The organism is Alistipes intestinihominis, assembly GCF_040095975.1.
In the GTDB taxonomy this organism is placed as follows: domain Bacteria; phylum Bacteroidota; class Bacteroidia; order Bacteroidales; family Rikenellaceae; genus Alistipes; species Alistipes senegalensis.
Genome location: NZ_JBBMFL010000013.1, coordinates 1 through 57671, shown reverse-complemented (window position 1 = coordinate 57671; position 57671 = coordinate 1). Strand labels below are relative to the sequence as shown.

Here is a 57671-nt window from a genome sequence, read left to right as displayed (position 1 = left end):
ATAAGCCCCGTAGCGGTGGTACATCCGGTTGTCGTAGTAAAGATCGCCTTCGAGGATATGCTTCCCGAAATATTTGCCCGCGGCGGCCCCGATGCGGTTGAACATCCGCGTCGAGGGGTTCTTCACGCCGAAATCGTTCCGGATCTTGGCATACTGCCCCTCGTGGTTGACGTAGCCTATGACATAACCCGTCGAAGGATTCTGCGACGAGGCGTAGAAATCCAGCACCGAATTGAGCGGATACCCCGCTCCGGCCTTCACGTAAAAGGGCAGCGGGCGGTTGAACTCCCAGTAGGTCACCGTCGCCGGGCGTATCGGGCGCGTCGAGAGCGTCGTGCGCAGCGACAGCGGCGTGATGGTATAGTCGATTTCGGGACGCAGGCGCGTCGTGTCGGTCATATCGGGCCGGACGGCCAGCTTCGAAGCGCTCTCCACCTTCGGGACATACGCCTTGGTCACCTCGACCTGTTTCTCGACCTGCGCCGCAGCCAGCTGCGGCAGAACCGCCGCGAACACCGCGGCTATTAAGACTCTCTTCATCGTCAATTCAATTTTGCGATTCGTGCCTTCGCCTCCTCCACAATGCCGTCGTCGGCGGGCGAATAACCGTCGGCGACACTCTGCCACGTCGCCCGGGCCTGGAACGTGTCCCCCTTGCGGACGTAAACGTCGCCCAGCAGGATGAAAGCCCGCGCCAGCCAGTAAGCCTGCGGCTCCCGATCCGAGAAGGCGAACACGGCGGCTTCGGTCTTGTCCATGTCGCCGCTTTCGAACGTCGATTCGATCACGTAATAGGCGGCTTCGGAGCCCTCCTTCGTGCGCACCTCCTTCGCAAGCTCCTTGTAGAGCTTCACCGCCTCGGCGCTCCGGCCCTCGGCCCGCAGCTGCCCGGCCCAGGCATATTTCGCTTCGCGCAGCGCCACGGCCCCCGCGTCGTCGTGCCCGCAGACATCGGCGGCCATTTCGGCGATCTTCGCCCCGTCGCCCCCGGCCACGGTGGCGCGCACATAACCCGTCATGGCGTCCTCGCGGCCCGTCTTGGTCGGCGCCACGTCGTAAAGCCTCCGGTAGGCCGATGCGGCCTCGTCCCAGCGCTTGTCCTCGAACGTCATCCCGGAGAGTTTCTCCAGCACGGCCACGGTATACTGGTTCGTACCCTGCCCGGCCAGCCGGGTCAGCGTCCCGATAGCGTTCTCGCGGTCGCCCGCAAGCAAATAGCAATCGCTCAGGTAGTAGAGCGCATCGGTCAGGTAATAGCCCTTGGGATAGCTCGCCACATAGCTGCGCAGCGACTTGGCGGCGGCATCCCGCTGCCCGCCGAGGTAGAGCTTCTGCGCCGCGGCGAACGACAGCGAGTCGCGCGACAGGGCTGTCAGGTCGCTCTCCACACCCGCCTTGGCGGCATAGTCGAAATAGGCGTCCACATCACCCTCCGAAACATAAATCTCGCGGATCGACTGCATCGCGCCCTTGGCCTCGGCCGACTGGGGCGACGCCCCGACCACGCGGTCATAATAGGCCAGCGACTTCTGCTTGTCGCCGAGATTCAGGTAAGCCAGTCCCAGATCGGAATAGGCCTGCGTACAGCGCGGCGACGCGGGATAAGCCGCAACGAACGTCTCGAGCTGCGCGGCGCCCTCGGCATATTTCTCCTGCGCGATGTAGCTGCGCCCCAGCTCATAGGAGGCTTCGTCGGCATAGTCCCCGCCCGCAGCGGCGATCTGCCGCAGGGCCTGCTGCTTTTGGTCCGTATGGCCCAGAATGCCGAGCGTGATGGCCCGTTTGTACTGAGCATATCGCTTTTCGGGCGTTCCCAGCGCGATGGCCTTGTCATACTCCCCCACGGCCGCTTCGAACCGCCGGTCGGAATAGGCCGCGTCGCCCAATCGGTTCAGCGCGTCGGCGCGGTAGCTGTCGCGCGGCGACCATGCGGCGAGGAACTTGCCGAAAGCCTCCTGCGCCTGCTGGAGATCGTTGCGGTCGAAAGCGCAGTAACCTAAGTTGTACCACGCCAGGGCATATTCGCGCTCGGTGCGGGGCGCCCGTTTCAGGTAGGCGTTGTATTTGGCGGCGGCAACGGCGTAATCGCCCTGCGCAAAGGCGATCTCGCCCTGCCAGAAAGAGGTCAGAGCCGAGTATTTCGGACTGACGTTCACCGCCGCGGACTCCGCGAGGTAGCTTTGCGCTGCTTTCAGATCGCCGGAGGAATAAGCCTCCAGCCCGCGGAAATAGGCTATTTTCTGCAACGCCGCGCGGATGTCGGCATCGCCCGAAGGCATCGCCTTGATGGCGCGGTAGGCGGCGTCGTAGTCGCGGGAGTTGTAGTAGGCGGCGATCAGCAGCGTCCGGGCCTCCTCCGCACGCGGCGACGAGGGATAGCGTTCGACATAGCGCGTCAGCACGTTGATCGCCCCGTTGAAGGCTCCGCCGCCCAGCTCGTATTGCAGTTTGGCATAGTTGAACAGCGCGTCTTCGGCGATCGCGGCATCCAGCGACTCGTCCGAAGCCATCGCAAAAGCCTGCATCGCCGACTCCTTGTCTCCGGCGCGCAGGTAGCAGTCGGCCAGGTGGTAGGAGGCGTTCTGCGTCAGGGCGTCCTCGGCGCCGCACGCCTTGCGCAGCCACTCCGCAGCCTCGGGATAGCGGGCCGTGCGGTAGAGCGAGAAGCCTTCGAGATAGGCGGCGTCGCGGTCCATCTCGCCGCCGGCGCTCCGGAAAGCCGCGAGGTGCTCCAGCGTCTTGTTGAAATCCTCCAGCCGGAACCACGATTCGGCCATCACGCGCTCCAGTTCGGCGCGGCGTTCGGGAACCGCCCGGCGGGCCAGCGCCTCGCCGTTCTCGACCACGTAGCGGTAGTTGCCCTCGCGGAACTCGATCTGCAACAGGTAGTAGGGCACCACGTCGCCGTAGGCGTCGCTGCGCGCGAGCGTCTCGAAGCCCTGCTTCGCCCGGCCGTAGCGTCCCTCGGCATAGTCGATATAGGCTTTGTAATAACGGGCGTGATCGACATACTCGCTGCGGCTGCCGATGCGGTCGAAATAGCCGTATGCCTTCGCGTAATTGCCGTCGCCGAACTCGACGTATCCCATGCGGATGTCGTACTGCTCGCGGCGCGGCGCGCTCAGGGCCCTGTAATCGGTCTTTTCGAAGGCTTCGCGGGCCTTCTTCATGTTCCCGGCCGAACAGTAGAACGACCCGAGGGCGAAACGCACGTCGTTGGCGTAGACCGACCCGGGATAACGCTCGTCGAATTCACGCAGGGCCCCTTCGGCATCGGCGCTGCCCAGCTCCACGGCGCAGGCGGCCAAATAGAACTCGACCTCCTGGGCCAGCAGGCGGTCCGAAGGGGTCAGGGCGGCCTTCGCACGCAGGAACTCATGCCGCGCGTCGCTCCAGCGGCCGTAGTCGAACAGGTCGCGGGCGCGCTCCATGAGCGTCCCTATTTCGGGCCCGGCGGCCTGCGCACCGAAGGTGCACGCCGCCGAGGCAAGGATCAGCAACAATATCCGGAATTTTCGCATACGCATATTTTCACTAAATACGGGCAAATATACGAATTTTTACCCATCCGCACACTACCTGAGGAACGGAATTTGCCCTCGGATGATCGTTGAACGAAAAAACCGAAAACCATGATTGAGAAAGTAACTTTACAGATGTCCGAAAACGGAAAATTCCGGGCCGCAGACGGCGCCGGATGCGACACGATGAACCCCAAGGCCCTGCTGCTCTACGCCGCCGCGCAATGCGCCGCACAGACGGCGCTGATGATCATGCGGAAAGAGCGCATCGCGCCCAAGCGGTTCGAAATCGGCTTCTCGGGAGAACTGTCCACCCAGGAACTCCGATCGGAAAGCGTATTCACCTCGTTCCATGTCGTTTACAACGTCGAGTGCGGTTCCGAGGACGACCAGGCGAAAGTCAGCCGCGCCATCGTCCTCACGCACGAAAAACACTGCGGTCTGGTGCGGATGCTGCGGATGATCGCTCCCGTTTCGCACGAGGTCGCGGTAGTGAGTACCGAACCTGCGAAAGCGTGAAACACCCGGCGGTAATAAAAAACGGCGGAGAATATTCTCCGCCGTTTTTTACTGCGCCGTGATGCGCTGGTAGTCGGAAACCGCCACGGCATAGTTGTAGTGCGCTCGGATGGCGTTGGAATAGAGCTGAATCCAGCTCAGCTGGGCTTGCAGGACATCGAGGATCGTCGCAAGCCCCTCGCCGTAGGAATAGGTGCTGATCGAGAGGTTTTCGGCCGCGATGCGAAGGCTCTCCTCCGTGGCATCGACCTGCGCCCGGCTCTGCACCAGCGCCGTCCAGCCGTTCATCTCCTCGCGCACGATGTCGTCGTGGCGCAGCGCGGCGGTCCACTCCTGCTGCCGCTGCACGGCGCGCGCGATTCCCACGGCCCGGCGGCGTTCGCCCCAATGGAAGATCGGCACCGAGAGCTTCACGAAAACCGATCCGTCCACCGTCGTGGCCCCGGTCCGGTTGGGCGAGAAAGGCTGCCACGATCCCCCTACCCCGACGCTCAGCTGCGGATTGAAGGGCGCCCGGGCCGAACGGACGCCCCAATCGGCCTGCTCCGCACGCAGCCGTGCGGCGGCATAGTCGGGACGGCGCGCCAGGGCCTCGGCGGACACAACCCGCCCGGGCATCGGAAGCGAATCGCGGATGCTCTGCGCCAGCCGCACGTCGAGCGCGGCGTCGGTTCCGCGCAGGATGTTGAAGTTGTGCAGGGCCACTTCGTAACTCTGTTCGGCGCTCACGAGCGAATATTCGGCCTCGCTCAGCCGGGCGTCGATCATCAGCACGTCGCCCTTGGCGATATACCCCTCGGCGAAACGGCGGTCCACGGCCTCTTTGAGCGAACGGATGATCGAAACATACTGGCGCATGGACGCGGCATAGAGCTCCACGGCCGAAAGGTTCCAGTAGGCATAGTCGGCGGCATAGCGCACGTCGAGGCGCGAGAACTCCTCGTCGCACAGGGCGATGTCGTAGCCCAGTTCGGCCTGCCGGGCCGAAGCCCGCACCGCACCGCCTCCGTAAACGGTCTGAACCACCTGCGGCAAAACGCCGAAGGTCCACGGCTCGACGCCTTCGTAACGGTGGAAGGTCTTGGTGAAACTCCCGTCCATCGCCAGCCGCGGAAGGTAGCCCGTGCGGGCCTGCCCCAGCGTTTCGGCCGCAGCGTCGCTCTGCGAGGCGGCGATCTTCAGCTGCCAGCTGTAATCGGCGACCGCCGCCCGGTAGCCGTCGAGCGAGGTTTGTCCGAACGCCGGCAGGGAGAGGCACAAAAGGAGTATCGAAACTGCGTTTTTCATGGTTTGCGAATGTTATAGAACAGGGCGTAGACCACCGGGAGCACGCAGACCGTCAGCAGCGTAGCCACGAGCAGTCCGCCCATGATCGTGGCGGCCATAGCCCCGAACATCGAGTCGAACAACAGCGGCAGCATGCCCAGAATGGTCGTTCCCGAAGCCATCGCCACGGGGACGATGCGGCTGCGCGTGGCCGATGTCAGCGCCTCGTAGGGGTCCTTGCCGGCGGCCCGGAGCACGCCGATCTGCTCGACGAGCACCACGGCGTTCTTGATGTTCATGCCGACCAGTCCCAACAACCCCAGCAGCGAGAAAAAGTTGAACACCTTGCCCGTGACGGCCAGTCCGAGCACCACGCCGATGAAGATGAGCGGTATCATCAGCAGGATGACGACCGGTTCGCGGTAGTTGCGGAACAGCAGCAGCAGGACGATCAGGATCAGCACCAGCGTCAGCGGCATGTATTCGGCCAGCGCCTCGTTGGACTCCTGCTGACTCTCCTGCTCGCCGAAAACCTTCATCGAATAGCCCTCGGGAAGCACCACGGCGCGGTCGATCGAGTCGCGCAGCGCGGCGAACAGCTGCATAGTGTTGACCCCGCGGGCAGGATCGCACTGCGCCTTCATCACCCGCTGGCGGTTGAAGCGCTTGATGACGCCCGGCCGGAAGTCGAAGCGGAAGCCGTCGGTGGCCTGCTCGATCGAAAACACCTTGCCCGAAGGGCTGAAGATCGGCAGGGCCTGCAAGTTGGTGAGGTTGTAGGAGCCGATGTTCTCGTCTTTCAGCAGGATCGGCATGAACTGGTCGCCCTCGCGGTATTCGCCCAGCGCGTACCCCTGCGTGGCGATGGTGATGCCCCGGGCCATCTGGCTGCGGGTGATGCCGATACGCTGGCCCTTCATCTGCGAGTAGACCGGCTGCCACATCGGCACGCGGTTGCCCCAGCCGTTGCGGATGTTCACCGCCCCCGGCGTGCGCCACATCACCTCCTCGGCGGCGGCCGTCAGGCGGCGCAGCGTGTCGGCGTTCTCGCCGATGAAGCCGAATTCGATGGCCGCGTCGGGCACGGGCGAGAGCTTGAAAAGCGACGAGCGCAGCCATACGTCGGGGAGATTCGCGGTGACCCAGGCGTTGAACCGCGCCTCGACGGATTCGGTCTGCCGCTTGTCGTGCAGTTCGACGAGGACGTTGCCGAAATTGGGACGCATCGAAACGCTGCTGCTGGCCAGATAGTAGCGCGGCGGCGTGGAGCCGAGCGTCATCGAAACGGTCTTCACCTCGGGCTGTTCGCGGAGCCACTCCTCCATCGTGAGCAGGTTGCGCTCCGTATCGCGGATGTCGTACCCCTCGGGCAGCAGCACGTCGGCGCGGAAATAGGGTTTGTCGAGCGACGGGAAGAAGTTCTGAGGCATCAGCCCCATGACGACCAGCGAAAGGGCGAACAGTCCGACAACGACGGCCACGACCGCCCATCGCCGGCGCAGCAGGACGGCCAGAAAGCGGTCGAAAGCGCGGTAGAATTTCGTGTCGTAGGGATCGCGGCCGAGGGGTTTCACCCGCAGCATGAAATTCCCGAACAACGGCGTCTGCGTCAGGGCCAGCACCCAGCTCAGCAGCAGCGAGAGGGCCAGCACGACGAACAGCGGCTTCACGATCTCGGCCACCGACGAAGGGGCCAGATACAACGGCAAGAACGAGAATATGGCGATCAGCGTGGCGCCCAGCAGGCTCCACCGCGGGGCGTTGGCTCCATCGACGACGGCCTTGCTTCGCCCCGCACCCCGCAGCATGGCCTGCTGCGCATTGTCGGTGACGACGATGGCGTTATCGACGAGCATGCCCATAGCGATGATGAATCCCGCCAGCGAAGTGCGGTTCAGCCCCTCGCCCAGAAACTGCATCAGCAGCAGCGTGCCGCCGATCGAGAACAACAGCGAACTGCCGATCAGCACCCCTGCGCGGAAACCCATGACGAGCATGATGATCAGGATGACGATCGCCACCGACTCGGCCAGATTGAGGATGAACGTGGAGTTGGCCTCGCGGGCGATGCGGTTTTCGGGATAGAGCACCGTCAGTTCCATGCCCACGGGCATCTGGCGCGTGAGCGAGGCCAGCACGCCGTCGATCTTCGCTCCGGCCTTCACCACATCGACGCCCGCTTCGGTCGAGATGCCGATGCCCACGGCCCGGCGGCCATCGACGCGCATCATCGTCTGCGACGGCTCGGCGTAACCCCGCTCGACGCGGGCGATGTCGCCCAAGCGGTACTGCTTGCCCGAGGTGGCGAACAGCAGCTGGTCCGCCAGGTCGTCGAGCGTCTTGTAGGTCCCGTCTTCGAGAATCTGTATGCGGAGCTTCCCAGCCTGCTTCTCCCCGCTATCGACGATGGAGTTCTGCTGGCCGATGGTCGAGACGATGGTTTCGGGGCGGATGGAGAAGTTGGCCAGCGCCGCGAGGCTGACGTAGACGTTGACCACGGGCGTCTGTTCGCCGTAGAGGGTCACCTTCTGCACGCCGTCGATCGTCACGAGGGCCGTTTTCAGCCGCTGGGCCCAGTCGCGCAGCTCCGACCACGAGAATCCTCCATCGACGGAGAGTCCGTAATAGATGCCGTAAACATCGCCGAAATCGTCGGCGACGGTGATCTGCGACGCCCCGGCGGGCAGTTTCGGCTGGACGTTGAGCACCTTGCGGCGCAGTTCGTCCCACAGCTGGGGAATCTCGCGGGCAGGCGTGGCGGGGTCCAGTTCGACCTGGATCTTCGAAACGCCGTAATAGGATTCGGAAGTGATCTTGTGCACGAGGCGCATCGACTGCACCTCGCGTTCGATGGGCTCGGTAATGAGCTCCTCGACCTCCGGAGGCGTGGCTCCCGGATAGGAGCAGACGAGCGACGCCGATTTGATGACGAAGACCGAATCCTCTTTCTTGCCCAGCGTCGAGAAGCCCAGCGCCCCGCCGACCAGCAGGACGAAGAGGAAAAACCAAATCACTTTGGCGTTTCGCAGGGAATATTCGGGCAGGTTCATCGCAGCGTCATCTTAAAATCCGGACCCGCTCCCCTTCGCGCAGCTGGTAGACGCCGGCCGTGACGACCCTGTCGCCCGGCGCGACGCCGCTGTCGATGACCACGCGGTCGCGGCCGAACAACTCCCCGGGCTTCACCTCGCGGCGCGTGACGCGGTCGTCGGCGCCCACGATCCAGACATAGGTGCCGCCCTCGGCCGGAGCGTAGACGGCCGACACGGGCAGCGACACGGCGTCGGGAACCGGATCGGCGCTCTGCATGGTGATCGTGCACGACATACCGGGCGAAATGCGGTAACGCGCCGGATCGGGATTTTCGAGAGTCAGCGACACGGGGAATCCCGAAGCGTCGGACGAGGTTTCGACATACTCCTTCAGGCGGGCCGGAATCGCCGCGCCCCGATAATTGTCGAACTCGACGGTGAAACGCGTCGAACTGTCCCGCAGCAGCGACAGCCCGGTTTCGGGAAGGGTGAACTGGACAGTGGTGGTGACGGGGTTGACCAGCCGAAGGATCGACTGTCCGGCCTGCACCCGTTCGAAATTATCGACGTATTTGCGCTCGACGACCCCGGCGAACGGAGCCCTCAGGCGCGTGTCTTTCAGCAGATCGAGGGTGTTTTCATAGGTGGAGCGCGCCTGCGCATAGCGCGTCGAGGCGGCCTCGGCCTCCTGCCGCGACACGGCCTCGTGCTCCACGAGACGCTGCATGCGCTGCTGCTGCGAGCGGGCCTCCTCGAAGGCCGAGCGCGTCGCCGCCACCTGCAACTCGATGTCCCGGGGGTCCAGTTCGGCGAGCAGCGCCCCTTTCTTCACGCTCTGGCCCTGCGCAACGGGAACGTCGAGGACCTGCCCCGCCACCTTGAAAGCAAGGTTCACGGCATCGTCGGGAGTGGCCATACCGGCAAAATCCTTGTCGATGATGCCTGCGCCCGCGGCCGTCGTGACCTTCACGGGACGCACCGTCTCGGGAGCCGGGGTTTTGCGGCCGCACGCCCCGGCAAGCAGGGTTATCAGCAAAATAGGGATTGTTCGCATACGAAAAAAGTTGATACTCTTCTTTTTCTACGCTCGGCATAGTCCGAAACCGAGTTTCGGCTCTCCCTCGCTAAACGAAAAAGTTGACACGGTTTTCTCCGTGTCAACTTTTATACCACATCCCGCCGAACGCCCCTACGGACGAATATCGCGACAGTTCTTTTTAGCCGTGATGGTTCCGTCGTCCAGCACCACCAGTCCGTTGTCGGCCCGAAGCATGGTTTTCATCGTCGAGGCGTCGATGTTGTAGCAGCGCACCTCCCCCGAACCGAAATCGTGCCACGTGACCCCGTACAGCGGATCGGGCGTCAGGCAGACCACATGGGCGCCCTCCTCCCGGGCGTGTTCCACCAGCCGGGCCATACGCCGGGCGCAGGGACGCGGCAGGCGGTCGAACTCCGTGACGCAGAGCATGTAAACCCGTCCGGGCATGGTCAACACCTCCTCCGTGGCGTCGCCCTCGGCGTCGCGCAGGGCGAATTCGCTCACCAGCGGCCGCACCGACGGCAGCTCGCTCACGGTGCGGGTGTCCACCCATTCCCACTTCTCGGCGTCCTGCCACTCGGTGTCGTCCAATGAAAACTCCCGCTCGCGGCCTGTCTTCCGGTTGCGGTAGACCAGCACGGTTTCCGACTCGCCGGACTCGACGGCAGGCTCCTGCATCGCCTCGTGGATGTTGACCCCGACCTTATAAGGCAGGAAGTCGATCAGCGGCAGGTGGATATAGCAGTAGTAGCCCAGATACATCGAGAGGAAGAAGAACGTGCAGGTGAGCACGATCTCCAGGGGTTTGAACGCGAAGATCTTGTCGGGACGGTAGCGCCACCACACCACGAAGGACATCGGCAGCAGGGCGACATTCTTGGCGAAGGTTTCCCAAGGGGTGAGTTTCAGCGCCTCGCCGAAGCATCCGCAATCCTCGACGGGGATCAGCGTGGCGCTGAGCAGCGTCAGCAGTGTGAAAAAGATCATCGAAACCAACGCGAAGATCGAAATCAGACGGATGCGGACCTTGAGCAGCAGCATGCACCCCATCATCAACTCGGCGCCGCACAGCCAGATCGAGAAGGTCATCGACGCAGGTTGCAGGTACTCCATGCCGTAGATCGAGAGGTATTCGTTGACCTTCAACGCCGTGCCCCACGGATCGATCACCTTCGAGAAGCCCGAAAGGATGAACGTGCAGGCGAGGATCAGCCGGCAGACGTTCGCCAGAATCTTGAAAGCCCGGGTCCTCCTCATCGTGCATCGAGTATCGGGGCCAGCACGGCCCGTATCTTATCGAAAATCCGCCCGGGGCTCTCCATCGCCCCGTTCGCATCGCAGCAATCGACCACGCGCAGCGAATCGTCCTTCGCGGCGGCGGCCAGATAGACTTCGCGGACACGCCGCTGCAAGTCGAGGGCCCCCTCGTGGATGTCCTGCCCGCCTTGCAGATAGGTGCGGTCGTCGCCCTCGCGCGCCTCCGAGAGCTTGCGCTCGGTGAAGGCGAAGGGCACGTCGAGGAAGAGCGACATATCGGGGCGCGGCAAGCCGTTGTAACCGAATTCGAGGTCGAGAATCCATTGCGCGAGTCGGTCGCGCGGCTCCCCGGCGGGAAGTTTCGCACACTGGAAGCCTACGTTCGAGTAGACATAGCGGTCGAGGATCACGGCTTTGCCCGCGGCGATCCACGCCCGGATCTGCGAAGCCGCCGCGGCGCGGTCGCCCGCGAAGAGCAGGGCCACGAGATAGGGATCGACCTCGTTCACGCCGCCGAACTCCCCCCGGAGAAAACGGGCGATCAACTCGCCGTAGACCGGAGCGTCGAAGCGCGGAAAATGCACATACTCGCTCTCCACGCCCCGTTCCGAGAGGAGTTGTCGCAACATGCGGACCTGGGTCGATTTGCCCGCCCCGTCCAAGCCTTCGAGTACGATGAACATAGGTAGTAGTCTTGTTTATAATTAAAAATTAAGAATGAAAAATTAAAAATTCCATTTTCCCGTCCGACATCCTACGACACGGATTTTCGATATGAATCCCAATTTTCAATTCTCAATTTTTCATTTTCAATTGCCAATATTCAGTTGCGCAGCATCCGCACGGCCCGTTCGACCCCGGCGGCCAGCGCATCGGCCTCCGCAAGCGTATTGTACAGCGCGAACGAGGCCCGGCACATGCCCGTCGTGGCGTAGTGGTCCATCACGGGTTCGGCGCAGTGCTGGCCCGTGCGGACCGCAATGCCCAGTTTGTCGAGGATCATCCCCATATCGTAGGGATGCACCCCCTCGACGTTGAACGACACGATGGCGCACTTACCGGGCGCCGTGCCGTAGATCCGCAGTCCGTCGATGGCCGACAGCCGCTCCGTGGCGCGGCGCAGCAGCGACTCTTCGTGCGCCTCGATCTCCGCCGGATCGAACCGCTGCACGAACTTCACCGCCTCGCCCAATCCGATGGCGCCCACGAAATTGGCCGTTCCGGCCTCGAATTTCAGCGGCACGGGGGCATAGGTGGTCTCCTCGAAAGTCACCGTATCGACCATGTCGCCGCCCCCGAGGAACGGCGGCATCCGCTCCAACAGCTCCCGCTTGCCGTACAGCACGCCGATGCCCGTCGGACCGTAGAGCTTGTGGCCCGAAAAGGCGTAGAAATCGCAGTCCATCTCCCGGACGTTCACCCCGCCGTGGACCACGCCCTGACAGCCGTCCACGACGACGACGGCCCCGACGGCATGCGCCGCTTCGATAACGGGCCGCAGGTCGGGCCGCGTGCCGAGCGTGTTCGACGCCTGCGTCACGGCCACCACACGGGTCCGTTCGTCCACGAGTTCCGGCAGCAGCTCCGTGCGCAGCGCTCCCGCATCGTCGAACGGCAGCACGCGGATCTCGGCCCCCTTGCGCCGGGCCAGCAGCTGCCACGGCACGATGTTCGAGTGGTGTTCCATCTCGCTGACGAGGATGTTGTCCCCGGCCCCGACGAAGGCGTCGCCCCAGGCATAGGCCACCGTGTTGAGCGACGCCGTGGCGCCCGCCGTGAAGACGATCTCCTCCTTCTCGGCCGCCCCGACGAACGCGGCGATCCGCTCCCGGGCCGCCTCGTACAACTCCGTGGCCTGCTCCGAGAGATAATGCACCCCGCGATGGATGTTCGAGTTCAGGCCCCGGTAGAGGTCGTCGATCGTATCTATCACCTGACGAGGCTTTTGCGCCGTGGCTCCGCTGTCGAGGTAAACCAGCGGCCGGCCGTAGACCTCGCGGTGCAGGATCGGGAACTCCTCCCGTATTTTTTCGATGTCGAGCATATTCACAGTTTTTCCATTTTCGCCGAAGCCAGCTCCATGACGGCCCCGCACAGCGGCTCGATGCCGCAGCGAGTCACGACGTCGCCGACGAATCCCTCGATCTGCAATCGCCGGGCCTGCGCCTCGCTCAACCCCCGCTGGCGCATGTACAGAACCGCATCGGCATCCATCTGCCCCACCGTCGCGCCGTGCGAACACTTCACGTCGTCGGCATAGATCTCCAGCTGCGGCTGGGTGGTGATGCGCGCCGTCTCGCTGAGCAGGATGTTGCGGCTCTGCTGGCGGGCGTCGGTGCGCTGGGCGCCGGGAGCGACGTAGACCAGTCCGCAGAACTCCCCGACGGCCTGTCCTCCGGCAACGCCCTTGACATAGGAGTCGCTGCGGCAGTCGGCGGCATTGTGCGCCGTGCGGAGTTTCACGACGCAATGTTCGCTGTCGGCAGCGAGGAACACCCCTCCCAACTCGTTTTCGGCATCCGCACCGTCGAGGTCGATGCGGTACGAGGCGTTGGCGCTCGACAGCTGCACCGTCGTCAGGCGGCAGCGGCTGCGGGCGGCCTGCTTCACCGCGACCTCGGCGAAAGCCTCCGCGACGAACAGTTCGGTCAGCACTAACTGCGCCCCTTCGGCCAGCTCCAGCGTCAGCGACGAGAGGTCGGGGGCGGTGTGCAGCACGACCAGATGCGCCGAAGCCCCCGCAGACACCTCGACGTGCAGGCTTCGGGGATCGACCGCCGCGAACGGTTCGCCCGCGGCCCCGTCGATCCGGAGCACCCCGCTGTCCGCCGGACGGAACCCGCGGATTATGTCGAGAATCGTCTCCATCACTTGTCGTATTCGTTGATGAGCCAGTCGTAACCCTCCTTTTCGAGCTTGAGCGCCAGCGACTTGTCCCCGGAGTAGATGATGCGCCCCTTGTAGAGCACGTGCACCACGTCGGGGACGATATAATCCAGCAGACGCTGGTAGTGGGTGATGACCACCGTGGCGTTATCCGCCCGGTGGAGCTTGGTGACGCCCGTGGCGACGATCCGCAGGGCGTCGATGTCGAGCCCCGAATCGGTCTCGTCGAGGATCGCCAACTTCGGGTCGAGCATCGCCATCTGGAAAATCTCGTTCTTCTTCTTCTCGCCGCCCGAGAAACCCTCGTTCACGGCCCGCGAGGTGAGTTTCGACGAAAGCTCCACCACGGCGCTCTTCTCGCGCATCAGGTGCAGGAACTCGGCGGCCGTCAGCGGCTCTTCGCCGCGGAACTTACGCTGTTCGTTGACGGCCAGCTTCATGAAATTGGCCATCGTGACGCCCGGAATCTCCACCGGATACTGGAACCCCAGGAACAGCCCCAGTCGCGCGCGGTCCTCGATGGACATCGACAGCAGATCGCGGCCCAGAAACTCGGCCGAACCCTCCGTAACGGTGAATTTCTCGTTGCCCGCGAGCACCGACGCCAGCGTCGATTTGCCCGAGCCGTTGGGCCCCATGATGGCGTGCACCTCGCCGGCCTTCACCTCCAGGTCGATGCCCCGGAGAATCTCCTTGCCATCGACCGAGGCGTGCAGATTTTTTACCTTTAACATATCCTTTTTGCCAGTTTTTTACATTTCCCAATCTCCCGGGGCGTCAGCTCCCCGTGTTTGCGGCATCCGCCCCGGCCCAAAGTCCCGGCGATCCGGAAACCGCTCCATTTCAATATCTCGCGCAATGCGCGGAACACGCCGGTCGTCTGGCGGAACCACACGCTGAACGGATAGACCGTATTGCACGTGGCGACCAGCACGGCCCGCTTGCCCTTGTGCAGCGGAATCGGCATGCCGTTCTCCCGCTCGCCCATCATCGCATAGACCATCCGGTCGAACAGCACCTTCAACGTCCCGCTCATGTTGCCCCAATAGCAGGGCGACCCGACGATCAGGGCGTCGGCCCCGCGAACCGTCTCCGCCGCGCGGTGGGCGTCGTCCTCCGGCAGCACGCAGCGCCCCAGCGAACGGCATTTCATACACCCGGTGCAGGGCCGGACCTGCATGTCGCGGACTAACAGCATCTCGACTTCGCACCCTTCGGGCAGAGCGCCGGCCACATGGCCGAGCATCTGCGAAACCAGCCCGTCGCGGCGGGGACTTCCGTTTATGACGACGACTTTCATCCTTCAGTCTATCCCACCGATCCCTCCAGCTGCAAGGCCAGCAGTTTCTGCGCCTCGACGGCGAATTCCATCGGCAGTTTCGACAACACCTCGCGGGCATAGCCGTTGACGATCAGCCCCACGGCGTCCTCCGTCGAAAGCCCGCGCTGGTTGCAGTAGAAGAGCTGGTCGTCGGAAATCTTCGAGGTCGTGGCCTCGTGCTCCACGACGCCCGTGCGGTTGCGCACGTCGATCACGGGGAAAGTGTGCGCCCCGCACTTGTCGCCGATCAGCAGCGAATCGCACTGCGAGTAGTTGCGGGCGTTCTCGGCCCCCTTCGCCACGCGGACCATGCCGCGGTAGGAGTTCTCGCTCCGGCCCGCGGAGATGCCCTTCGAGACGATGCGGCTGCGGGTGTTGCGGCCGATATGGATCATCTTCGTGCCCGTGTCGGCCTGCTGGAAATTGTTGGTCATGGCCACCGAGTAGAACTCCCCGACGGAGTTGTCGCCCGCGAGGATGCAACTCGGGTATTTCCACGTGATCGCCGAACCCGTCTCGACCTGCGTCCACGACAGCCGGGCGTTCTCGCGGCAGATGCCGCGCTTGGTCACGAAATTATAGACGCCGCCGCGACCCTGCCGGTCGCCGGGATACCAGTTCTGAACGGTGGAGTATTTCACCTCGGCGTCCCGCTCGACGACGATCTCCACCACCGCGGCATGCAGCTGGTTCTCGTCGCGCTGGGGTGCGGTGCACCCTTCGAGGTAGCTCACGTAGGCCCCCTCGTCGGCCACGATCAGCGTGCGTTCGAACTGCCCCGTGCCGGCGGCGTTGATGCGGAAATAGGTCGAAAGCTCCATCGGGCAACGCACCCCCTTGGGGATGTAGCAGAACGAACCGTCGGAAAAGACCGCGGCGTTCAGCGCGGCGTAGAAGTTGTCGGTATAGGGCACGACGCTCCCGAGGTATTTTTTCACCAGCTCGGGGAAGTCGCGCAGCGCCTCGGAGATCGAACAGAAGATGATCCCCTTTTCGGCCAGCGTCTCCTTGAAGGTGGTCTTCACCGACACGGAGTCCATCACGGCATCGACCGCGACGCCCGCCAAGGCCATCTGCTCTTCGAGCGGAATGCCCAGTTTGTCGAACGTGCGTTTCAGCTCGGGATCGACTTCGTCCATCGAGCCGAGCTGTTTCTTGGGCTTGGGAGCCGCATAGTAGATGATCTCCTGAAAGTCGATCGGCGGGATCGTCAGGTGGGCCCACGTCGGAGCCTCCAGCGTCAGCCAATGGCGGTAGGCCGCCACACGGCGTTCGGTCATCCACTCCGGCTCGCCCTTTTTGGCGGAGATCAGCCGCACGACCTCCTCCGAAAGCCCTTTGCCGATGGTCTCGGTCTCGATGTCCGAAGTGAAGCCGTACTTGTATTCCTGCTCTCCGATATTTTCCAGTATGTCTTTCTCTTTTTCTGCCATCACAAGCGAAATATCCTGCGAAGATACAAATAAGCGGGCGCAATTTCAAATTTATTTGAACATTGCCGAGCGGGAGCATCTTCGGCGAAGCCAAAGATACGAAAATCCGTTTACATTTTTACCATCTCCCCAGCAAATCCGGTTCCGAAGCGGTCAAACGGCAAAAAAGGGCGCTCAATTTCTGAGCGCCCTCCCGTATGCAAAGCCTGAGGCTTATTTGGTGTATTCGATAACGACTTTACCAATCTCGACATTACTTACTGACGATGTCCAATCAAGTACGTAGTCGATACGGAAATCATCCGCCGAAACGTCAGCAAAATCAAATGTGATAGTTGCAGTCTTAACTCCGAGAGGCTCCGTAGCAGCAAGCACCGTACCCCCGTTATAAGTACATTTCAAATAGTCGGGTTCGCGGGTCGAATTGGGCATGATCGTGATTTTACGGATTTTTCCCAAATCAGAAGCCGAAACATGCGTTTCCGTTTTACCTTTATTGAAATACCACACGACATTTTTGGCCGCATCGGTACTGTAATAAATATTACCCGTGAAAGTGATCGTGCTGGCACCCGTATCGTCGGTAGCCGTCCACGTACTGTCGTTGGCACCCCAACTGGTCGGCAACCCCGTGATGTTGGACGACAAAACGCCCGCCTTAGCCGAAAGTGTCATCGTGTAATCGGTCTGCGTACCGTTAGCGACGGTCAGTTTGGCCGTACCGGGATCGGAAGCCTGCGCCGAAGCGTCGGCGGGGGTGGCGACCACCGAAATCGTGTATTCACCCACGGCAAGCGCGGCAACCTCAGCGGCGGCAATCGTGTGAGAGGTCGTGTTCACGGTCTCGGAAGTTCCGTTGTTGAAAGTAACGGCATACGATGCAGCTCCCTCGACGGCATCCCACGATGCCACAACCTCCTTCTGTTCGCCTACGGTGACTTTCGCAGGATCGAGTTTCACGACGGGAGTCGCCAGCTTGGTGTCGTTGACCGTCAGCACGGCGCTGCCGGCGGGCGACGGCTTGTAGAGGAAGTCGGAGGCGGCCGCAGCGGTCACCGAAATCGTATAGGTTCCCGGTTTGAGTTCGGCGACGGTCTCGGCCGGAACGGTCATTTCGGTCGCGGAAACGGTCTCCGAGAGGCGGACGACCTCTTCGGTCTCGCCGACGAGCTTCGTCAGAGCGAGGCGGTAGGTATAGGTCGCGGCATTGGGAACGGCAGCCCACGAGAAGGTCACGGGAGTGTTGTCGCCCTTGGTCACCTCGGCGGGTGAGGCCGTAACCGCGGGAGCGGCGAGCGGCGTGGCGTTCTGCCCCGGAGCCTCGGTGCCCTCGTACCAGCCGATACTGTAAATGTGGTTGATGGTAGCGTCGGTCCAGATCGAAACCACCGCCGAAGCCGGGATGCCCGGGCAGGGAATGTAGACCTTGCCGCGGTTGGCCGCTGTCGGAGCCTCGAAAGGCCCGAAAGCCTTGCCCAGCGCATCGACATAAGCGTAGAAGTTCCGGCCGGTCCCGTTGGCATAGCAGTCGATGGCGATCACGCCCTCGCCCACCACCGAGAACTGCACGGCACGCTGCGTGGGGGCTTCGCCCTCCTTGACGGTCGATTTACCGCGCAGGTCGAGGTAGTTGCAGCCGTAGTCGGCATCGGCCTGAATCTGAACGTTTTTGCCCGAGGCGGCCAGGATCGTGAGGCCGTCGATGGTCTGGTTCGAATCCCAGTTGGCGATCGGCCATTTCGACGCATCGGTGAAATCCCAGAAATTGGACTGTCCCAGCGTCGTGACGACCAGATTGCCCGACTCGACACCGTCGATGTAAACCGAAATCGAATATTCGGTACGCTCTTTCAGCCCCTCGAAGGTGTAGGTGTGCGCAGCGATCTGCTCCTGGGTCAGCGTGATGTTGCGTTCATCGTCGCCGCCTTTCAGCACGAGGCCCGTGACCTGTCGGTCGGCGCCCCACGAAAGGGTAATCGTCGAAGCGCTCTTGTCGATCACATCGACGTCGATCTTGTCCGATGCGACGAACGTGACGATTCCGCGCACGGCATCGTCGCGCAGCAGCTCGACGGTGTAGGCCGTACCGGTCGTGAGTCCGGTGAGCTCGCATTCGCCGGCGGCGATCTGCTCGGCCGACAACGAGACAGTGCCCACGCCCGGCGTCACGTTCAGAGCGGTGACGTTCGATCCGGCGACCCAGCGCAGGAGAGCGGTAGTGGCCGTAATATCGTCGTCGGAGACCTTGCCGTCGTTCAGGAAAAGATTCTCGACGCCCGTGGCGAAGGTGCACACCGCGGGCTTCGAATCGGCGACGCCCGCGCGCTGCGAAACGGCGACCAGTTCGGCTTTCCAGGCGCGGTTGCCGGGAAGCTCCTTGAAGGTGTAATCCATCGTCGTGGCCGTCACACCGTCGCCGCCGAGCGGGGCGATCAGGTCCACCTGATCGTAAACGCCGCCGTCGCCGTCGGTGTAGGAGAGCGTCAGCGTGTAGTCGGAGACTCCGGTCATGACCGTCCACGAAAAGGCGACGTTCACGTTGTTGGTCAGCGTATAGGTGAAATTCAGCGGGGAGAATTCGCGGTCGTAGGCGATATCCTCGATGATCCCGTCGGGGTCCGAACAGCCGTGAAGCGACGCCGCGCCGGCGAAAAGCATCACGAACAGCAGGATTTTATTGATAGTCGTTTTCATACGTTGCTTGTTTTTCCTTTTTTCAGATCGCTATCGCACCGGATAACCGTAGTCGTTGGCCAGCAGGCTGTTGGTGGTGATCGACTGCTTGAAGATCGGCCAGAACATGTGCACGTCGGGATCGTACTGGTAGATCATGTCGATACGCCCCGTGGAGGTCGTGCCGCTCTTGATATACTCCTCTTCGAGCGTACCGTCGGTCTTCTTCGACGTGTAGAGCGTCCAGCCCTCGCCGTCGGGTTCGCCCGCCTCGCCGAAGTCGAGGCCGTGGAGCTGGATCGTCTCGCCGTCGGCGTCGTATTTGTAGTAGACCTTCGTGCCGACAAGGCTGAAATCGTAGGTCTTGTCCGTCAGCTCCGACGTGTAGGTCGTGTGGTCGAGCATGGCCTTCATCTTGCCCTTCACGTCGTCGAGCGACTTTTTCAGCAGTCCCCAGCGGATCAGGTCCTGCTTGCGGATCTGCTCGCAGCTGAATTCGAGCATGCGCTCCCTGTATATGGCCTTGAACATGGCGTCCTTCGACCCGATGGCGTCGAGATAGGCATCGACCGTGTTGTTCGACTTGAAGGCGCGGAAGCGGACCTTGCGCAGCTGCTCTTTGGCATAGGGCAGGTCGTTGAGCTCGTTGGCGGCCTCGGCGGCCATCAGCAGCACGTCGGCATAACGCATCAGAATCGGCTTGATGCCGCAGTCGTTGCCCGAAATCACGTCGTTCATCCACTCGTAGCGGTACTTGCCGCAATACCATTTCTGCACGTTCTCCAACTCCTGCTTGCCGCCGTTCCAGCGATAGGGAATGCAGGTGACATCGCGGCGGCGGTCGGCCTTGTCATACTCGTAGAAGAGCGTGGGAACCGGCCCGATGGTGCCGCCGGCGCCGGCCTTGCCGCAGTACTTGTCGGCCGTGGCGTGCCGGATGGCGTAGTTGTTCATCCACTGGCCGCGGTTGTCGGCGAAGGGAATCACGAAGAGGGTTTCGCCCCCGGCCGATACCTGGCGCTTCATCATGTCGCGCCAGATCTCCTCGAACGAACCTTCCAGCTTCACGCAGACGTTCTCCTTGGCGATCACCGCCTTGCAGGCATCGAGAGCCTTGGTGTAGAGGATGTTGTCGCCCCACTCCTGCCCTGCTTCGACCAGCTTGCTGCGACGGTTCGAGCCGATGTCGCCCGTCCCGATCCGCCCCTCGTCGGGACGCTGCGCATAACCGGCGGCCGAGAGGCACACACGGGCCAGCAGACCGTAGGCGAAGGCTTTGTTGACGCGGGTCACGGTGCCCGTGCGGACACCCTCGCCGGGCCAGTCAACATAATCGACGGCCTCTTCGAGATCGGCGATGATCTGCTTGTAGATTTCGTCGCGGTCGCTCCGGGGCTTGTTCACGTCGCCCGTCTCGCCGATAGGCTGGAAGCGCATGGGAACGTCGCCCCAAGCCTTGATCAGGTCGAAATAGAAGAATGCGCGCAGCACGAGCGACTCGCCCAGCAGGTAGCGCATCCCGGCGTCGGTCTCGACGCTGCCGTATTTGCGGAGCCCCGCAATGGCGAGATTGGCATTCTCGATGGCCGTGTACATCAGCGCGAACTGGCCGCTGCTCTCGTTGAGCTGGCTGCCCGCGTCGTCGTAGGTGGGGTTATAGGTGTAGATCAGCGTCTTGGTGTCGGTGGGTTTGTCGGGCGACGCCGAAACGTACCACTCCGAATCCGTATTGGCGCCGTAGTAGACCAGCCAGCGGTTGCGGTAGGACTTGTCCACACCGAACTGGCGGTAGATGTTCATGACGGCCGCCTCGGCATAGGTCTCGTTCGAGAACATGGTCTCCGAATCGGACGACGACGAGGAACGGGTCTCCAGCAGCTCTTCGCCGCACGAAACGGCCATGAGGCCGGCGCAGGCAAGGATATAGATTGACTTTTTCATCGTTGAGTTGTTTTCTGTCGGTTAGAGGTTAGAAGCTGATGTTCGCACCGAACACCCACGAACGGCTCTTCGGATAGGCCGAGTAATCGACGTTGGGGGTCATGGGCGTCGCGCGGCGCGTATCGACCTCGGGGTCGAAACCGCTGTAAGGCGTCCAGCAGAAGAGGTTGGTGCCGGTGGCGTAGAAACGCACCTTGCTGAGGCGAACCTTGCGCGTCCAGCTCGAAGGCAGCGTATAGCCGATCGTCAGCGACGAGAGGCGCAGGAACGAAGCGTCCTCCAACAGCCAGCTGTGCACGACCGTCTGGGGCATGTAGGGCGACCACATGGTCGTCGTGCGGTTGGCGGCGGCCAGCGCCTCGGGATCGGTGATCACGTCGCCCGTCGTCCAGTCGATATTGGTCCAGCGCTTGCCGAGAGCCATCACATCCGAAAGGTTGCGGATCACGCCCTTGCCGGTGTATTTCTGCGAGGAGGTGAACTCCACGTTGTTGGCGTTGAAGACCTTGTTGCCGTAAGAATAGGTGAAGTTGGCGGCGATGTCGAACCCGTAGGCATAGCCCGAGAGCGAGAAACCGCCCGTAAATTTGGGCTGCACGTTGCCGATCCTGCCCTGAATCGGATTGCCGTCGGCGTCGCAGAGCAGCTTGAGCGATCCCGGACGCATGTCGCCGACCACGCCGGCGCAGTTCGAGCCGTCGAGCGTCTTCCATTTGCCCGTCTCGGCGTAGTAGTCCAGATCGAAATCCCCGACCTCGTAGCGTCCCAGCGTCGTGTAGCCGTGGACATCGCCGATGGCGCCGCCCAGCACGGCGTAGTAGTCCGTGACGTTGTTGTTCCAGCCCGACGACTGCGAATAGGTGTCCAGTCCGGCCAGATCCATGATGCGGCTGCGGTTGAAGGCGATGTTGGCATTAAAATTCAGCCCGTATTTGGCCTTCTCGAGGAGCACGGCCGAAACCGAAACCTCCAGACCGCGGTTGCGGATCGTACCGGCATTGCGGTACTGGAAGCTGTAACCCGAACCGGAGACGGGATAGCGCATGAGAATATCCTCGGTAGTGTTCTGGTAGACCTCGACCGATCCCGAGAGGCGGTTGCGCCAGAAGCCGAAATCGAGGCCCAGGTTATGCGAATAGGTGGTCTCCCACGTCAGGTTGGCATTGGCCATGAAACTCTCGCTGGCGCCGTTGCCGTTGGGCGTCCAATAGGTCGGATCGCCGTAGATGAAGCTGCTGCCCGTGCCGACCTCGTAGAGCTGCGTCAGGCCGCCCATGCCGGTCGGGATGTTGTTGTTGCCCGCAGTACCGAAGCTGTAACGCAGCTTGAGGTTGTCGAGCCACCGGAGGTCTTTCAGCCCCCACTCGTCCGAAAGGCGCCACGAAGCGGCCACCGAGGGGAAGTAGCCCCATTTCTGACCCTTGGAGAACTTCGACGAACCGTCGCCGCGCATCGTGGCCGAAAGCATGTACTTGCCCTTGAAATCGTAGTTGATGCGTCCGAAATAGGAGAGCAGGATGTCGTCGGCCGCATAGTTCATGTTCGAAGAGCTGGCGTTGGAGCCCGCACCCATGAAGGCCCACGCCTGCTCGGCGGTGTAGAAGTCGGGCAGACCATCGACCCACGTGTTGAACGTCCGCTGCTCGGTGATGATGTACTCCTGGCCCAGCAGCACGTTGAGATGGTGGTTGTCGTTCGAGATCAGCTTCCGGAAGTCGTAGCTCAGCGTATTGGTGTTGCGCACGCGGCGGCGCGTCACGTCGTTGTAGTTCGTGGACGGGGTTCCCGGAACGGTCGAACCCGAACCGCCGACCTTCGAATAGTAGGTGGTGACGCCGTAGAAGGAGTTGGTCTCCTGACGGTACTCCTCCATGCCGGCCTCGACTTTCAGGCTGAGGTCATCGACGATCTCCCACGTGAAACCGCCGTTGGCGGTCCAGTTGGTGCGCTCGCGCTTGCGGTCCGAGTCCGAAACGGCGACCGTCGGCATCACGGCGTCCGAGGAGTTCTCCTCCAAATCGTCGCCGCCCTCGATCTGGGCTTTCAGCGGAATGGGCGTGTAGAGCATGGCGTTTTTCAGACGGCCCGTGCTCTGGGTGCCCGAGTCGTTGAGCGAGTTGGCGCCCGCACCGCGCACCTTCATACGCGAATAGCGGATGTTGAAATCGAGCGTGACGCGCTTGTTGGGCTTGAACTGCGTCTTCAGGCCGAGATTGTCGCGGCTGTAATTCGAACCGACCATGATCGCCTTGTCATAGAGACGCGCATAGGTGGCGTTCCACTTGAACTTGTCGCCGCCGCCCGAAACCGTGAGGTTGTGGTTGAACTGCTCGCCCGTGCGGCCGAAGAGCTGGTCCATCCAGTCGTTGCCCTTCACGTTGTCGTAGAGGTCGATATCGGAAAACGCCCCGAAATAGGGCTCGTAGTTGTCCGCCACCTTGTTCTGGATGGCGGCCAGTTCGTACTGCCATTTGGCGAACTCCGAGGGATTGAGCGCCTGCACCTGGTTCTTGCGGGCGATGTCCTTGAAACCCTAGTATACATTATAATTGACGTTGACCTTGCCTTTCTCGCCGCTCTTGGTGGTGATGAGCACGACGCCGTTGGCACCGCGCGAACCGTAGATGGCCGTCGAGAAAGCGTCTTTCAGAATGTCGATCGACTGGATCTCCGACGAGGAAATGTCGCTGATGCTCTCCACCGGGAAGCCATCGACGATGTAGAGCGGCGCTCCGTCGGATGAGAACGTGCCCGCACCGCGGACGCGGATGCGGATCTCAGCGTCGGGGTCGCCCTCCGTGGCGGTGATCTGCACGCCGGCCATGCGTCCCGTCATCGCCTCGGCCACCGAGGCCACGGGCATCTGCTGGAGCGTCTCGGCGTTGACCGAGGCGACCGATCCGACCACGTCGCGGCGCTTCACGGTGGCATAGCCCACGACCACCACGTCGTCCAAGGCCGTCGATTCGTCTTCGAGCGTCACGTCGATCTGCGTCTTGCTGCCGATGGCGATGCGCTGCGTCTTCATGCCGATATAGGAGATCACCAGCGTCTTCTTCGAGGCGTCGGGCACATTGAGCGACCACTGGCCATCGACACCCGAGCTCGCTCCCAGAGTCGAACCCTCGACGATCACCGAAGCTCCGACAACCGGTTTGCCCGCCGAATCCTTGACGGTTCCTCCGATTTTCTGGGCCACGGCCGCGGAAGCCAGACCCACTCCCAGCAGGAACGTCAGGGCGAACTTTAGAGTAAAGCTTTTCATATAAAAGGTTTTGGTTAATAATTAGGTTTCGTCTTCCGTAAAAAGGGACATTTCCCTATACAAAAGTAAATTGCCCCGAAGGATTCGATTGGTAATTTTTATCACTTCTCATGGATAATTTGTCAACCCCTGCCGAACGGCCCTCCGAAGTCGCGGGAAAGGGAAAACGGGGCAAAAAATCCTCCTTGTCGGGAGGATTTTTTCCGGAAGAAATTTTCAGAACGGCCCTCAGCCGGGCGCAGAACCGGATCGGAAACGCATCAACGAACGGCCGCCCCTAAAACCCGGCTCTTAGCCGGGCGCAGAACCGGACCGGAAACGCATCAACGAACGGCCGCCCCTGAATCCCGGCTCTTAGCCGGGAGGGAGTATTCCAGAGATGCCCAGATGAAGGGCCCCACACCCTTGCAGTCGTTGTCGATCACCGGTTCGGAGATGTAATATTCGAACGTCCCGCTGCGCATCCCTTTGCCGCCCAGCCCGGCCACCGAGCAGCAGTCGGTCAGCGAGATAGTACCGTCGGGATTCTCCTTCACGAAACGGTCCACGAATTTTTCATACAGCCGTCGCGCCTCGGCGCCCATCTCCGCAGGCAGGTAACCCAGCCGCACGCCTTTGAGCATGGCATAGACGAACATCGCCGAGGCGGTCGATTCGAGGTAGTTGCCTTCGCGGCCCGGCTGGTCGAGCACCTGATACCACATCCCGGTCGCGGGATCGGCATACTCGGGCAGCACCTCGTAGATATAGTTCAGTATGTCGATCATCGGGAGCGTCGTGTCGTTCACCCCGAGGTATTGCAGCGTCTCGACGATGGCCATGACGTACCACCCCATCGCCCGGCCCCAGGCGTGCGCGGACTGGCCCGTGGTCTTGTCGCACCAGAACATCTCGCGCGACACGTCGCAGGCGTGGCGGTAGAGCTTCGTCGCCGGATCAAAGGTATGCGCGGCCGCCGCAACGAACTGGTTCACGATGTCATCGACGGCCTTTTCGTATTCGACTCCGGAGAGGTTCCTCGCGGCATATTCGGCATAAAACGGCTCGGCCATGTAAAGCCCGTCGAGCCACATCTGATGCGGATAGACCTCCTTGTGCCAGAATCCGCCGTCGTCGTTGCGGGGCTGCTCCCGCAGCTGCGCGAAGAGCGTGTCGAGCGCTGTTTTATAGCGCACGTCGCCCGTGCGGTCGTACAGCGCGAACAGCGCACGCCCCGGACAGACGTGGTCGAGATTGTATTTCGACTTCTTGTAGGTCAGCACGCTCCCGTCGGGCTGCACGATGGAGTCGTAATAGCGCAGCGCATAGTCGAAGAAATCGGGACGGTCGTACGCCTCGCCTGCGTCCATCATGGCCAGCAGTTCGAGTCCCGTGGTGTAGTTCCACTTGATTTTGCCGGCGGGGATACCGTCGAGCGTCATGGGCGAGGGGTTGCGGGCGATCTCGCTCTCGACCATGCGGACGGCGAGCGGCGTGGCGGAATCGTAGAGGTGTCCGCGCGAGGCGCAGGCGGCGGCCAGCACGCACAGGGCAGGTATCAGCAATCGTTTCATGCGGTTTTGGTCTCTTGGTTTTCTTTCAGGTTATGGGTTTTGAGGTATTCGGCGGGCGACATGTGGTACTGCTCGCGGAAACAGCGGCTGAAATAGCCCGGATCGGAGAAACCCACCTTGTAGGCCACCTCCGACACGGAGAACTGCCCCGTGCGCAGCAAAAGTTTCGACTTGGTGATGCGGTACTCCTTGATGAGCTCGACGGGCGATTTTCCGGTGAGGCTCTTGAGCTTGTTGTACATCGTCGTGCGGCCCAGCCCGAGGTGCGAGGCCAGCTGGTCGATCGTGAGCTCCGAATTCTCGACGTTCTCGCCCAGCCATGCCATCACGTTCTTCATAAACTCCTCGTCGCGGTCCGTGACGACGACATCTTCGACGACCAGCTCCGCGATCTTGTTGCGCGCCGACTGCGACGAGAACTTCTCGAAGAGCTTGCGCCGCTGGGTCAGCAGATTGTCGATGCGGGCCAGCAGCAGTTCGATGCTGAACGGCTTGGTGATGTAGCCGTCGGCGCCGAACTCCATGGCCTTCACCCGGTCGTCGGGCGAATGGCGGGCCGTGAGCATCACGATCGGGATGTGGCTCATCGTGAAGTCGTGGCGCACCTTGTCGATCAGTTCGATGCCGTCCATGCGGGGCATCATCAGGTCGGTGACGACGATGTCGGGCATCTCGCTGCGGATCTTTTCGAGCGCCTCGACCCCGTCGTCGGCCTCGACGACATGGTAGGTGTCGATCAGACTGTTGTACATGAAGATGCGCAGTTCGCGGTTGTCCTCCACGAGCAGAATCTTCTGGGCATCCTTCGGCGGCTGCACGTCGTTGCGGCGCTGGCTGTCGGCGGGCGTGAAGTCGCTGATCATATAGTCGTTGCGGCGGTCGCCCGTCCCGGCTCCCGAGAAGTCGATCTGCTCCATGCCGAAATGGGCGTTGCCGAGGCAGAGCTTCACGGTGAAGGCGGAGCCCTCGCCCGGACGGCTCTCGACCGAGATTTCACCGTGGTGCAGGGCCACGATGTCGCGGCACAGCGAGAGCCCGATGCCCGACCCCTTCATGTTGCTGTCCACGGCGCGCGAAGCCTGCGCGAAGCGTTCGAAGATCATCCCCTGCTTGTCTTTCGGGATACCGATGCCCGTGTCGCGGACCGTGAGCAGCACACACTCCTCCTCTTCGCGCAGCGAAAGTATCGCTTCGATCCGTCCGCCGTTGGGCGTGAATTTCAGAGCGTTGGACAACAGATTATAGACCACGCTCTCCATGCGTTCGATATCGACCCACACCAGCACGGAACGGCGCGAAACGGTGAACAGCAGTTCGATCCGGCGCTCGGCGGCCAGTTCGCGGAAATCGTCGATGGCATCCTCGACCAGCGGCACGAGGTCTACGCGCGAGATTTTCAGCTCCATCTTGTCCTTGACGATCTTGCGGAAATCGAGCAGCTGGTTGATGAGCGTCAGCATGCGCTTGGCGTTGCGGTGGGCCAGCGTGAGGCTGCTCTCGCCGCGGGGCGAAAGCTCATCGTGTTTCCGTGCATCCTCGATGCCGCCCAGAATGAGCGTCAGCGGCGTGCGCAGTTCATGGGAGATGTTGGTGAAGAAGCGCAGCTTCAGGTCGGTCATGTTCTGCTCGACGCTCGCCTCGCGGCGGATGCGGATGACCGAACCGGCGATGCGGAATGCCACGGCGACGACGGCCAGCGCCAGCAGCACGTAGAGCGTCTTGGCCCACCAGGTGAGCCAAGGGGGGGGGAGCACCTCGACCCCAATCGTGATCCCCTCGCCGGCCGCATCGGCATTGCCGACGAAAGCCTTGACGTGGAGCGTGTAACGGCCGATCGGGACGTTGGAATAGGTCGCCCGGTTTGTGTTTCCCGAGATATTCCAGTCCTGGTCGTAGCCCTCCAGCTTGTACATATAGCCCACGATGTGCTGAATGGCGAAATTCAGCGAGGCGAACTCCATGCGGAAATTCGAGAAATTGTAGGGCAGAACGATGCGGTCGGCCTCGGTCACCGACTCCGCAAGCGGCGAGCGGCGTCCCGCGGCGACGGGTTTGTTGCGCACGTCGAGCCCCGTGAAACGCAGCTCGTAGTCGATTTTCGCGGCGCGAACCTCGTCGGGATCGAAGCGGTAGAGGTGGCGGCCGCTGCCGAAGAGCACGTCGCCCTGCGGTGCGGTGAGCGCCGTGGCCTCGCTGAAAACCGCGTTGCGCATGTTGTCGTAGAGGTAGTAGTTCGAGAAAATTCCGCGCCGCGGATCGAAGCGCGACACGGCGTTGTGGGTCGAGACCCACAGGTCGCCCTGCCGGTCCTCGGTCAGGGCCATGCAGATGTTGCCGGCCAAGCCGGCCGTCTTGTCGTAACAGCGGAAGCGGGGCATCCCCTCACCGTCATAGCCCGAAATCAGGTTCAGCCCGCCGCCGAAGGTCGCCAGCCAGATGCGCCCCTCCGAATCGCGGAGCATCTGGATGATGTCGTTGTTGCCCAGCGACTCCGCATCGCCCGGAATCTTCTGCACCAGCCGGAAGCGTATCAGCTTGGCGCTGGCTCCCGGATCGAAGACCAGCAGTCCATCGACCGTGGCGGCGAACATCCGGTCGGGACGGTCGTAAAGCAGCCACCGCACGCGCCCCGCCTCGTCCAGCGGATAGTGCGTCATCAGGTTGCCGGCGTGGACGAAGCAATGCCCGGCAGGGTCTTCCAGCAGGTTGATGCCTCCGCCGTAGGTCGCCACCCAGATACGGCCCGCGCCGTCCTCCTCGACACAATAGACCTGATCGTCGCTGAGCGACCAAGCATCCGCCTCGGAATGGGTGAAATGCGTGACTTTATAGCCGCCGCCCTCGGGCGTCATGCGGTAGAGGCCCTCGCCCTTGGTACCGACCCAGATGTTGCCCGAGGAGTCCTCCTTCAGGGCGTAAATCATGCCCGTGCCCCGGCGGCCCTGCGCGGGAAGCGTGTAGACGGGTTTGTTCGCGGCGTCGAAGGCGATCAGCTCGCCGTCGCGCGTGCCGACCCACATCCGGTCCCGGCTGTCGGTCATCAGGGCGCGTATCTCGCCCGAAAGCGGATTCGGGGATTTCGAGTCGAGGGTGAAGACCTCGGCGGGCTGGCGCAGGATCACCGCTTTGCGCAAGCCGCGCTCGTGGTAGGTCGAGAGCCACAGCACGTCGTCGCGCACGTCGAAACGCACGACAGCGTTGGTCATCTGGCAGTTGGGGAGTTTGGGATCGTTGTAGAAAGGTTCTACCTCGTCGCGGTCGCGGTCGTAGTAGCCGAAGCCCCAGTTGTTCATCTTGATCCACAGCAGGCCGCCGCCCTCGGCGATCTTGGTCAGGGTGTCGATGTTGTAGGAGACGGTGTAGGGCTGCTGTTCGAAATGCTTGTAATCGTCCGTCGCGGGGTTGTAGCGCGTAATGCCCGTCTCGGCCGAAGTCACCCACACGATGCCGTGGGAGTCGGCCGCCAGATCGCGGATACGGCGCGGACGCGCCCCTTTGGGATTCAGCCGCGCCAGCCGGTCGCCCGACACGCGGTAGAGTTCCCCCGAACGGCTGCCGGCATAGACCGTCCTGCGCACCGAGTCGGCGACGATGGCCGTGAGCGGAGCGCCGCCGCCCGGCAGACGCGTAACGTCGCCGTTCTTGCGTCCGGCACGGACCACCTCGTCCGCCGTGGCGCAGTAGACATAGTCGGCATCGGCCGTAAACGAGAAAGCCGGGGAGGCCGTTTCGCAGAGCGGGCGGGCGGTCTGTTCCCCGGCGGCGACCCGGTTCAGGCGTCCGTCAGCCGTGGCGATCCAAGCGTCGCCTCCATTGTCGACATACATCGCCGTGACATCCCCGCCCAGTACCGGGGCGTCGAAAAAGGCGTCGATGCGCACGGGCGACGCGTCGTCGGCATCGCCGAAACGCGCCACGCCCAGTCCGGCAATGGCCACCCATGTGCCGCCGCGACCGTCGTGCAGGCAGTGTGTCATGCGGTAGTGCTGCGAATCGACGCCCTCGACGAGCGATACCACGTCCTCGAACTGCTCGGTATAGCGGTTGAGCCGGTAGACATGGAAATTATAGGTCGTGAACCAGAGGTGTCCGTTCGAATCCTCGCTCACGGAGATGAAGCGGTGGTGCGACAGGGGCGAGAAATCGCCCGGCGTGGTGCTGAAATTCTTGAAGGTGTATCCGTCGAAACGGCTGACGCCGTACCATGTGCAGACCCACACGAATCCGCGCGAATCGGTATAGATGTCGGCGATACGGTCGTGCGTCATTCCGTCCAGCGTGGAGTAGGTCTGGAAAAGGCACTGCGGAGGCGTCGCCCGGGCGATCGGAACGGTGGCGAGCAGCAAAAGGGTCAGCAACAGTCGTTTCATAGTAAATTAAACAAATCCGGTCTTCCCAATATAGCAAAAAGGACGGACATTTCCAAAATCGAATTGCGCGCAGTGCGGCAAAACGGTCCGACACATAAAAGTGTCGTTACGACACCAATATACGAAAAATCGGATTCCAAGCTATTTTTCAAAGGCCGCAAGCACCTGCCGGGCCTCTTTTTCCGTGAGCTGCCGCGACCATTTCACGCGGCTGCGGGGAGCGGCGCCGGGACCTTCGGAGGCATATTCGGCATAAAAGACCGTTTTTCGCGCATGCGGTTTCGACCAGTCGTGCCACCCTTCGGGCAGGATATGCGCACCCATTTCGCAGCCGATGAAGACCGTCTGCGCATGATCGCGCCACGGACGCCCCAGCCAGCAGCGCGTGACGCCCCCGGCGGCGGTCAGGCGGCACCCCTCGAAGATCAGCCCGCAAGCCTGTCCCCGGCAGGTCGAGGCCGCCGTGATGTAGGAATCGGCCTTCGAACGGATCTCGCAGCGGCGGAACAACGCCGCAGCCGAGCCAAAAATGAAATCGGTCGTCCCCTCGACGTAGCAGTCGTCGAAACGGATGCGGGCATTCTCCGCGACGCTCTCCCCGTCGCGGTTGCCGACGCCGTAGAGGTAGAGTGTGTCCTGATTGCCCAGGAAACGGCAGCCGATGAAGTGCAGACCGGTGCCGAGGCACTGCACGGCGACCGCCTGCCCCACTCTTCCAGCGGCGTTTTCGAACGCAATGTTCCGCACCGTCCAGCCGTCGCCGCCGAAATAGACGGTCGAGGAGCCCGAAGTGCCCAGCGGCCGCCCGGTGGGTCCGGTCTTCGCGGCGTAATCGTCCCATGTGAGTTTCACCTCGCCTCGGCCCTCCAGCACGACATTGCGCTTGGTGGCGGGGACGACGATCTTCTCGCGGTAAGTGCCTTCGCAGACCAGAATGCGGGTCGTGTCGCGGCAGAAGTCGGGAACGGCGGCCACGGCCTCCGCCAGCGAGAGAAAATCCCCCGAGCCGTCCTGCGCCACCACGAAATCGGAGGGTTTCAGCCGGCGGCCCAGTTCAGGAATCAGCTCCGGAAGCTGTGCGGCGATCATCCGCGCCACGGCGCGGGCGCCGCGGACGTTGAAATGGGTGTCGTCCTGCCGCCCGTCGGGCCAGCGGGGATTGGTTCCCGGCGCGACCCACATATAGCAGGCTTTCGACGCTTCGTCCCCGAGCTGCGACACCCATTCGCGGGTCAGCCGCTCGGCGTCGATCAGAACTGCATCGGCTTCGGCGGCCACACGCCGCACGACGGCGGCATAGGGCGCATGGGTGTCGTCCGGCACACCGTCGGTGAAGCGGCGGCGCACGACGGGCGTCAGCAGAACCGGCACGGCTCCCCTCGCGCGCGTCTCGTCCGCATAGCGGCGCAGGTTCGCGGCATACTGTTCCGGAGAGGCGTAGCGGGCCGAATCGACCTGTTTCTGGTCGTTGTGCCCGAACTGGATGAAAACGTAGTCGCCCGGCCGCAATTCGTCGCAAACGCGCTGCCACCGTCCCTCGTCGCGGAACGACTTGGTGGAACGACCGTTGACCGCATGGTTGCGGATCGTGACCGAGCCGTCGAACAAGGGCTGGAACAACTGTCCCCACCCCCGCTCGGGATTCTGTTTCGAGAGCTCCTTCGTGGCGCAGGTCGAATCACCGATCAGGTGGACGCGCAGGTTCCCTCCGCAGGCGGCAAACGCAAGCAACAGACAGATCGTCAGCAGAAAAGCACGTTTCATCTCAGGTTGCGATTCAGGCGGTTTCTATTCCAAGGCAGTATAGCTGCCGCCGACGGTCTGCGCGGCGGAAATCTCCCGGACGAGGAAATGGAAATAGACCTCGATATTGGGATAGATGCCCTGCGGGTCGAGCGTCGTGGCGTCGGCGTCGGAGGCGTCGTTCGGGTCGAGCCCCAGCAGCGTTTCGTAATAGTCGGGGATGCCGTCGCCGTCGCTGTCGGTCGCAGCGCGCCGCTTCTCCTCGTCGGTGGCCGTGAGTTCGGGCCAACCGCCGACCGCCGACTGCGAGTCGATAATGCCGCCCGTCGAACCGTTGCCGCCGTCGGGGAAGGTGGCCGTGCCGCTGCGGGCATCGGTCTCGGCGCGCTTGTCCACGGCATCGCGGCTGAGCGAAGCTCCGGCATATTTCAGCACGACATCGAAAGCATCGGCGGCGCTGTGGGTCGTGGTGTGGCAGACCTGCGTATCGTCGAACCTGACCGGAAGCAGATTCGCCTGCCGCATGGTCGAAGCATTGCCCACGCCGCTTCCGTCATGCAGATAGATCCCGTCCCAATTGTCGGCATTGATGGCCGAAGCATACGCCCCCGCGTGATAGTTGCCCAGAACGTAGAGCCGGGGATAATCGTACTGCGTATCCGTGGTGGCATAAAGCGAGTTGGCATCGAGGAAATAGTTGCGCTGCTTCGAAGCCGGGCCGGGCTTGTAGTAGTTGTTCACGATATTGAACCAACCGCCCTCGCCGCCGTAGGTCGAATTATCGTTCCAGTTGTAAATCACGTTGTTGCGGTAATCCACATTCCCGCGGTGAGTCGAAAGATAGCTGTCGTAAATCTCGGGATGGTCGATGCGGGCGTTGCGGCTCTTGTTGTGAGCCAGCAGGTTATGGTGGAACGAGGCATTCTTGCCGCCCCAGATGCCGCCATAGCCGTGGCTGCCCTTGGGATGCCCCGAATTGTTGAGACTCTCGGAAAGCAGGCACCACTGCATCGTGAAATTACGGTTGGCGTAAAACGACGCGCATTCGTCCATCGACCACGACATCGAACAATGGTCGAGGATGATATTCTCGTGGTAACGCCCCCAGATACAGTCCTCCTGCGGTTTGGCGGCATCCTTGGTCGTATCGCCCAGACGGAAACGGACATAGCGGATAATCACGTTGTCGGCATCGACGCGCACGGTGTAGTCGCGCAGGCAGACGCCGTCGCCCGGGGCGGTCTGGCCGGCGATGGTCAGATCTCCGTTTTGAATGCGCAGATCACTCAGCAATTCGATCGTTCCCGCCACGTCGAAGACGACGATGCGTTTGCCCGAAGCCTCGACGGCCTCGCGCAGCGACCCGGCGCCAGAATCATTGAGATTGGTGACGTGCCAGACCTTACCGCCGCGGCCGCCCGTCGTGTACATGCCGCCGCCCTCAGCACCCGGGAAGGCGCGCAGCACCCCGTCGTTCTCGTTGGCCAGGGGAAGCCCCAGCTCCGTATCCGGATCGACGGGCGAACCGCCGTCCGAGAAGACGACCTCGTCGCAGAAGGCAGAATCCTGCCATTCGGCCGAACCGAGCGGCGCCACGGCGCGCACCCGGAAACGGTAGGTCACCCCCTGCTCCAGCTCGAAGCGCTGGGAGGTGAGGCTCGTCGTGGCCGATTTGACAGGCGCGGCGGCATCGCCGGCATAGAGTTCGAAAGCGAAGCGCACGGCTTCGACCTGTGCGGAGATCGACCAGCGCACGGTGGCCGTCCGGCCGGAGACCGAATACGTAACGTCGGGAACGGGCAGGGTTTTCCGTTCGGGGTCCGCCTCGGCGGAATCGCCGCCGCATCCGGCAGCAAACGCCAGAAAAGCGGGCAGCATATATAAAAACAGATTGCGTATCATGGGATCAGCTATTTGATAACGACATAACGGGCCGCGCTTCCGGAAAGGTCCGCATTTTCCCCGGTGATCTGTGCCGAGGCGACGGCGATGCCGCGGTTGCGGCTGCCCGTCACGACCAGGGCACGCTCCATACCCTCGGAGGTCACGAAACCTTCGGCACGGAGGTTCTTGACGTTGTTGAGCATCAGCGCAGGCCCCCGCTCGGGGATGATCTGCACGTTGCGCAGCACAACGTCCGAAGATTCGTTGATCCGGGCCCCGGTCTCGGCATAAATAAAGGTATTCTCGACGGTCACGTGCTCGACGTTCATCTCCGGCAGACCGTTGAAATACATCGCGCGGCGGGCTCCGCGGCACCGGACATCGCGGATACGGATGTTGCGGAACGCAGGCGTGGTCTCGTCAACAGCCTTGGGCGCAAGGTCGGTGGGCTCGGCTTCCGGCCCCTCCGCAAGCGCCTCGGAGGCCGATTTGCCGCCGTAGAAAAGGTCGAACAGCAGCGGTTCCTGCAAGATGTCGTTCATGGAAATATCCTCGATCCAGATGCGCTCCACCACCCCGCCGCGGCCGCGCGTGGACTTGAAGCGCAGCCCCACGTCGGTACCCGAAAAGACGCAGTTCGAAACCCGGACGTTGCGCACGCCGCCCGACATCTCGCTGCCGACGACGAAGCCACCGTGGCCGTGGAAGACGATGCAGTTATCGACGAGGATGTTCTCACACGGAATGCCCCGGTCGCGGCCCGCCTTGTCCTTGCCGCTCTTGATGCAGATGCCGTCGTCGCCCACGTCGAAGCGCGAACCAGTCAGCACGACGTTGCGGCACGACTCGATGTCGATGCCGTCGCTGTTCTGCGCGTAGTCGGGACAGCGGACCGTAATATCGTTGACGATCAGATTGGTGCACATCGCCGGATGGATGTTCCAGCAGGGGGAGTTCTGGAAGGTGACGCCCTCCAGCAGGACGTTTTCGCAGTTGTGGATGGCGACCAGGACCGGACGCAGGAAATCGCGCATGCGTTCGAAATCGGCGCGCGTCGCGGCCCACGTCGAGACGTTCTGATCAGCGCCCGAGGTGGCCCCGAAACGGTAACTTTCCGAGGGATACCACGTCTTTCCGTCGTCGGAGAGCACGCCGCCGCTCTGCACCAGCTCCTTCCACTGACGGGGATTGAGCTTGTCCCTCTTCACGGCACGCCACGCATCGCCGTTCCCGTCGATCACGCCGCAGCCCGTGACGGCCACGTTCCGGACGCCGCGGGCCGACAGCGGCGACTGGCAGCGCAGGGTGTTGAGCCCCTCGAAGGTGGTCTCGACCAGCGGATAGAGCGACTTGTCGTCGCTGAAAACGATCACGGCATTCTGCCCGACATGGAGTTCGATATTGTCTTTCAACACGATGGGCCCCGTGAGCCAGACGCCCTCGGGGACATCCACACGACCGCCTCCGAGGGCCGCAAGGGCGTCGATGGCATCGGCGAAGGCCGCCGTATTGAGCGCATGGCCGTCGCCCACGCCGCCGAAGTCGGCGATGCAGACCGTACGGTCGGGAATCGCAGGCCGCGGAACATGCGGCATTTCGAACGGCCGGTCGCCGAAGGAGGAATCCGGCTGCGGGGTGCGGGCCCGGCAATCCGCGGCCGTAACCAGGATCGCCGCCGCACAGATCGTCACAAATTTCAGGTTCATAAAAAAGGCAGTTTTATCGTATACTTAAAATTTCCGGAATTTCAGGTATACAAAAGTAAACTGCCTCAGTCTATCGGACCGGGATTTTTTGACGCAAACGATGTACTTTTCTTCAAAACTACCGAATCCGCGAAACCACGGCCGCCGTGCAGGCCGCACGGACCGACTCCGCAAGCTCCTCGGCGCACTCCGCGTCGCTGCGGCCTTCGAGCCATTCGCTCTTGCGCCAGCGCGTGTCGAACACGTAGTCGATGTGTCCGCGGGCGTCGGGCACGAGCTGGAAAAGATAGCTGGTCTTGTCGTCGATCTGCGAAACCGCCTGCTCCTGCGGCACGGCGACAGCCAGCCCGACGCGCTCTTTCTCCCATTTCAGGGTGTCGTTCTCGGGGTAATCCTGCCCGAAAGCGACGATGATGCCGTCCTGCCTGCAAACCCGGTTTTCGGCCATCTTCATCACGCCCGTCGTGAAAACGAGCCCCTCGGAATCGCCCTCGATGCGGTTCTCGACCTGCACGTCGCTGTGTCCGGCGTAGAGGATGTAGCGCGAAGTCATGTCGATCTCGCGGCCTCCGTATCTCCACCCTTCGACCCGCATCTCGACGATCGTGCGGACGGGGCCTTTGGCCAGTATGCGGGCCTCGCGGCGGCTGAAATCGGCGATGTGGACCATCTTCTTCTTCCCGGCGTCCCAGCCTTTGAGCGTCCCCACGCCCACCGAGCCGAAGACCCGCAGGTTGTCGTGCCCGTAACCGGCGGCCAGCTGCTCGTCCGAAGGATACCACATCGTCTCGGCCAGCTCCAGCCGGGGCCGTTTCTTGCCGTAGGTGTCGATGGTCTGCTTGTTGTCGAAGTAGATGCGGTAGGCGGCGTACTCCGATTCGAAAGCCGGACCGTGGTGGTGGAGCTTGTGATACATATCGTTCTGCGTCGAGGAGAGCGTATCCGCCGCCCGCAGGCTCTTATCCGGATTTTTCAACCACATCTGGGCATGCACGCGGCTTTTGAACACCCGCTTGTCGGGCGCCGAGGAATAAACGACCCGGAAATCCCGCGCTCCGGAGATGTCGGCGACGAAGACCAGCTCGCCCAGCCGTTCGTCCAGCTGGGAGGGGATTTGCCGCGAGCCTTCGGACGACACGACGGCGCTTCGGGCCCACCCGGGCACATCCCGGATCACAACCGGACATTCGGGCCGCGAACCCGCGACCGTCACGCGGTAACTGCATTTCAAAGTTCTGGCACTCAGGGTGCAGAGGGCGCCGAGAGCCAGTAAAAGGGCGAAAATCCGTTTCATGCCATTTCTGTTTTTCAATGATTCGTTCGGGTCCGGCACAGCGGCACACCATTTATAATATATGCGGCGACAGGGATTCGAAACGCACCCGAAGATTTATGCAAATATATAAATTTTGGCCGCAATTCTTTGTATTTCCCCAAAAAGATTCTATATTTGCACACCCTTTCGGAGTTAACGGCCGCGAGGCGTGACCGGAGAGGTGGGTGAGTGGCTGAAACCACCGGTTTGCTAAACCGACGTACGGGGTAACCCGTACCACGAGTTCGAATCTCGTCCTCTCCGCCAAGGAATCCTGCAAATAGATGTTTGCGGGATTTTCATTTTCAGACCGTCTTCATGGGCAACCGACTGTCGAATATCCTGCGTCTTTCCGCAACGGCGCTCCTGCTGGTGGCAGGAGTTTACGGTTATATCTGCTACGAGAAAACCCGGATCGTCTGGTGGCTGCCCGTCGCCGCAGCCGTCGGCGGAGCCGTGGTCACGATGCCGCTCCTCTCCCGGCTGTGGAGCCGGCTGACGGGCCTCGACGACCCGGGGATGAACCGGCTGTGCCACCTGCTCGGAATCGGAGCCGTCCTCTATTTCCTCTTCATGGGCGGCAACTGCCTGCTGGCGGACCCGGCGTCGGAATACGGCGAACAGATCACCGTCACGGAGAAAATCCGCAAAGTGCGTCATCAGCGCCACCGGATCGGCCACCGTTCGGTGCCGGGCCGGACTTACGAGGTCTTCTACCTGCGGATCGAGTTCGCCGACGGCATGCGCCGGAAGATACAGGTGCCGTCCTCGGTCTACAACTCCTGCCGGGAGAATCACTCCAAAACTGTCACCATGCGGCGCGGATTCTTCGGATTCCCCGTAATCGGGCGTTTCAGTCCCCCGGACAAACCGCAGAATTAACCTCCCTGCCGGCATTCACTCCATTTCGGTCAGGTGTTTCCAGTAACGGCGCGGCATCATGCGGCGCTGCAAGCGTTCGTTCGTCCGCTGGGGAATGGCCAGCGCCCGGAAATAACTCTTCCACAAGAGCTGGAACCGCCGCTCGTCCTCGGCAAGCCACTCGTCGGCGAGTTTGTCGGCGATCATCCCCCGGTCGTCCTCCAGCGTGACGCGGCGCGCCGAGGCGCCGTCGTAATAGTATCCGTAATCGCGTTTGCGGTCGTAGATAAGCCACCGTTGGTCGGCGAAGCGGTCGGTGAAATAGTCGAGGGCGAGCGGCAGGGCATCGTGCTCAGGGGTGACGGCGGCGAAATAGGTGCCGTCGGCGGCCTTTTGCAACCGCACGAACTGCTTCATGCGTTCGCGTTCGTGGGAAACCCGAAGCGCCAGCCGGTGCAGGGCCTTCATGTCGGGATCGGCCTGGTCGGCGACGACTCCCCCGCCCTCGTCGAAAACACGCCGCAGGCAGCGCAGCATCAGCAGGTCGCCCCCGGTCTGCTCCCCGTGCCAGGCATAGACGAACATCGAACGGGCGCGGGCGATGAGCCGCCGTTCGAGCCCCCGCCACACGCGGGAAGCGTGGGCTTCGTCGGTCACGACATCGTGGACGCGCTCCGTGAAGAGCGGCTCGGGCTCCCCGGGGCCGATCAGCGCCTCGGGAAACACGTGCAGCGAATAGGCGTCGAACACGGCCGACAGCAGCCCGTCGAAAGTTTTATCGTAACGAAATACCAGCATGGGCGTCAAAACAGGGTCAATTGGCCCTCATTTTTATCGGATTTACGCCGCTGCGGGGCGGTGAGCAGGCGGCGCACCTGCTCCGGGCGGAGTTCGTTGACACCCTGCCCCGAGGTGAGTTCGCGGCAGAGGATGAAATACTGCGCCTTCTTCATCACCACGCCGATCTGTCGCAGCGACTGCTGCGTCAGCGTCCGGTAGCGGCGCGAAGTGACGATCAGCCGTGCCGACTTGACCCCGATGCCCGGCACGCGCAACAACATCTCGTAGTCGGCGCGGTTGACATCAACCGGGAAAAATTCGGGATGCCGCAGGGCCCAGGCCAGCTTGGGGTCGATCTCCAGATCGAGGCGCGGAGTGCGCTCGTCGGCGATCTCGTCGGCCCGGAATCCGTAGAAGCGCATCAGCCAGTCGGCCTGATAGAGCCGGTTTTCGCGCACGAGGGGCGCCTTGTCCAGCGCGGGCAGCCGTTTGTCGTAGGGATTCACCGGGATGAAGCCCGAATAGTAGACGCGCTTCATCGTAGGCCGGGCGTAGAGCGACGACGACAGCAGCAGAATGTCGCGGTCGCTTTCGTCGGTGGCCCCGACGATCATCTGCGTGCTCTGCCCCGCGGGCGCGAAGCGCGGCGCATGGCGGAAGCGGGTGCGCTCCTCGGCGCTCTGCAACACCCCCTGCTGGATGTAGCTCATCGGGCGGTAGATGCTCTCGTAGCTCTTGTCGGGAGCCAGCAGCCGCAGGTTGCGTTCGGTGGGGATCTCGATATTGACGCTCATGCGGTCGGCATAGCGCCCGGCCTCGGCGACGAGTTCGGGACTGGCCCCGGGAATGCTTTTCAGGTGGATATAGCCGTTGAAACGATGCACCGTGCGCAGGTCGCGGGCCACGCGGACCATGCGCTCCATCGTGTAGTCGGGATTGCGGACGACGCCCGACGAGAGGAACAGCCCCTCGATGTAGTTGCGGCGGAAAAACTCGATCGTCAGCTCGGTCAGCTCGCCGGGAGTGAAGGCGGCGCGCGGAATGTCGTTGCTGCGGCGGTTGATGCAGTAGGCGCAGTCGTAGATGCAGACGTTGGTGAGCATGATCTTCAACAGCGAGACGCAACGTCCGTCGGCCGTGAAGGAGTGGCAGATGCCCCACCCCGCCGTACTGCCCACATCGCCCGGACGGCTGCGGCGCGTGACGCCGCTCGACGCGCACGAAACGTCGTATTTGGCCGATTCGGCCAGCACCTTGAGTTTTTCCAGCACGGTCGCTTTCATGGCGGCAAGATATCGCTTTTTTTCGAAAAACACCGAAGCCCCGGTCCGCAATTTTCCGCCGTCGATCCGATGTCGCTGTGTGCGTGGCGAATAAAAAAACGAGGCGGTATGCACCGTCTCGTTCGTATGGGTCGAGGGGAAAATTCCCCGAAGATCGTTCTCTGTCGGACTCGTTTAGAATCTCCGTCCGCGGCTGCCGCCGCCGTAACCGCCGCCACGGCTGCCGCCGAAACCGCCCGAAGGCCGCTCCTCGCGGGGACGGGCCTCGTTCACGGTGATCGTCTGCCCCTCGAAGCTGGCGCCGTTGAGCTGTTCCATCGCTTTCCGAGCCTGGTCGTCGTCGGGCATTTCGACAAAGCCGAAACCGCGCGAACGCCCCGTTTCCCGGTCAGTGATGACGTTGGCCGAAGCGACTTCGCCAAACTGTGCGAATAAATTCCCTAAGCCTTCACTGCTCGTGCCCCAGCTCAGATGCGAAACATAAATGTTCATTCTGCTAAAAATTAAAATAAAAGTTAAAAAAGTGCCTATTTGTCGATTATGGCTATTCGTACTGCGTTCATGCCGCGTGTGCCGCGCTCAAGTTCGAAGGCCACCCGGTCGCCCTCGGCAATCCCCGCCGGAGCGTTGGTGACGTGGAAAAAGTATTTTTCGCCGTCCGAGGCGTCCTTGATGAAACCGTACCCCTTCGAAGAGGTGAAATACTCCACCCGTCCGCTCAGGGGCTCTTCGGCCCCGGTCTCCGTCCGCCGGGGCACCGAAACCTCGATTTCGGAGAGGTCGATCTCCGCCCTCGGCCCCACGTCCTGCGGCGAGGCATGAAGCACGCCGTTTTCATCGACGTAAGCCAGCATATCCTCGAAACTGCGGCTGCCGGCGCTCATGCGCTCCTCCTTTTTCTTCTGCTTGTCCTGACGCTTTGTCTGTTTAAGTTTTTCTCGTTCTCGCTTTCCCGATGTAATTCGTTTGGCCATTCAATCTGTTTGTTTATTTGCGGATTCGGAAAACAACCGCGACTCGCCGCAAACGCGCCGCCAACAACAAAAGAGCAGGAAATGAGGTCGATTTTGAGAATTGAGGAAACTGCGATACGCGCAGTTGTCAGACACTTACCAAAGAAGATTCAAAACGAAACTCGATTGTTTTCGGTACAAACATACACATTTTATTCCACAAATCCTATTTTTTACGTTTTTTCTCGCATATCCGGAATTGCGGAAGCCGCGATTTCAAGTTTATTTCAGATTTCAGCCCCAATTTTGCAGCGGAAACCCGGGCGCGTGCACATTTTTTGTATTTTTGTCCGGCGTGTCCCCGAAAAGAGAACGAACAGAAAATCCGATGATGAAAAAATTACCGATCCTGCTCCTCCTGCTCGCCGCCTGCTGGTCGCCGGCCGCAGCCCGGGAGCCGCAATCCCGAACCGTCCAGCCGCAGACCGAAATCATTACGGCCGACTCGACCTACGAACTGATCGAGCAGCTGCGCAACATGCCCAACATCGAGGTGGGCAAGGGCATCACCTTCCGACCCAAAAACAAATGGTTCGAACTGACGATGCGTTTCCGGATGCAGAACCTGCTGTCGCTGTCGTTCGACGACGATTTCACCCTCACCAAGACCGACGCCCGCGTGAAACGGCTCCGCCTGCGGTTCGACGGCTACATCTATTCGCCCAAGCTGGTCTACTCGGTCCAGCTGGGATTCACCGGCTACGACACCGAGGTGCTGCCCAACGGAAACATGAACATCGTGCGCGACGCCATCGTCTACTACGTCCCGAGCGCCAAATGGAACATCGGGTTCGGACAGACCAAGATCAAAGCCAACCGCGCGCGGATCAACTCGTCGAGCGCCCTGCAATTCGTCGATCGCAGCATCGTCAACAGCGAATTCAACCTCGACCGCGACTTCGGGTTCTTCGGCGAGTACAACCTCGACCGCAAGAGCGGCTTCGACCTCTCGGCCAAAGGCTCCGTGACGCTCGGCGAAGGCCGCAACTGGGGCAGCTCGTCGAACGGAGGGATGGCCTACACGGGGCGTCTGGAACTCTACCCGCTGGGGCGCTTCTCGGCCAAGGGCGACCTGCTGGAAGGCGATTTCGACTTCGAGGAACGCCCCCGCATCCTGATCGCCGGGGCCTACTCCTACAACCACAAGGCTTCGCGCCTGAAAGGCCAGCGGGGCGGAATCATGCCCGACGACGCCACACGCGACATAGGCTCCTACTTCGCCGACTTCATCCTCAAATACCGCGGATTCGCGTTCTACACCGATTATATGGGGCGCACCTGCGACGAACCGCTGTTCGACAGCGACCGGAATGCCTTCGTGTACAGCGGGCAGGGCCTCAACATCCAGGCCAGCTACCTGTTCCGGAACAAATGGGAAGTGGCCCTGCGCAACTCGACGCTCTTCCCCGAGGAGAAGGTGCAGCCGCTGGCCGGATACCGGAACTGGAACCAGACCACGCTGGGCGTCACGCGCTACATCATCGGCCACAGTCTGAAAGTGCAGGCCGACATGTCGTACAACACCCGCAGCCGGTCCGCAGACCCGAATTACAACCGTTGGGAAATCCGGTTCCAGCTGGAGCTGGGACTCTGACAGAGAAACGCCCGGGGCCCTCGCTCCGGGTGTTTCATTCAAAGGAGTTTGAGTGCGATCCGCGCGCAGGCTTCAGCGTCGGCCAGCGCATGGTGATGGTTTTCCAACTCGTAGCCGCAGGCCGCGGAGACGGTGTGCAGCTGGTGGTTGGGCAGGCGGCGGCCGAAAATGCGCCGCGAGGCCCGGCAGGTACAATAGAAGGTATAGCCGGGATAAGGCATGCCGTAGAGGTCGAAGACCGCCTTCAGGCATCCTTCGTCGAAGGGCGAGTTGTGCGCCACGAGCGGCAGGCCCTCGATGCGGGGCCCGATCTCCTGCCACACGGTGGCGAAATCGGGAGCCTCGGCCGTATCCTCGTAGGTCAGGCCGTGGATGGCCGTGGTGAAACGGCTGTAATAGTTGGGACGGGGGCGGATCAGCCGGTAGAACGTATCGGTCACCTCGCCGCCGCGCACGACGACGACACCCACCGAGCAGACGCTCGTGCGCTTTCCGTTGGCCGTCTCGAAATCTATGGCTGCAAAATCTTTCATTCGTCCGAGGAGTGTTCGACCTGCAAATATACGCAATTCGGCGGATCGGCGAACGCTCCGAACGTAAAAAAAGCCCCGCTCGGTACAAGCGGAGCCGGTGAAGTTTCAAGGGTATGGTTATCAGGTGTGCGAGGTTTCATCCGATCACGCCGCAAAATTACCCGCCCGACGTTTCACCGCCGTGACAGGCCGGTGACAATCCTGCGACGAAAGAGCCGCATCCGAACGGATGCGGCTCTCTTCATCATATGCGGCCCTACTCCCACTCGATCGTTGCGGGCGGTTTCGAGGAGATGTCGTAGACTACGCGGTTGACCCCCTTGACCTTGTTGATGATGTCGTTCGAAACGTTGGCCAGGAACTCGTAGGGAAGGTGCACCCAGTCGGCCGTCATGCCGTCCGTGGAGGTCACGGCGCGCAGGGCCACGCAACTCTCGTAGGTGCGTTCGTCGCCCATCACGCCGACGCTCTTCACCGGGAGCAGGATCGCTCCGGCCTGCCATACCTTGTCGTACAGCCCGGCGGCGCGCAGCGAGTCGATGTAAATCTTGTCCACGTTTTGCAGGATCTCGACCTTCTCGGGAGTGATGTCGCCCAGAATGCGGATCGCAAGACCCGGACCCGGGAAGGGATGGCGGCCGATCAACTGCTCGGAGATGCCCAGCGAACGCCCCACGCGGCGCACCTCGTCCTTGAACAGCAGGCGCAGCGGCTCGACGATCTTCAGGTTCATCTTCTCGGGAAGGCCGCCGACATTGTGGTGCGACTTGATCGTGGCCGAAGGGCCGTTGACCGAGCACGACTCGATCACGTCCGGGTAGATCGTACCCTGCGCCAGCCAGCGAACGTCCTTGATCTGGATCGCCTCCTCGTTGAACACCTCCACGAAGTCGCGGCCGATGATCTTGCGCTTGCGCTCGGGGTCGGAGACGCCGGCCAGGTCGCCCAGGAACTTGGCGCCGGCCTTCACGCCCTTGACGTTCAGCCCCATGTTCTTGTACGACTCCAGCACGTCTTCGAACTCGTTCTTGCGCAGCAGTCCCGAATCGACGAAGATGCAGTAGAGGTTCTTGCCGATGGCCTTGTGCAGCAGCACGGCGGCCACCGACGAATCGACGCCGCCCGAAAGTCCGAGCACGACCTTGTCGTCGCCCACTTTCTCGCGCAGCTCGCGCACGGTGGACTCCACGAAACTCTCCGAGGTCCACGACTGCGAGCAGCCGCAGATGCCCACGACGAAATTCTTCAGCAACTGCGTGCCGTCGGTCGAGTGGTAGACCTCCGGGTGGAACTGGATGCCCCAGGTCTGCTCGCCCGCGATGCGGAACGCGGCGACGCGCACATCCTCGGTGCTGGCGATCAGTTTATAGTTGTCGGGCACGCGCGTGATGGTGTCGCCGTGCGACATCCACACCTGCGTTCTGGCCGGCAGGTCGCGCATCAGCGCATCCGACGGATCGCCGACGGAGAGCATCGCACGGCCGTATTCGCGGCTGGGCGCGGGCTGCACCTCGCCGCCGAAAGCCGAAGCGAGGAACTGGGCTCCGTAGCAGACGCCCAACAGCGGCAGTTTGCCCTTGAAGGCCGAAAGGTCGGGGTTCGGAGCCTGGGCGTCCCGCACGGAATAGGGGCTGCCCGAAAGAATCACACCCCGCACCGACGCATCGAGCGCCGGAATCTTGTTGAACGGGTGGATTTCGCAATAGACGTTCAGTTCGCGGACACGGCGTGCGATCAGCTGCGTGTACTGCGATCCGAAGTCGAGAATGAGGATTTTTTCCATCTATATCGTGTTTATTGTTTTCTTACCGGACGGTTGAAACTCCCTGCCAGCCGCATTTCGGCGGCAAAAGCCTCGCAGCCGACTTCGCGGATGCGTTCGACGCATCCCCTGCGGTCGGAACGGAAGACGAACCCGAAAATTCGTGCGATGAAATTATTGAACTTCCCGCAACTTTCCAGCGGCATCAGCGTGCATTCGGCGCAACTCTGCCAGCCGTGTCCGATACAGCAGGCCCGCACCTTGCACCAGGAAGCCCGCTCATTGGGATGGCACCCCGGGCAGGAGCCCTTCGCAAATTTGCGGCAGGTTCCGCAGAAAAGTCCGCAGGCGGCGATTTCGGGATTCATCATCAGCGTTCGCTCGAGTAGTTGGGCGCCTCGCTCGTGATGGCCACGTCGTGCGGATGGCTCTCGTGCATGCCCGAAGCCGTGATGCGGACGAACCGCGCCTGCTGCAACGTCGGGATGTCCTTCGCCCCACAGTAGAACATGCCGGCGCGGACGCCGCCGATCAGCTGGTAGACCGTCTCGGAGAGGGAACCCTTGAACGGCACGCGGGCGGCGATGCCCTCGGGAACGAGCTTGCTGAAATTGTTTTCGCAGCCCTTCTGGAAATAGCGGTCGGCCGAACCGGCCTTCATGGCGTCGATCGAACCCATGCCGCGGTAGCTCTTGAACTTACGGCCGTTGTAGATGATCGTTTCGCCCGGAGCCTCCTCCGTCCCTGCGAACATCGAACCGATCATCACGCAGTCGCCGCCCGCAGCCATCGCCTTCACCAGATCGCCCGAATAGCGCAAACCGCCGTCAGCGATGACGGGCACGCCCGTGCCGGCAGCGGCCGACGCGGCGTCGAAGATGGCCGAAAGCTGGGGAACACCCACTCCGGCGATGATGCGCGTCGTGCAGATCGACCCCGGGCCGATGCCGACCTTCACGCCGTCGGCGCCGTTCTCGATCAGGAACTTCGCAGCCTCGGCCGTAGCCACGTTGCCGGCGACGACATCCAGCGACGGGAACTCAGCCTTGATCTCGCGCAGCTTGCGGACCATAGCGACCGAATGGCCGTGCGCGGAGTCGAGCACCACGGCATCGACATCCTCGGCGACCAACGCACGCACGCGGTCCAGCGCATCGGGCGTGATACCCACGCCGGCGGCCACGCGCAGACGCCCTTTGGCGTCCTTGCAGGCGTTGGGATGGTCCTGGACCTTGGTGATGTCCTTATAAGTGATGAGCCCCACCAGGCGGCCTGCGTCGTCCACCACGGGGAGTTTCTCGATTTTGCTGTTCAACAGAATCTCCGAGGCATGTTCGAGTTCGGGATTCCGGGTCGTGATCAGACGGTCGCCGGGAGTCATCACCTCCCCGATGCGGCGCGACATGTCGCGCTGGAAACGCAGGTCGCGGTTGGTGACGATGCCGATGAGCTTCCGGTCGGAATCCACGACCGGGATGCCTCCGATCTTGTTTTCCTTCATCAGATTCAGGGCGTCGCCGACGGTGTTCTCCTTGGAGATGGTCACCGGGTCGTAGATCATGCCGTTCTCGGCACGCTTCACCTTGCGGACCTGCGCGGCCTGCTCGGCGATGGACATGTTCTTATGGATCACGCCGATACCTCCTTCGCGGGCCAGAGCGATGGCCAGCGGCGCCTCGGTGACGGTGTCCATAGCGGCGGACACGATGGGGATGTTGAGCTTGATATTACGCGAAAAACGGGTCTGGACATTGACCTCTCGCGGCAACACTTCCGAATAGGCGGGTATCAGCAGCACGTCGTCGAAGGTAAGTCCTTCGGGCTGAACCCTTTCATTGATAAAAGACATAATGAACGTGGATTTTTGTTGCTCGCAAAAGTAATCATTTTTTTCGAAACGGCCTAATTTCCGGACCGATCCGCCGATTTTTTTATCAACAAAATGTAAACGCCCCGCCGCAACCGGCCGACAATGCTCCGGAAGGGCCCCGAGAGCCGTTCGGAGGCTCCGGAAGCGCAAAAAAATACCTGTTTATGGGGATTGCAGGATATGTTCGGCGGGCTTAAATTTGCAAAATCATTAAAATCTGCATAGATTTGCCGACAAACAAAGCTATCCAAACGATGATACGCGCTTTCCGCCTCCTGAGCACACTGCTCCTCTTTGCCGTATACGATGCCCATGCCCAGAAAAGCAATACGCCCCTCTACTCCATTTCGGGACAGGTGGTGAATGCCGAAACGGGAGAACCCGTGGCGCTGGCCTCGTTCGTAGTCAACAATACGATCGGCGTAGTGACCGACCAGAAGGGCGCATTCAAACTCGACAAGCTCAAAGGCGGCCCCATCACCTATAATGTCTCGTTCCTCGGATACAGCCCCGTCGAACGGAAACTGGTCCTCTCGGCAGACATCAAGGACCTCCGAATCGCCCTCACGCCGCTGAGCCTCGGACTGGAAGAGGTCGTGGTGACGGCACAGCCCACCGGCGCGGGCTCCACGTCGAAGATCGGCGAAGAGGCCATCCGCCACATCCAGCCCATGAGCATCGGCGACATGTTCCAGCTCCTCCCGGGCAATCTGTCGGTCAACCCCAATCTGAACGGCGTGGGCCAGGCCGCCATCCGCGAAATCGGCTCCAACGCCAACAACGCCCTGGGCGCCGCGGTGATCGTTGACGGAGCTCCGCTCTCGAACGACGGCAACTTGCAGGCCCTCTCCCCGTCGCTCGCGGGAAGCGCCTCGAACCAGTCGCAAAACGGCATGAGCGACCAGACGACGGCCGGAAAAGGCGTCGATCTGCGCTCGGTATCGCCCGACAACGTGGAGTCGATGGAGGTGATCCGCGGCATTCCGTCGGTCGAATACGGCAACCTGACCTCGGGAGTCGTCATCGTGAAGACCAAAACGGGCTCGACGCCCTGGGAGGCCAAATTCAAGGCCGACCCCTATTCGAAAATGGTGTACGCCGGCAAGGGATTCACGCTCAAAAACGGCAGCGCGATCAATGCGGGCATCGACTGGACGCAGTCGTTCGGCGACACGCGCAAGCGCTACTTAGGCTACGACCGCATCTCCGCGACGCTGGGTTATTCGAAGAGTTTCGACGTGGCGGGACGCCCCATGCTCCTGCGCCTCAACGGCTCGTTCTACTCGAACGTCAACAACAGCAAGACCGACCCGCAGATGCAGGTCACGAGCAGCACCTTCGAAAACAAGAACATCGGCGCACGTCTGAACGCCGAGGGCAGCTGGAAGATCAACGGAGCCGCCCTCACGGCCCTCGAATACGGCTTCATGGTATCGCAAGCCTACCAAAGCGACCGGCTGCACGACTACATCGCTTCGGCCAGCAGCGTGGTCACCAACACGCTCAAACCCGGTGTCGGGCTGGGTACGTTCCTCCCGTCGTCGTACTATTCCGACTATGAAATAGAAGGTAAGCCGTTCAGCGTTTACCTGCAAGTAAAGGCCAACAAGATCATCCAACTCGGAGGGGGGGGGAATTTTACCAATCTCCGGGCCGGAATCGACTGGCGGTATGACGCCAATTACGGCGGAGGGCTGATCTTCGACATCCAGCGACCGCCGCAGAACACATCCAGCCAGGCGCTGCGCCCCCGGTCGTTCCGGGACGTACCGGCGCTGAACAACCTCGCCTTCTTCCTTGAAGACAGGCTCAATCTCAAGATCGGGGGAACGTCGCTCGCCCTGCAAGCCGGTGTGCGTCTGACGAACATGTTCCTCGATCCGCAGGCCAAGCAGAACGACATCTTCGTGGCCGAGCCGCGCGTCAACCTCAACTATTCGCTGTACGAAGGGCCCAAGGCGGCTGTCGCCGTCACGGGCGGCTGGGGGCTCTCCTACAAGATGCCCACGCTGCTCTACCTCTATCCGGACAACGCCTATTTCGATCGCGTCAGCCTGGCGAAAATCTCCAACACGGACCCGACGGGAACGCTGGGAGTCATGACCACCGACATTCTGACCGACCTGGCGAACCCCAATCTCAAACCCGCCCGCAGCCGCAAATACGAGGCCGGACTCTCGTTCCGGCTGGGGCGCGTGCGCGGCATGGTGACCTATTTCCGCGAAAAGCACACCGATGAATTCGGCTTCTCGACGACGCCCCACTACATGCACTACGAGACCTACGACGTACCGTCGGAGGCCACCGATCTTCGGTTCGCCGACGGCAAGGTGACCTACACCGACGCATCGGGCAGCACCGTCGAGGCCGCAACGAAAAAGGAGGACTACATCGCCACCTACTACCGGCCCACCAACAAATCGCACACCGAGAAACAAGGTATCGAATACAGTTTCGACCTCGGAAGCTGGCGCGCCCTGCGCACTTCGCTGATCATCGACGGAGCGTGGTTCCACATCAGGCGGACCGACGAACAGGAGTACTATTCGAAAATCAACGAGACCTACGACTATATCCGCCTCATGCCGGCCGGAAGCGGCACGCTGCAAAACCGCGTGAACACCAATTTCCGCTTCATCACCCACATCCCGCAGCTGAAGCTGGTATTCTCGACGACCATGCAGGTCGTCTGGTACGAAAGCCAGCAGAACATTTGGCAGGACGGCAGCGGCAACGACCTCTTCAGCCTCTCCGAAGACGGGAAGTTCATGCAGGTCATGCCCGTCGGATTCTACGACAAGCAGGGCAACTACACGGTCTGGCAAAAAGGATTCGAGGAGCGCCCGGAGTACTCCCAGATGGTCGGCAGATCCCTTGCGACCGCCTACGACCGGGAGACGTTCCGCCCGTGGGTGATGTTCAACTTCCGCCTGACGAAGGAGATCGGGCGCGTCGCCGAACTCTCGTTCACGGCCAACAACTTCACGCGCACCTCCCGCTGGCACTACTACGACACCCGCACGGGCTACAAGCAGATTTACCCCGACATGTATTTCGGCGCCGAACTGAAACTGCGTATCGGCAACAGATAATTCGAAAAATCACCATTTGTATCATAAAAATCAGGAAACGATGAAAAGGATGAATTTATTGGCAAAGGCCGGGCTGCTCTTCGCAGCAGGCGCCACCCTCCTGTTCGCAGGCTGCGACAACGGCAATGACGATGATGGAGGCGACAACGGATCGAAAAAACTCCAGCTGACGGTCAACCTGACCGCTCCCGCAGGATACGAAGCGTCGGAACTCCCGTCCATGACCATAACGGCCGTGAACTCCGACAAGGAACTGACCTATACCGAAACCACCGCCGCCGGAGCGACCTCCGTCACCTTCGAGGTGTCGTCGGGCCAGTACCAGATCACCGCGACAGGACGCTACTCCAACACGATCTCCTTCACCGGAGCCGTGACAGCCGACGTTTTCGGAGACAAAACCGCTGCGGTGGCACTGTCCGAGGTCAATAAATCACCGCTCGTATTCAAGGAGGTGTATTCGACATCCGTCAACTGGAAACTGAACGACACCTATATGGAGATCGTCAACAACTCGGACGAGGTGCAGTATCTCGACCAAGTGATCATCGGAGCGATGCTCACCTTATCGAAACCGAACCCCTGGGTGGACGCCTCCGGCAAACAGCTCGACAAATACCCGCTTTACGGCATCGTAGCCGCTTTCCCCGGCACCGGTAAAGAACATCCGCTGCAACCGGGCGAAAGCGTGGTCATCGCCAACGACGCAACAGACTGGTCGGCTGACGGCGCCGCCAACCTTACCAATGCCGATTGGGAGTGCTATGTACCCGATGCCGGCCAGGCTGACGCCGACTACGACGCACCCAACCTCGAAATCGTCTACAACCTCGAAAACCAGCGTCGTCTGGGAGCAGGTTTCTTCGGAGGAGGTCTGGTAATGGCCAAGCTGCCCGAAGGCATGACGCCGTCGCAGTTCGCCGCCGACTCGGAAAACTTCATGACCGAGCCGAACAAAGTAGATGCGACGCAACTCCATTTCATGATTCCCAGCAAGTACCTGCTCGACGCCGTCGAAATGTTCGATGCTGATGATTCCGACCGTTACCACACACTGCTGGCTCAGGACGATGCCGGTTCGGCCCTCGTCAACGGATGGTCGGGCAAGAGCATCCGCCGCAAGGTGACCAAAGTCGAGAACGGCCGCGCCTACTATCAGGACACCAACAACTCGACGGACGATTTCCTGACGGGCCAGCCGCTCACCCCCGGCGTACACCCCACGCAGGCGGACTAAGACCGGAGCCCGATTTCGAGATCACGACCGAAACGGTGCCGTCGAAAAGCGCCGTTTCGGTCTTACGACACCACACCTAACGCATTTCTTACGATGAAAAGATACCCGGGTACCGCATTGTGCGCATTGCTGCTCTTCAGCGGCGGAACGCTTCGTGCCCAGCAGAAAGCGCAGCTTCCCGTCTACCGGGAGGTAGAGCGCTCCGGAAACCTCTATTCCCGGAGCCACAACCCCTCGGCGCTGTGGTTCTCGCCCGTCGGGAACCTGCTCGACTTCCATGCGGACTACGACATCCGCCGGGGCGACCTGCACGATGTGGATGAATCCTCGAAAATCAACGCTTTCGGAGTCGGAATCTCCGGACAGCAGCGGTTCGACAAGGTGATCTGCTCCGGCAGCATCGCCTACAACGACGGCAAGGAGTATGCCCGGCGCTGGAACTCGACGCTTCAGGTCGCCGACGACAATCCTTTCATCCTCGGTGATTCGATCCCGTCGGATTTCAACACCCAGCGCTTCAACCTGAGCGGAACGGTGGCCTACAAGCCGCTGGAGCGGCTGATTCTCGCCCTGAAACTCGACTACGACACCGGCAGTTCGGCCAACCAGACCGACCCGAGGCCCAAAACCGACGGCATGCACTTCGTCATCACGCCCGGCGTCCAGTACCTGATGGGCGGCGGATTCTCGCTGGGACTCTCGGGCGGATTCGACCTGATGAGCGAGTCGATCTCGCACGAGGTCATCGACCCGCGCGAATCCTACGTTTATTTCCGTTTCAACGGGCTGGGCGATTACAGCACGATTTCGACCGGCACGTCGCTCTCCTACCCGCGCAACTACACCGGCACGGAATACACCGGAGCCCTGCAATTCGCCTGGGACGGCGGCCGGGGCGTCGCCAACCTGCTCGAAGCGACCTATGCGTCGAGCACGCAGGAGGCCCGCGACGGCGGCGCCGTGTTCACGTTCCTCGGCGGCGACTATTCGCGCACGGGTTTCGGCGTCAGCGACCGCCTGCGTTTCGGCAACTCCCGGCGCACGCACAACGTCATCGTCGGATGGGACCACAAGCGCGTGGAGGGCATCTGGTATGAACAGACGGCCTACATCGACCCCGACAAGAACAACCAGATCTCGTACAAGGTGCAGGCTTCGGGGCTGAAAAACAAGGAGACCGTCTCGGTCTTCCGGGCCGAATACCGTTTCGACAAGCTCCGCGACGGGCTTCCGACCTTCGCGCTGCACGCCGCAGGGCGGTATGAGGATTCGGAAACGATCCACTACGAGGGCGACGGATACAACCGCAGCTACACCCGCATCCTCGGGTCGGTCGAGGCGTCGAAATTCTTCTCGTTCGGCCGCAACCGGATCACGGCGACGCTCGGCGTGCGGGGAGCCGCTCCGATCACCTCCTCGCAGCACGTGCAGGAGCGCATCAAACAAGCCTACACCGCCCCGGCATTCGAATACATCACCGCGACCTGGATCGGCGGCAACGCAGCAGTACGCTACCGCCGCCTCTTCGGGAAACTGTGGGCCGGACTCTACGCCGAGGCTTCGCTGAAACGCTACATCGGCGAGGGGAACTACACCGACCTGCTCGAAGGCACCGACAGACGCAGGTTCACGTTCGGCGCCGAAATTCTTTTCTGACACACAAAACAGCCTTCCCACACATGCAAACATTCAAGAAAATACTCCTCGCGGCAGCAGTGGCGACAATCGCTTCCGCGCAACTTTTCGCAGCCTCGCCCCGCCGCGGCTTCGCCGTGGTGATCGACGCCCGGAGCTATGAAGAAGCCCGCCGGCAGGTCGACGATTACGCCGCCGAAATCGGGAAAAGCGGCCTGGAAGTGCATTTCGTCATCGACCGCACGGGACAGCCCGACTCGCTCCGGCAGGTGCTCCGGCAGCTCTGGGAGCAGCCGAAAGCCCCGATCGAGGGAGCCGTGCTCATCGGCGACATTCCGGTAGTGATGGTACGTGACGCCCAGCACCTCACGAGCGCTTTCAAAATGGACCAGGTGGCGTTCGACCGCTGGCAGTCGTCGGTTCCCACCGACCGTTTCTACGACGATTTCAGCCTCGAATTCGCCCCGCTGGGACGCGACAGCATCCACCCCGGATGTTTTTACTATTCGCTGACCGCCGAATCGGCCCAGCAGACCCGTCCCGACATCTATTCGGGCCGCATCCGCCCCACCGATTGCAGCGGGACCTCGCGTTATGAGAAACTGCGCAGCTATCTGGAGAAGGTCGTGGAGGCCAAACGCAATCCCGAACCGGTCGACCAGATTCTCTTTTTCAGCGGCAACGGCTTCATCTCGGAGTCGATGGTGGCCCGCATCGACGAAAAGGCAACGCTGTTCGAACACTTCCCGTGGCTCGAACGGCAGCGCAACGGCATCAGCTACATCGACCACAAGCGCGACGCGCACATCAAACCGCGGCTGATGAACGAGATGCAGCGCCGCGACCTCGACTTCGCCGTCCTGCACCACCACGGCGACTGGGACACGGAGTACCTGAACAACCTGCCGATGACCAACGACACCAAACAGCAGATTGCACAGATCAAAATGTATCTGCGGGAGTCGATGCGCCACGCCATTTCGCACGACATCCCGGCCGACAGCGCCCGGGCGCGCATCACGCGCCGCTACGGAGAGTTTCCCGACGCATGGTTCGCAGGCGCCGACGATCCGAAGACCCGGGCCGCGGATTCCCTATACCTCTGGGACCTGGACCTCTACCTTTCGGATTTCGGCCGTTACACGCCCGAATGCCGCGTCGTATCGCTCGACGCCTGCTTCAACGGCTCGTTCCACCGCGACAGCAGCATCGCCAACGCCTACATTTTCAGCCCGGGACGCACCGTCGCCGTGCTGGCCAACTCGGTGAACGTATTGCAGGACAAATGGGTGGATCGTTATGTGGGCCTCACGGGACTGGGCATGAGCGTTGGCAACCTGGCCAAATACGCCCCCTATCTGGAACAACACTTGATCGGCGACCCGACCTTCCGCTTCGCGTCGGCTGACAAACGGATCGACGTGGACGAACTGCTCCGGCAGGACAGCCCCGCGACGTGGAAACGGCTCCTTGCAGACAACCGCTACCCCGCCCTGCAAGCGCTGGCCGTCGAAAAGCTCTTCCGTCGCGGCGACCTTTCGTCGGCGGACCTGCTGCGTATCTTCCGCGAAAGCGACAGCCACCAGCTGCGCATGCAGGCGTTCGTCAACCTCTCGGAGTGCCGCGACGACAACTTCATCGAAGCCATCGCACTCGGCATGTCCGACAATTATGAAATGGTCGAGCGCTTCGCCGCCAACATGCTCGCCAAGAGCGGCGACGAACGGCTCATTCCGGCGATGATCGCCGCCGCGATCCGCAACAACACCTCCGAACGCGTGGAGTTCTCGCTCAAACAGGCGATGCCGATGTTCGACGGCGAGAAACTGATCGCCGAATTCGAACGGCAGTTCCCCGCGACCAACTACATCGACTCCGAAACGGTGCACAGGCTGATCCGCCACTCCATCGAAGTCAATGCAAAGCGCTGGACCGCCTCGATGAAATCGGTCATGGACCCCGAGCGGACGAAAAAGAGCCGCATGCAGGACATCCGTTCGATGCGCAACTACTACGTGCATTTCATGGTCCCCGAACTGCTGGATTACCTACGCAAGAGCGACGATCCGGAAGTTCAGCAGGCCATGCTGGAGGCTTTCGGCTGGTTCACGCTCTCGGTGCGCCGCGACGAGATCGCCCGAACGGCCCTTGACATGAGCCGCGACGAATCGCTCGCCCCCGCGGTGCGCAGCGAGGCGCTGAAAACCTATAACCGTCTGAAATGATGAAACGGATCTTATTCCTGCTTCTGTTCGCTGCTGCGGGGCTTCCGGCGACGGCGCAGCCCACCCGGACCTACGAGGTTCCGAAGCTGACCGACGAGGTGCGAGCCATCCGCGCGGCGGCCGCCTCGTGGACGCCGTCGAAACCCCTCGAAGGCACCCTGCCCGCGAGCGTGGACAACTCGAAGCTCAAATACTTCCCGAAAGTATTCGAACAAAAAGGCGGCTCCTGCGCCCAGTCGTCGGGTATCCGCTACCTGTTCACCTACGAGATGAACCGGCTGCTGGACCGCGACGCCCAAGCCTCGGACGCCAATACATTCAGCTATTTCTACACCTGGAATTTCCTGAACGACGGCATCGACCAGGGCGGATTCGCCGAGCAGGGGCTCAACATCGCCCGGCAGCAGGGGGCCATGTCGCTGGCCGACTTCCCCGACCCTTCGAGCTACTTCTCGTTCAAATGGGCGAGCGGCTACGACAAGTACACCCGGGCGATGCAGAACCGCGTGAAGGAGATCATCTCGTTCGAGGTGATCTCGCAGGAGGGCATCGACCTCGCCCGCCGCTATCTCTACGACGCCGGCGACGGCAGCGCCCACGGCGGCATCCTCTCCTATTCGGCGCTGGCCACCGGATGGACCTTCGACTCGAACTATTCGGGGCCGTCGGAAACGGGCTACACCTACATGCTGACGAAACTCGCCACGGACGGCGCACACGCCATGACCATCGTCGGATACGACGACACGGTGGAGTTCTCCAAAGACGGTCAGATCCACAAGGGAGCCTTCATCGTGGTGAACTCCTACGGAACGTGGTGGGGCGACGACGGCCGCTACTACCTGCCCTACTATTTCTTTTTGCAGGACCGCCCGTCGCAGACCCTGAGCCACGACGTTACGGGATGCAGCTGCACGGTGCACTCCCCGCAGGTGGTATTCCGCGTTAAGGTGACCTACGATTCGCGCAACGACCTCGCCTTCACGATGGGCGTGGCCGACAAGCCCTATGCCACGACGCCGACCGTCACACTCAAATCGGCCATCGCGGCCAATCAGGGCGGCGACCACCCCATGCAGGGAGAGTACAGCGACGACAACAGCATCGAACTCGCGTTCGACTTCACGGAGGCGGTGCCCAAATACGCCTCCTACACCGAACCGAAATACTTCCTGACGGTCACCCGCTCGGAGATCGGCAAGGCCGGCAGCGGCGTGATCAATGCCTTTTCGGTGATCGACTACCGGGATGCCGACGGCCCGAAGGAGTATGTCTGCGACCTTCCGCAGCCAGTCGTGCTGGAAAAGGGCGCGAATCTCTTCGCGGCCGCCACGACCGCCCTCAAAACCACCTCGGCGTCGGCCATACAATGGCTCGACAACCTCTGGGCCCCCTACACGGCGCCCTACGTGCTGCGTACCGCAAGCGGCAAGTACGCCAAGTTCGAAGTCACGGACTACGACCGGGGTGCGGGCCGGGTGACGATCAAGTATCTCTATCAGGGCGACGGCAGCCGCAACCTGAACAGTTTAACGGATTGACGACGATGAAAACGATGAAACACAGCATATTGCTGCTCGCCATGACGGGATGTGCGATACTGGCGGGATGCGCGTCGGACGGCTCCGGCGACAAAGGCCCGGCACCGGAACCGGCGCAGGTGAAAACGCTCTCGGTGGAGGGTCTCAGCGACGACCGATGGGTCTACATCTCGCTCGAAACCGGCAGCAAGGTGGGAGAGAGCCCGCTCGGCGACGCCGCGCAGGACGCCGCCTGGAAAGCCCGCACGGACTGGGACATCGCCCTCTGCGGCGAACTGATCCGGACCAACGGCGGAACGTCGGGCAACGGCCAGGGAGCCGTTCAGCGGGTCCAGAACAAGAGTTTCAACGCACTCGACCAGGCGCCCGCCGACGGTTACACGACCGACACGGACGACATAGTCATCCGGCGGTAAAACGCCCGTATACCATGAAAAAAGCTGCATTCCCAGACGGAGAATGCAGCTTTTTGTTTTCGGGACGAAGGATCAGTACTGCTCCTTCTCGTTGGGGAAATCGCACTCCTTCACGTCGCGGACATACCGTTCCACGGCGTCGGTCATCACGCTGTGCAGATCGGCGTAACGGCGCAGGAACCGGGGCGAAAAACCCTTGTTGATGCCCAGCATGTCGTGGATCACGAGCACCTGCCCGTCGCACCCTCCGCCGGCGCCGATGCCGATCGTCGGAGCCGAAATCTCCTTCGTCACCCGGTCGGCCAATGCCGCGGGAATCTTTTCCAGCACGATGCCGAAGCACCCCGCGTCGCTCAGCAGACGGGCGTCGCGCACCAGTTTCTCGGCCTCGGCCTCCTCCTTGGCGCGGACCGCATAGGTGCCGAACTTGTGGATCGACTGGGGTGTCAGACCGAGGTGTCCCATGACGGGAATGCCGGCCGAAAGGATGCGCTGAACCGATTCGAGAATCTCCTCGCCGCCCTCGATCTTGATGGCGTCGGCCTCGGTCTCCTTCATAATGCGGATGGCCGAATCGAGCGCCACCTTCGAATTGCCCTGATAAGAGCCGAACGGCAGATCGACGACGACCAGCGCACGACTGACGGCGCGCACGACCGAACGTGCGTGGTAGATCATCATATCGAGAGTGATGGGGAGCGTGGTTTCGTAACCGGCCATGACGTTGGCCGCCGAGTCGCCCACGAGAATCACATCGACGCCCGCGGCATCGACGATCTTCGCCATCGAATAGTCGTAAGAGGTAAGCATGGCGATCTTCTCGCCCCGCTGTTTCATTTCCGTCAGGCGGTAAGTCGTTACCGCGCGGACGGTGCTTTCTACTGACATTTTTCCAGATTTTAGGTTTTACAACGCGGCAAAGATAGCGCAAGGCGAGCGCAATGACAAATTTATTTGGGCATTGCCGAGCCGCAGCCTATCTAAACCGGGGTTCATCCCCGGTAAAGTGCGCAAGGCGAGCGCAATGGCAAATTTATTTGGGCATTGCCGAGCCGCAGCCTATCTAAACCGGGGTTCATCCCCGGTAAAGTGCGCAAGGCGAGCG

The 57671-nt window shown here is 61.8% G+C and carries 40 protein-coding genes and 1 tRNA gene (1 of these 41 running past the window's edge); 10 read left to right on the top strand and 31 right to left on the bottom strand.

What is annotated here, in order from left to right; genetic code table 11:
- On the bottom strand, positions 1 to 540 hold the 5' end (the start) of the coding sequence (locus WMO46_RS11035; RefSeq protein ID WP_349094375.1) for a TonB-dependent receptor. Its footprint begins 1173 nt before the window's first position; only the first 540 of its 1713 coding nucleotides appear in the window; its start codon is at positions 538 to 540; the stop codon falls past the left edge of the window.
- Positions 541 to 542: 2 nt separating this feature from the next.
- The gene (locus WMO46_RS11030; RefSeq protein WP_349094374.1) at positions 543 to 3521 is read right to left on the bottom strand and encodes a tetratricopeptide repeat protein; all 2979 of its coding nucleotides are present in this window, start codon (positions 3519 to 3521) and stop codon (positions 543 to 545) included.
- A 111-nt stretch (positions 3522 to 3632) separates the two neighbouring features.
- Here WMO46_RS11030 and WMO46_RS11025 point away from each other — a divergent pair, with 111 nt between their 5' ends.
- Positions 3633 to 4040, top strand: coding sequence for an OsmC family protein (locus tag WMO46_RS11025; protein WP_276714559.1), 408 nt, complete (start codon positions 3633 to 3635; stop codon positions 4038 to 4040).
- A gap of 48 nt (positions 4041 to 4088) precedes the next feature.
- On the opposite strand, the gene WMO46_RS11020 is transcribed toward WMO46_RS11025, so the two are convergent.
- From WMO46_RS11020 to WMO46_RS10925, 20 genes are all read right to left on the bottom strand, one after another.
- Positions 4089 to 5327, bottom strand: a complete 1239-nt coding sequence (locus WMO46_RS11020; RefSeq protein WP_349094373.1) for a TolC family protein — start codon at positions 5325 to 5327, stop codon at positions 4089 to 4091.
- Positions 5324 to 8356, bottom strand: a complete 3033-nt coding sequence (locus tag WMO46_RS11015) for an efflux RND transporter permease subunit (RefSeq protein ID WP_349094372.1) — start codon at positions 8354 to 8356, stop codon at positions 5324 to 5326. Before WMO46_RS11015 ends, WMO46_RS11020 begins: the two co-directional genes overlap by 4 nt.
- 7 nt (positions 8357 to 8363) lie before the next feature.
- Positions 8364 to 9392 (bottom strand): efflux RND transporter periplasmic adaptor subunit, encoded by a 1029-nt coding sequence (locus WMO46_RS11010; protein WP_230312158.1) that lies wholly within the window; start codon positions 9390 to 9392, stop codon positions 8364 to 8366.
- A 135-nt stretch (positions 9393 to 9527) separates the two neighbouring features.
- Positions 9528 to 10634, bottom strand: coding sequence for a BT_3928 family protein (locus WMO46_RS11005; protein ID WP_129650219.1), 1107 nt, complete (start codon positions 10632 to 10634; stop codon positions 9528 to 9530).
- On the bottom strand, positions 10631 to 11317 hold the full coding sequence (locus WMO46_RS11000) for a dTMP kinase (RefSeq protein WP_019149991.1): 687 nt from the start codon (positions 11315 to 11317) through the stop codon (positions 10631 to 10633). Before WMO46_RS11000 ends, WMO46_RS11005 begins: the two co-directional genes overlap by 4 nt.
- A 140-nt stretch (positions 11318 to 11457) precedes the next feature.
- Positions 11458 to 12678, bottom strand: a complete 1221-nt coding sequence (locus WMO46_RS10995; protein WP_019149990.1) for a SufS family cysteine desulfurase — start codon at positions 12676 to 12678, stop codon at positions 11458 to 11460.
- A 2-nt stretch (positions 12679 to 12680) separates the two neighbouring features.
- The gene (locus WMO46_RS10990; protein WP_349094371.1) at positions 12681 to 13502 is read right to left on the bottom strand and encodes a SufD family Fe-S cluster assembly protein; all 822 of its coding nucleotides are present in this window, start codon (positions 13500 to 13502) and stop codon (positions 12681 to 12683) included.
- Positions 13502 to 14254 carry a Fe-S cluster assembly ATPase SufC gene (sufC, locus tag WMO46_RS10985; protein ID WP_278818337.1) on the bottom strand — a complete coding sequence of 251 codons (753 nt, stop codon included), beginning with the start codon at positions 14252 to 14254 and terminating at the stop codon, positions 13502 to 13504. The genes WMO46_RS10990 and sufC overlap by 1 nt, the downstream gene beginning before the upstream one ends.
- Positions 14248 to 14820, bottom strand: coding sequence for a flavodoxin family protein (locus tag WMO46_RS10980; protein WP_349094370.1), 573 nt, complete (start codon positions 14818 to 14820; stop codon positions 14248 to 14250). Before WMO46_RS10980 ends, sufC begins: the two co-directional genes overlap by 7 nt.
- Positions 14821 to 14828: 8 nt before the next feature.
- Positions 14829 to 16274, bottom strand: a complete 1446-nt coding sequence (sufB, locus tag WMO46_RS10975) for a Fe-S cluster assembly protein SufB (RefSeq protein ID WP_019149986.1) — start codon at positions 16272 to 16274, stop codon at positions 14829 to 14831.
- Between the two features lie 213 nt (positions 16275 to 16487).
- Positions 16488 to 18968 carry a fibronectin type III domain-containing protein gene (locus WMO46_RS10970; protein ID WP_349094369.1) on the bottom strand — a complete coding sequence of 827 codons (2481 nt, stop codon included), beginning with the start codon at positions 18966 to 18968 and terminating at the stop codon, positions 16488 to 16490.
- A 30-nt stretch (positions 18969 to 18998) separates the two neighbouring features.
- Positions 18999 to 20888, bottom strand: coding sequence for a RagB/SusD family nutrient uptake outer membrane protein (locus WMO46_RS10965; protein ID WP_349094368.1), 1890 nt, complete (start codon positions 20886 to 20888; stop codon positions 18999 to 19001).
- Between the two features lie 28 nt (positions 20889 to 20916).
- Complete coding sequence (locus WMO46_RS10960) at positions 20917 to 23391, bottom strand: SusC/RagA family TonB-linked outer membrane protein (protein WP_349094367.1); 2475 nt, start codon at positions 23389 to 23391, stop codon at positions 20917 to 20919.
- A 30-nt stretch (positions 23392 to 23421) separates the two neighbouring features.
- Positions 23422 to 24153, bottom strand: coding sequence for a TonB-dependent receptor plug domain-containing protein (locus WMO46_RS10955; protein ID WP_349094366.1), 732 nt, complete (start codon positions 24151 to 24153; stop codon positions 23422 to 23424).
- Between the two features lie 323 nt (positions 24154 to 24476).
- Positions 24477 to 25706: a glycoside hydrolase family 88/105 protein gene (locus WMO46_RS10950; RefSeq protein WP_349094365.1), complete on the bottom strand. Its 1230-nt coding sequence runs from the start codon at positions 25704 to 25706 to the stop codon at positions 24477 to 24479.
- Positions 25703 to 30076: a hybrid sensor histidine kinase/response regulator transcription factor gene (locus tag WMO46_RS10945; protein ID WP_349094364.1), complete on the bottom strand. Its 4374-nt coding sequence runs from the start codon at positions 30074 to 30076 to the stop codon at positions 25703 to 25705. Before WMO46_RS10945 ends, WMO46_RS10950 begins: the two co-directional genes overlap by 4 nt.
- Positions 30077 to 30217: 141 nt before the next feature.
- Positions 30218 to 31840 (bottom strand): pectinesterase family protein, encoded by a 1623-nt coding sequence (locus WMO46_RS10940; protein ID WP_349094363.1) that lies wholly within the window; start codon positions 31838 to 31840, stop codon positions 30218 to 30220.
- Between the two features lie 24 nt (positions 31841 to 31864).
- Entirely contained in the window at positions 31865 to 33697 is a 1833-nt protein-coding gene (locus WMO46_RS10935; protein WP_349094361.1) for a pectate lyase, read from the bottom strand.
- A 32-nt stretch (positions 33698 to 33729) separates the two neighbouring features.
- Positions 33730 to 35409 carry a glycoside hydrolase family 28 protein gene (locus WMO46_RS10930; protein WP_349094359.1) on the bottom strand — a complete coding sequence of 560 codons (1680 nt, stop codon included), beginning with the start codon at positions 35407 to 35409 and terminating at the stop codon, positions 33730 to 33732.
- Positions 35410 to 35527: 118 nt separating this feature from the next.
- Complete coding sequence (locus WMO46_RS10925; protein WP_349094358.1) at positions 35528 to 36703, bottom strand: DUF4861 family protein; 1176 nt, start codon at positions 36701 to 36703, stop codon at positions 35528 to 35530.
- Positions 36704 to 36899: 196 nt separating this feature from the next.
- Between WMO46_RS10925 and WMO46_RS10920 the strand changes: the two genes are divergently transcribed.
- Together WMO46_RS10920 and WMO46_RS10915 are read left to right on the top strand one after the other, a co-directional pair.
- Positions 36900 to 36991 (top strand) — tRNA-Ser (locus WMO46_RS10920).
- Between the two features lie 51 nt (positions 36992 to 37042).
- Positions 37043 to 37606: a hypothetical protein gene (locus WMO46_RS10915; protein WP_276714591.1), complete on the top strand. Its 564-nt coding sequence runs from the start codon at positions 37043 to 37045 to the stop codon at positions 37604 to 37606.
- Between the two features lie 15 nt (positions 37607 to 37621).
- On the opposite strand, the gene WMO46_RS10910 is transcribed toward WMO46_RS10915, so the two are convergent.
- The 4 genes from WMO46_RS10910 to WMO46_RS10895 form a co-directional block, all read right to left on the bottom strand.
- On the bottom strand, positions 37622 to 38383 hold the full coding sequence (locus WMO46_RS10910; protein ID WP_349094357.1) for a TIGR03915 family putative DNA repair protein: 762 nt from the start codon (positions 38381 to 38383) through the stop codon (positions 37622 to 37624).
- A 5-nt stretch (positions 38384 to 38388) separates the two neighbouring features.
- Positions 38389 to 39648: a putative DNA modification/repair radical SAM protein gene (locus WMO46_RS10905; protein WP_276762558.1), complete on the bottom strand. Its 1260-nt coding sequence runs from the start codon at positions 39646 to 39648 to the stop codon at positions 38389 to 38391.
- Positions 39649 to 39822: 174 nt separating this feature from the next.
- Positions 39823 to 40140: an RNA recognition motif domain-containing protein gene (locus WMO46_RS10900; protein WP_019149972.1), complete on the bottom strand. Its 318-nt coding sequence runs from the start codon at positions 40138 to 40140 to the stop codon at positions 39823 to 39825.
- Positions 40141 to 40175: 35 nt separating this feature from the next.
- Entirely contained in the window at positions 40176 to 40622 is a 447-nt protein-coding gene (locus WMO46_RS10895; RefSeq protein WP_129650244.1) for a cold-shock protein, read from the bottom strand.
- 370 nt (positions 40623 to 40992) lie between these two features.
- Here WMO46_RS10895 and WMO46_RS10890 point away from each other — a divergent pair, with 370 nt between their 5' ends.
- Entirely contained in the window at positions 40993 to 42255 is a 1263-nt protein-coding gene (locus WMO46_RS10890) for a porin (RefSeq protein ID WP_207209364.1), read from the top strand.
- Between the two features lie 38 nt (positions 42256 to 42293).
- On the opposite strand, the gene WMO46_RS10885 is transcribed toward WMO46_RS10890, so the two are convergent.
- The 4 genes from WMO46_RS10885 to guaB all read right to left on the bottom strand — a co-directional run bounded on the left by WMO46_RS10885 (position 42294) and on the right by guaB (position 46399).
- Positions 42294 to 42788 (bottom strand): 3'-5' exonuclease, encoded by a 495-nt coding sequence (locus tag WMO46_RS10885; protein WP_278818365.1) that lies wholly within the window; start codon positions 42786 to 42788, stop codon positions 42294 to 42296.
- A 256-nt stretch (positions 42789 to 43044) separates the two neighbouring features.
- Positions 43045 to 44571: a glutamine-hydrolyzing GMP synthase gene (gene guaA, locus WMO46_RS10880; RefSeq protein ID WP_019149968.1), complete on the bottom strand. Its 1527-nt coding sequence runs from the start codon at positions 44569 to 44571 to the stop codon at positions 43045 to 43047.
- An 11-nt stretch (positions 44572 to 44582) separates the two neighbouring features.
- Entirely contained in the window at positions 44583 to 44918 is a 336-nt protein-coding gene (locus WMO46_RS10875) for a DUF3795 domain-containing protein (RefSeq protein ID WP_026076360.1), read from the bottom strand.
- A gap of 2 nt (positions 44919 to 44920) precedes the next feature.
- Positions 44921 to 46399, bottom strand: coding sequence for an IMP dehydrogenase (guaB, locus tag WMO46_RS10870; protein WP_129650250.1), 1479 nt, complete (start codon positions 46397 to 46399; stop codon positions 44921 to 44923).
- A 275-nt stretch (positions 46400 to 46674) separates the two neighbouring features.
- Between guaB and WMO46_RS10865 the strand changes: the two genes are divergently transcribed.
- The 6 genes from WMO46_RS10865 (at position 46675) to WMO46_RS10840 (ending at position 56566) form a co-directional block, all read left to right on the top strand.
- A complete protein-coding gene (locus WMO46_RS10865; RefSeq protein WP_349094356.1) occupies positions 46675 to 49512 on the top strand; it encodes a TonB-dependent receptor in 2838 nt (945 codons plus the stop codon).
- A gap of 49 nt (positions 49513 to 49561) precedes the next feature.
- A complete protein-coding gene (locus WMO46_RS10860; protein ID WP_349094355.1) occupies positions 49562 to 50749 on the top strand; it encodes a DUF4876 domain-containing protein in 1188 nt (395 codons plus the stop codon).
- A gap of 93 nt (positions 50750 to 50842) precedes the next feature.
- Positions 50843 to 52405, top strand: a complete 1563-nt coding sequence (locus WMO46_RS10855; RefSeq protein WP_349094354.1) for a DUF6850 family outer membrane beta-barrel protein — start codon at positions 50843 to 50845, stop codon at positions 52403 to 52405.
- A gap of 23 nt (positions 52406 to 52428) precedes the next feature.
- Positions 52429 to 54609, top strand: a complete 2181-nt coding sequence (locus WMO46_RS10850) for a HEAT repeat domain-containing protein (protein ID WP_349094353.1) — start codon at positions 52429 to 52431, stop codon at positions 54607 to 54609.
- Entirely contained in the window at positions 54609 to 56150 is a 1542-nt protein-coding gene (locus WMO46_RS10845) for a thiol protease (RefSeq protein ID WP_349094352.1), read from the top strand. Before WMO46_RS10850 ends, WMO46_RS10845 begins: the two co-directional genes overlap by 1 nt.
- Positions 56151 to 56164: 14 nt before the next feature.
- Entirely contained in the window at positions 56165 to 56566 is a 402-nt protein-coding gene (locus WMO46_RS10840) for an HmuY family protein (RefSeq protein ID WP_229091757.1), read from the top strand.
- Between the two features lie 72 nt (positions 56567 to 56638).
- Here the strand turns inward: WMO46_RS10840 and panB are convergent, their stop codons facing one another.
- On the bottom strand, positions 56639 to 57454 hold the full coding sequence (gene panB, locus WMO46_RS10835; RefSeq protein WP_019149960.1) for a 3-methyl-2-oxobutanoate hydroxymethyltransferase: 816 nt from the start codon (positions 57452 to 57454) through the stop codon (positions 56639 to 56641).
- Positions 57455 to 57671: the final 217 nt, after the last annotated feature.

Bases quoted from the DNA above. Each gene is read 5' to 3' on its own strand.
- WMO46_RS11025 (WP_276714559.1), top strand. From the start codon at position 3,633: ATGATTGAGAAAGTAACTTTACAGATGTCCGAAAACGGAAAATTCCGG.
- sufC (WP_278818337.1), bottom strand. From the start codon at position 14,254: ATGTTAAAGGTAAAAAATCTGCACGCCTCGGTCGATGGCAAGGAGATT.
- WMO46_RS11010 (WP_230312158.1), bottom strand. From the start codon at position 9,392: ATGCGAACAATCCCTATTTTGCTGATAACCCTGCTTGCCGGGGCGTGC.
- WMO46_RS10945 (WP_349094364.1), bottom strand. From the start codon at position 30,076: ATGAAACGACTGTTGCTGACCCTTTTGCTGCTCGCCACCGTTCCGATC.
- guaB (WP_129650250.1), bottom strand. From the start codon at position 46,399: ATGTCTTTTATCAATGAAAGGGTTCAGCCCGAAGGACTTACCTTCGAC.
- guaA (WP_019149968.1), bottom strand. From the start codon at position 44,571: ATGGAAAAAATCCTCATTCTCGACTTCGGATCGCAGTACACGCAGCTG.
- WMO46_RS10935 (WP_349094361.1), bottom strand. From the start codon at position 33,697: ATGCTGCCCGCTTTTCTGGCGTTTGCTGCCGGATGCGGCGGCGATTCC.
- WMO46_RS11020 (WP_349094373.1), bottom strand. From the start codon at position 5,327: ATGAAAAACGCAGTTTCGATACTCCTTTTGTGCCTCTCCCTGCCGGCG.
- WMO46_RS10860 (WP_349094355.1), top strand. From the start codon at position 49,562: ATGAATTTATTGGCAAAGGCCGGGCTGCTCTTCGCAGCAGGCGCCACC.
- WMO46_RS10955 (WP_349094366.1), bottom strand. From the start codon at position 24,153: ATGAAAAGCTTTACTCTAAAGTTCGCCCTGACGTTCCTGCTGGGAGTG.
- WMO46_RS10930 (WP_349094359.1), bottom strand. From the start codon at position 35,409: ATGAACCTGAAATTTGTGACGATCTGTGCGGCGGCGATCCTGGTTACG.
- sufB (WP_019149986.1), bottom strand. From the start codon at position 16,274: ATGGCAGAAAAAGAGAAAGACATACTGGAAAATATCGGAGAGCAGGAA.
- WMO46_RS10885 (WP_278818365.1), bottom strand. From the start codon at position 42,788: ATGAAAGATTTTGCAGCCATAGATTTCGAGACGGCCAACGGAAAGCGC.
- WMO46_RS10950 (WP_349094365.1), bottom strand. From the start codon at position 25,706: ATGAAACGATTGCTGATACCTGCCCTGTGCGTGCTGGCCGCCGCCTGC.
- WMO46_RS10850 (WP_349094353.1), top strand. From the start codon at position 52,429: ATGCAAACATTCAAGAAAATACTCCTCGCGGCAGCAGTGGCGACAATC.
- WMO46_RS10840 (WP_229091757.1), top strand. From the start codon at position 56,165: ATGAAACACAGCATATTGCTGCTCGCCATGACGGGATGTGCGATACTG.
- WMO46_RS10865 (WP_349094356.1), top strand. From the start codon at position 46,675: ATGATACGCGCTTTCCGCCTCCTGAGCACACTGCTCCTCTTTGCCGTA.
- WMO46_RS10990 (WP_349094371.1), bottom strand. From the start codon at position 13,502: ATGGAGACGATTCTCGACATAATCCGCGGGTTCCGTCCGGCGGACAGC.
- WMO46_RS11015 (WP_349094372.1), bottom strand. From the start codon at position 8,356: ATGAACCTGCCCGAATATTCCCTGCGAAACGCCAAAGTGATTTGGTTT.
- WMO46_RS10890 (WP_207209364.1), top strand. From the start codon at position 40,993: ATGAAAAAATTACCGATCCTGCTCCTCCTGCTCGCCGCCTGCTGGTCG.
- WMO46_RS10940 (WP_349094363.1), bottom strand. From the start codon at position 31,840: ATGAAACGTGCTTTTCTGCTGACGATCTGTCTGTTGCTTGCGTTTGCC.
- WMO46_RS10970 (WP_349094369.1), bottom strand. From the start codon at position 18,968: ATGAAAACGACTATCAATAAAATCCTGCTGTTCGTGATGCTTTTCGCC.
- WMO46_RS11005 (WP_129650219.1), bottom strand. From the start codon at position 10,634: ATGAGGAGGACCCGGGCTTTCAAGATTCTGGCGAACGTCTGCCGGCTG.
- WMO46_RS11030 (WP_349094374.1), bottom strand. From the start codon at position 3,521: ATGCGAAAATTCCGGATATTGTTGCTGATCCTTGCCTCGGCGGCGTGC.
- WMO46_RS10900 (WP_019149972.1), bottom strand. From the start codon at position 40,140: ATGAACATTTATGTTTCGCATCTGAGCTGGGGCACGAGCAGTGAAGGC.
- WMO46_RS10910 (WP_349094357.1), bottom strand. From the start codon at position 38,383: ATGCTGGTATTTCGTTACGATAAAACTTTCGACGGGCTGCTGTCGGCC.
- WMO46_RS10895 (WP_129650244.1), bottom strand. From the start codon at position 40,622: ATGGCCAAACGAATTACATCGGGAAAGCGAGAACGAGAAAAACTTAAA.
- WMO46_RS10905 (WP_276762558.1), bottom strand. From the start codon at position 39,648: ATGAAAGCGACCGTGCTGGAAAAACTCAAGGTGCTGGCCGAATCGGCC.
- WMO46_RS10875 (WP_026076360.1), bottom strand. From the start codon at position 44,918: ATGAATCCCGAAATCGCCGCCTGCGGACTTTTCTGCGGAACCTGCCGC.
- panB (WP_019149960.1), bottom strand. From the start codon at position 57,454: ATGTCAGTAGAAAGCACCGTCCGCGCGGTAACGACTTACCGCCTGACG.
- WMO46_RS10980 (WP_349094370.1), bottom strand. From the start codon at position 14,820: ATGAAAGTCGTCGTCATAAACGGAAGTCCCCGCCGCGACGGGCTGGTT.
- WMO46_RS10995 (WP_019149990.1), bottom strand. From the start codon at position 12,678: ATGCTCGACATCGAAAAAATACGGGAGGAGTTCCCGATCCTGCACCGC.
- WMO46_RS10925 (WP_349094358.1), bottom strand. From the start codon at position 36,703: ATGAAACGGATTTTCGCCCTTTTACTGGCTCTCGGCGCCCTCTGCACC.
- WMO46_RS11000 (WP_019149991.1), bottom strand. From the start codon at position 11,317: ATGTTCATCGTACTCGAAGGCTTGGACGGGGCGGGCAAATCGACCCAG.
- WMO46_RS10965 (WP_349094368.1), bottom strand. From the start codon at position 20,888: ATGAAAAAGTCAATCTATATCCTTGCCTGCGCCGGCCTCATGGCCGTT.
- WMO46_RS10915 (WP_276714591.1), top strand. From the start codon at position 37,043: ATGGGCAACCGACTGTCGAATATCCTGCGTCTTTCCGCAACGGCGCTC.
- WMO46_RS10845 (WP_349094352.1), top strand. From the start codon at position 54,609: ATGAAACGGATCTTATTCCTGCTTCTGTTCGCTGCTGCGGGGCTTCCG.
- WMO46_RS10855 (WP_349094354.1), top strand. From the start codon at position 50,843: ATGAAAAGATACCCGGGTACCGCATTGTGCGCATTGCTGCTCTTCAGC.